Origin of the sequence: Paenibacillus sp. FSL R5-192 (assembly GCF_000517845.1) — a bacterium.
In the GTDB taxonomy this organism is placed as follows: Bacteria; Bacillota; Bacilli; order Paenibacillales; family Paenibacillaceae; genus Paenibacillus; species Paenibacillus amylolyticus.
Genome location: NZ_ASPR01000005.1, coordinates 1 through 57,671, shown reverse-complemented (window position 1 = coordinate 57,671; position 57,671 = coordinate 1). Strand labels below are relative to the sequence as shown.

Sequence of the window (57,671 nt, the reverse complement as noted above, 5' to 3'; positions counted from 1 at the left end):
GCAAGCAATGCCAGAGGGCTATGGATTGGAATACCGCGATCTATTGTAACCTGTGCAGCAGCGGGAGCCATAGACAGTTGGGCCGCCACTACCGCTTTACCCGGGTACTGCTCAGCAATCTGCTGTAAGCCTTCTCGTACCGCTTCGAGATACCCTTGCTGATCTCCACGCATAATCAACTCAAATGTCCCAGGGATGCACACCGCTTCCGTCTGAGAGGTCTTGGCAACGTGTAGTTGCCCGTTCTCATCCTCTTGCTGTAATGCCTGATTCAACCGTGCCATCGTTCCTTCAATAGTTGCCGGGTTGGTGAATGATATTATGTAATCTCCTGGTACTCGCCGCATCTCCTGCAATAACGGATCATCTATGCCGATCACAGGCACAGGGACCTGTATGGCTTCCTGCTCCAATACTGTCGCAAACAGGGTACACGTGACCAGAATGGCATCGGCATGACACTCAGCGATCCATTGGAGCGTCTGGGCTACCTTCTCGTGAATGACAACCTCGGAAAAGTCAGCGTCATGTTTAAGACGGTCCAGACCTGGATCGACGTAATGGACCAATTCAACTTCATAAGGAGCAAGCGTCTCCTCAATTAAGGCGATGTTGGAATAATGAGCGTGAAAACAACCAATGGTGATCATGTGCTAAGTCCCCTTTTATAGTTCGTATATGTCATGGATCTTTTAGATATTTAAACCATTATAGAAACATGCCTGAGAACTGTACAGTCGTTTATGGCTCAACGCCAATAACCGCCCTTCCGCCAAGCTGCGGAAAGACGGTTGATAACCTGACTCAACTAGGGTCGGTCCGGTGTCCATTTTTATCTAAGGGAAGGAGAAGCATTTTTCTTCGCCATTTTTTGTTGCAGAATTTCATGAAAGGATAGACCTTGAGTGTTCTCATTCTCCTTTTTAGGAGCAGTGGTCGCCGTGTTGCGCGGATATTGGTGATGGTACGGGATCATTTGCTGAATAGGCATGCGGATCATCTTGGTTCCTCCTTTGATGCGTTTTTTTGGATTATGTATTTCGACTGGTTACCATGCCAGGTGCGCATATAGGTACATGTGACTTGTTAGACGAAATAAAAGAGTTTAAAGCGTAATTCCAATTGGATTGTAGTGATTTTACCCGGTTTTAAGGAGATGTAAACGTTTTTAGGGAAATTCAGGAGTAAAGGACCTAATATGAAAGGTTTGATATGGGAGGATCGAATCGGTTGTTATGTGAATAGTCCCAATTTTAAGGAAGTCAATGGTACCCGCATATGAGGCATATTATCTGGTTAAATGATGCAAAGCATGCTAACTAACTTGGTACCATGGTCGGGTTGTTTAGGGGATAATGTAGTTCCGGATATAACAAAAAAACTGCCGAGCGAACCCGGCAGCTTGCTTGATATGAAGAAGGATGCGATGAAACTTTGATTCTGTCTGAGGTGGTATCGTGTTGGTTTTATCTACTTTGGCGAACAGCGATGTATATATCCACTTGTACACTTTCGGGATTCAGGCTGCGTTCATCATATAATTCAAAATCCCCGGTGAACGTACGATCGCTTTGTTTATCCCATGCCCACACGGCTCCCCAAGCTTCGCCAACAACCTCTGCCATCGGTCCTTTTCTGGAAGTGAATATGGCGTAAGTTGCAGGAGGGAGTAAAATGTCGTCCAATCCCTCAGGCAACGATTCGTTCGGACTGACCTCATGCCCTACCAGTATGGTGTATTCTCCGGTTATCCCATCGGTGTAATCCGTGTAACAACCATAGCGAACAACTTCAGGTGCAGGGAGGTGCTCTGAGGCAAAATAATTGTTCCAGAGTCCCTGAATACAACCTTTGCCACTGATCTCAATGGCGTTGGTTGTGCGGGCGGATACGCCGGCAAGACGTTTGCCAGGGAGCGTGACATAACGAACGGGCTGGGCAGAGAACGAATGCTCTGTTGTTACCTGACCAGGATTAGCGGAAGCAGTAGAGTTTTCAGCCAGAGATTCTGTGTGTTGATCCGTTGTATTCGTGCGCCAACGCTTCAAAAAAGGAAGCTGGTTACGCAGCATCGAACGAGCGGATTCCTCATCCATGCCTTCGTCCTTCAGAATGGCAGTGCACATCTCCGTCATGCCTTCTAGTGACATACCGGGCTGCTCAAACTTGCCCTCTTTGTAACAATAAATACAGTACTCACGGGTTGTGCTTCCATCTGCTTCCGTTCCGAATTGGGCAGGGGTTGTGAGCGGCATTCCGCAGCTTTGACATACAGTAACGTTCATGATTAGTTCCTCCTCATATATGTACAGATTGAATATATCTGAAGTATACGGGTAGGAACTGGACAGCTGTCTGTCAGGTTTGAGTCGGAGGTATATAATTTTGTACAATTTGCTCCGCGATACGGCAGATTTCATCCCGAATATGCTGAGGTTCCAATACTTCAACGTCCGCGCCGAAGCCCAGAATGAACCCATATAACCAGCCATCCTCGGGAAAAGCAACCTCGCTGATATAATACCCAGTCCCATCAGGCATGACGTTCTCGATCCCAAACCATTCTTCCGCAATATGACGGACGCGAGCATGGAATTTCAAGGTTAACCTAGCTTGATTGTCCGGACGGCTCCATTCCTGTTGCCAGGGTCTGTCCTGTGGGTTAATGACTTTACGCTCGAAGTGCTCATTAGCAAGTGTAACATCTTGCATGCGCACAAGCTTGAACATGCGAAATTGATTCCGCTCGTGACAAAAAGCATACAGATACCAGGAATGCTTCTTGAGTACGATGGTATGAGGGTCGGCAGTTCGGTGAGTATGGATACCTTCCGCACTGCAGTAGGTAAAGGTTACGGGGCGTAATTGATCCATACCCTGTTCGATAAGTTCAAGCTTTATTTTCAGCGCTTCGGGATGCGTCCAAGTTGAGTAATCCACGATGAATCGATTGGTATTGGCCTGAAAATCGTCATTTTTGGATTCAGGTACGATACTGCTGAGTTTTTCGACCAGAAGCTCTCGCGCCGCATTAGCATGGGAAGTGGATACACTGCGCAGTGCAGTGACGATGGAGGCGAGGTCCTTGTCTGTTAATACGTTTCGATCCAGACGGTAACCCTCTGCCAGACCAATCCCACCGCTTGCCCCCTGATATGTCACCACGGGGATGCCTGCTTGACCCAATGTATCGATGTCCCGATAGATGGTCCGGATTGATACTTCGAACATATCTGCCAAGTCTTTGGCTTGTACCCGTCCACGATTGATTAGCAACACCACGATGGCTAATAAACGCTCCAGTTTCATATGTATGGATTCCTTTCATTGGTTTATCTGTTGGATTCAAATATGTTATATTGTTGAGCATCACACATAGGAGTGGAATAAGCAATGAAGCGAATTACGATTCTGATCGCAGACGATGAAGTTGAGATCGCTGATCTGGTTGCTTTACATCTACAAAAAGAAGGATATCACACGATCAAGGCCTTTGATGGGAAGGCGGCGGTTCAAGCTGTTCAGACTCAAGCGATAGATTTGGCGATTCTGGACATTATGATGCCTGGTATGGACGGGTATGAGGTGACACGTAAAATTCGGGAACAGCATCATTTACCGATCATTTTCCTAAGTGCCAAAACGTCAGATATGGACAAAATTACGGGACTTGTGATGGGTGCGGACGATTATATGACCAAACCGTTTAATCCGATGGAGCTTGTTGCCCGGGTTAACTCCCAGTTACGTCGTTCGCTGCAATTCAGCCAGTCTGCGCCTGTGCAGAGGTCCATTCTGGAGAAAGGTGGGCTCATCATCACGCCAGATCAACATCGCGTTACACTCTACGGCAAACCAGTGGAACTAACACCGAAGGAGTTTGACATTTTGTATCTGCTCGCGAGCCACCCCAAGCAGGTGTTCAGTGCAGAAAGCATTTTTGAACAGGTATGGGGAGAAGCCTATTACGAGAGTGGGAATACCGTGATGGTCCACATTCGGACCCTGCGCAAAAAGCTGGGGGAAGATGTGAACAAGAACAAGTTTATCAAAACCATCTGGGGTGTGGGGTACACGTTTAATGACTAAACGAAGAAGTTTTCGTACAACCATGATTATGTTGCTAGGGTTAAGCATGCTTGCCTCTGGTGCAATTACCTATGGGATTTACAAGCTTATGCAAGCCTATTATTCGGGTGTCCGTGCAGAAGATCAGCTCGCTGAATATCGTCATTTTATGAGAAGTATCGGGGATATCTATTTCTTCCTGATCTTATTTATCCCACTGGCCATTCTATTTTTCTTCTGGTTTACCAAGCCCTACGCGACGTATTTCAAGGATATTTCTACAGGGATCAGGCATTTGGCCAACGGTGACTTTCAGCATCGTGTGCAGATCTCCTCGAAGGACGAGTTAGGTACGATTGCGGAGGATGTGAATTTGGCAAGTGAGAAGCTAAGGGAAGCGGTAGAACGAGGGGATTTTGCTGAAAATAGTAAGGACCAGCTTGTTGTCAATCTGGCGCATGACCTGCGAACACCGCTGACGTCTGTGCTTGGATATTTAGATCTGCTCATGAAGGATGATCAGTTAACGGAGGAGCAGGTACGGCACTTTACGTCGATTGCATTCACCAAATCACAGCGCCTGGAGAAGCTGATTGATGATTTGTTCGAAATTACCCGTATGAATTATGGCATGCTGCCTATAAACAAGACACAGCTGGATCTTAGCGAACTGCTGAAGCAGATGAACGAAGAGCTCTATCCTGTATTTGAAAAGAACCAACTAGTCGCCCGACTAAAAATAGACACTGACCTTACGGTCTCCGGTGATGGCGAGCTACTGGCTCGTGTGTTCGAGAATCTGCTAATTAACGCTGCACGGCATGGCAAGGATGGCATGTACGTAGATATTAATGGATATCGGGATGCAGAACAGGTCATCATTCAGGTAATTAACTATGGTGGACATATTCGTCCAGAGGAATTGCCACATATCTTCGATATGTATTACACCGGAGATCGTGCCAGGACCCCTCAGGAGGGTGGGACAGGCCTTGGACTGTTTATCGCTCGTAATATTGTGGAGCAGCATGACGGTACGATCTCGGCTCAGAGCGACGTGGTACGGACGTTATTCGAGGTTCGTTTGCCCGTCTTCCAATAAGGTTGACGTCAAAATTTAAGAAAAACTTTAAAATTGCCCTGCTTTTTCTTTAACTTGTGTTGTCTATCCTTGATGTATGAGGTAAAAGGAGGAACAAGCATGAAGAAGTGGGGCTTTTTGATATGTATTATTTTGATCGGATATATCGTTACGCAATCACCGGGATGGATTCAGCAGAAGGATGAGTTGCCCATCGAGATTCAGAATACGCGTGAAAATCCCGCAGGTTATACCGTATCCGTCACCGGAAACATTCAGGATCAGGTACATAAGGGCAACTTGTTACTAGTTGATAAGCAATACCCCGTTCACCCGGAAGGAGTCAAATCCGATATTGTATATGTGGCACATGAGGATGATCTGCTTCGTGGATATGGGATACTGGATCAGAAAATCATGTTATCACGACAGGTGGCGCAGGAGTTTCAGAGGATGGTTGAAGCAGCAGGCGAAGAGGGAGTCAGATATTTTCTCGTCAGCAGTGGATACAGGGACTTTGAAAAGCAGGACGAGTTATATCGGGAAAAGGGTTCAGATTATGCACTTCCTGCGGGACACAGTGAGCATAATCTTGGGTTATCCCTGGATATCGGCTCGAGCTTGGCTGCGATGAATGAAGCACCAGAGGGTGCATGGCTGGAGAAGAATGCATGGAAATACGGATTTATTTTACGTTACCCAAAGGATAAAGTGCGCATTACCGGTATTCAATATGAACCATGGCACTTTCGATATGTAGGGCTGCCGCACAGTGCTGTCATGTATAAGAATAATCTGGTACTGGAAGAGTATCTCGATATGCTTAAAGAGAAAGAGAACATTACTGTGGAAGTAGAGGAAGAGGAGTATCATATCCGCTATTATCGGGCCACCCGAGACACAACCGTTTACATACCTGAGCAAGGACAAACTGAAATATCGGGTGATAACATGGATGGTGTCATTGTCACCGTAAAGAAATAACAGGGCAACACAAAGGAGGAGGAGCAGCATGAAGCACAACAACCAGAAGAAAAGCAAACATTACATCCTTTGGATTGCCGTTTTCATTATCTATGTATATCTACTTACGAAGCTGATCCTGTTTAAAGGAAGCCCGGTCGATTTTGGCATCGTGAAGGATCGACTGATGGCGTTCTTGCAACAACCGGATCTGGTCCATAACCGAACCGTCAACCTGACACCATTTCAGGAAATCTCACGAGACTGGAACAGTCTGTCGTTACATCGTCCTGGAACCGCAATCCATCTGGTAGGCAATATACTGGCCTTTATCCCTCTGGGCATCTTCATCCCTGTGTTGACGGGCAACAAGTTATTCTCTGGAGTAAAGGTAATCTTGCTGTCTCTGCTGCTCAGTCTGGGCTATGAAGTGACACAGTTAGTGACTGGTATGGGCATATTTGATGTGGATGATTTGATGCTTAATACACTCGGCGGCTTCATTGGATATATTGTTTTCACTATGGCTATGGGTCTGAAAAAGGTGTTGGTGGGAGGAGAATCCCGCGTGACGACGAAAAAGTTAAATTCTAAGGAAAGTCACGTGTAAGGAGGGGAAGAACTTGATTATAATGGCTGTACTATTCATTAGCGCAGGGCTAATATTTCTCGTGTATCCACACAAGGTAACGGATGCTTCGGAAAAACAGATTACGGAGCGAGTAATCATGTCTAGATGGGTTGGAGGCTCGTTAATTGCTCTGGCATGTCTGTTTCTGATCATGGGCACGATTCAACTGTTAGATCAAGCCTCACATCACATTGGGCATTAAAAGGCAGTTGGCTTTGAAGATTGATTTTTAAACATATCCCGAGTATAAAAAACAAAGCCAAAAAAGCTCCTCGCCACGTGCTGATTGCACGTGGCAGGGAGCTTTTCTGTATAACTTCATTACATTAATGATTTATATCATTAAGCTTTTTTCATCATTTGACGCAATACAGTTTGCAGGATACCGCCGTTATGGTAGTAATCCACGTCAACCATGCTATCCAGACGAGCGATGACAGGGAATTCGAACTGTGTACCGTCTTCACGAGTTACGGTAACTTTCAACTCTTGTCCTGGCTTCACATCATTGCTGAGGCCAGTAATGTCATACGTTTCGCGTCCGTTCAGACCAAGGCTGGACCAGCCGTGACCTTCCTGGAATTGCAATGGCATTACGCCCATGCCCACCAGGTTACTGCGGTGAATCCGCTCGAAGCTTTCTGCGATAACGGCTTTGACGCCGAGAAGGAATGTTCCTTTTGCCGCCCAGTCACGGGAGCTTCCTGTACCATACTCTTTACCAGCAATAACGATCAGGTTCTGTCCTTCATCCTGATACTTCATGGAAGCATCGTAGATGGACATTTCTTCGTCCGTTGGCAGGTACTTCGTGATACCGCCCTCGGTACCCGGAGCCACCTGGTTACGAATACGAATGTTGGCAAACGTACCACGCATCATGACTTCATGGTTACCACGGCGTGAACCGTAGGAGTTGAAGTCCTTGCGCTCTACGCCATGCTCTTTCAGGTACAGTCCAGCCGGGCTGGATGGTGCAATATTACCTGCTGGCGAGATGTGATCCGTTGTTACGGAATCCGCAAGCAATGCCATAACACGTGCAGAACGGATATCTGCGATATCGTTCAACTTGTCGCCAAGCTCTTGGAAGAACGGAGGGTTCTGAATGTACGTGGAGTTCGGATCCCACTCGTACAATTCACCTTCCGGTACAGAAATTGAATTCCAACGCTCATTGGCTGTAAATACATTCTCGTACTTGTTGCGGAACATCTGAGCGTTCAGGGAACTAGCGATAGTATCCTTGATTTCCTCGGAGGTAGGCCAGAGGTCTTTCAGGAATACAGGCTCATTGTTCGTATCATAACCGATTGGATCGGTTTCAAAGTCAATATTCACTGTACCCGCAAGTGCATATGCCACAACGAGTGGTGGGGATGCCAGGTAGTTGGCTTTAACCTGTGCATGCACACGGCCTTCGAAGTTACGGTTACCGGACAATACAGCCGCTACGGTCATATCGTTCTCAGCAATAGCTTCGCTCACTTCGTCCGGCAGTGGGCCGGAGTTACCGATACATGTTGCACAACCGTAGCCGGCAACGTTGAATCCGAGTTTGTCGAGATACGTGATCAGGCCTGCTTTTTCCAGGTACTCGGTAACAACCAGGGAACCTGGTGTCAGACTGCTTTTCACATATCCTGGTTTGGTCAGGCCGCGTTCAACTGCTTTTTTCGCCAGTAGTCCCGCTCCAACCATAACACTTGGATTCGAAGTGTTCGTACAACTTGTGATCGCCGCGATCACAACAGCGCCTGCCTTCAGTTCACTGTTGGAACCGTCCGGATGCTTCACAGGTACGGATTGTTCGATTTTCTCATCGCTCAGACCGTAGCCGCCTTTATCTACAGGTGTGCGAATGATGCTGTTGAAGCTTTCTTTCATTTGTGTCAGCTCGATGCGATCCTGTGGACGTTTTGGTCCTGCAAGACTTGGTACAACAGAGCCGAGATCCAGTTCAATCACATCTGTGAATTCAGGATCAACGGTGCTTGAAGTACGGAACATGCCTTGAGCTTTGTAATAAGCTTCAACCAATTCTACCTGCTCGTCAGGACGGCCAGTGTTACGCAAATAGTTCAACGTTTCACTATCAACAGGGAAGAAACCGATCGTTGCGCCATATTCTGGTGCCATGTTGGCTACTGTTGCACGGTCAGCCAGACCGATGTTGGCAAGACCTGGTCCGTAGAACTCAACGAATTTACCAACAACGCCTTTTTTACGAAGCAATTGGGTAACGGTCAGTGCCAGATCCGTTGCTGTTGCGCCTTCGCTCAGGCTGCCTGTCAGTTTGAAACCGATAACGTCTGGTGTTACAAAATAAAGCGGTTGGCCCAGCATACCTGCTTCAGCCTCAATACCACCAACACCCCAACCAACAACGCCAAGTCCGTTGATCATGGTGGTGTGGGAGTCTGTACCTACGAGGGAATCCGGGAATACAACGGTTTCGCCGTCCACGGTTTTTGTTGCTGCCACGGAAGCCAGATACTCCAGGTTAACCTGGTGAACGATCCCTGTGGATGGTGGAACTGCACGGAAGTTGTTGAATGCCGTTTGCGCCCAACGCAAGAAGCGGTAACGCTCTTCATTACGCTCAAACTCAACTTTGATATTGTAATCAAGTGCATCGTTGGTACCAAAAGCATCAACCATAACGGAGTGGTCGATAACGAGATCGACCGGTACGAGCGGGTTGATCTGTTTTGGATCGCCACCTGCTTTTTTCACAGTATCACGCATTGCAGCGAGGTCAACGACAACCGGTACACCGGTGAAATCCTGCAGAACGATACGTGCAGGGATGAATGGGATTTCCTTGTTATTGTCACGGCCATCTGCCCAGCCGGTCAGTTGTTTTACGTGTTCTTCGGTGATAGCACGTCCGTCGAATTGACGAATTGCTGCTTCAAGCAACACTTTAATGGAGAAAGGAAGCCTGGAAAGATCGCCGTGGCCGTTTTCCTGAAGAGCATCGAGACTGTAGTAGCGGTAAGACTTGCCTCCAACCTCAAGACTGCGAGCGGCGGAGAAATGATTCTTTGCTGACATACATGTACCTCCTTGGGATGTGTCGGTGAGATGAAGAAAACGTTCATTTAGGTGAAGAACAGGCCTTCATCGTTCCGTGTTCTTGTTCGTTAGTTTCATCAGATGAAACGTAATTTCATAATCATAACTTTAGTTTTAAGTATACCGTTTTCACCTCCGTACGTAAAGGTCTTTTTGCCTGATCAAGCAAGCTTTTGGACCGATGAAGGCGTTTTCGTGAAGCGAGCAGGAATAAGATATCTTGTGTACCTGTATTTGCCGAATTTCGGATCTCCCTCCTGAGCCGTGTACATACAACCGAAGACCCTTTCATATGAATAGTAGGAGTTTATATACGCAATGAAATATTCCAGACAGAACTCATGCCAAAGGGGGACATAGGCTTGGAACGGGAATGGAAGAGTGCCTTATATACTTACGTGAACCAGTACAATCGCTGTGAGATCGACTACCGTCCACAGACCAGCGAACGGATCGTTACCGATCCTGACTTCGTGGTGGAACGGGGAGAGCGTATGGCAAGGCTGGACGAATGGTATCGTAAGCGGCGCGCCGTGCCTCTTCGCAGCGAGACCAGCGCCAAGCTTGTACGCACGCTTATGGATGGCCAGGAAGAAGCAGTGGTGGATGTACAATTGTACAGCAGACTGTTCTACGAGAAGAGCGGGATCACCCACCGGGAGGACCGGATTGAGCGGGAGCGGTTAACCTTTCTGCGGCAGAGTGGTGGATGGATCATTGGACGGGTCGAGCGAGAAGTGCCAGAGCGTCGTCCTGCTGGGGAAGGACGTCCGTTTCAACAAGCTGATTTTGTACAGGCGATGAATCGGCCGCTGCTGAATCGGGAAGTGTTGGGTCAAGGAAGAAGCTCACGGCAACAGTCATATCGCAGAGATCTGGCGGTTGCCTATGCAGATCGGTGGTGGAATGCGGGAAATCCGGCATTTGAGGAATTTGATGTGGATTGTACCAATTACGTGTCCCAATGTCTCTTTGCAGGGGGCGCACCCATCCACTATACTGGTAGAAGAGAAGCCGGCTGGTGGTATAAAGGGTATGTGAACGGCTCCGAAATGTGGAGTTACAGTTGGGCAGTCTCCAACAGTCTGGAGCGTTATTTGTCAGGCAGCAGCTGGGGTCTGACCGCGACAGAAGTGGAGCGTCCTGAGCAGCTGATGCTCGGCGATGTTATTCTCTACGATTGGGATGGAGATGGACGATTTCAGCACAGCACCGTTGTGACCGCGTTTGATGCGGGCGGTATGCCGCTTGTTAACGCACATACGGTTAGCAGCCGTCACCGATTTTGGGATTACCGGGATTCTTACGCTTGGACGGAGCGGACGGTATACCGGCTTTTTCATATTGCAGATGAGTTTTGATGACGAAAGATTTTCGGGATGCGGTGACGCAGACATCCAGTTCCGTGTAAAATAAGACCAGATAATGCAAGCAGAATAACAAGGGTGCTGAGCATGCAAACATGACAGCATCAGGCACAGATAATCGGAGGGTACACATGAGTATGGATAAATTAAAAGTAGGCGTCGTGTACGGCGGAAAATCGGGCGAGCATGAGGTGTCGCTGCAAACGGCGTTTGCTGTAACAAACGCATTTGATTATGAAAAGTATGAACTGGTTCCTTTTTATATCTCCAAGCAGGGGACGTGGAAAAAAGGACCTGTCATGCATGCGCCGTTCGCGCAGATTGAAGACTTGAAGCTGGAGCAATCGGCAGGCGGAACGCAGGATGCGCTGAACGCACTGTTTGGCCGTTTGTATGGCGGAGCAGAAGCGCTGGACGTGATGTTCCCTCTGCTGCATGGTACGTTTGGAGAGGATGGCACCATTCAGGGCATGTTTGAGATGGCGGATATGCCATATGTAGGTGCAGGTGTACTGGCTTCGGCTGGCGGCATGGACAAAGTGGTCATGAAAAAGCTGTTTGCACAGGCTGGCATTGACCAATGTGCCTTTACGTATTTTAACGCGACACAATGGAAGCAGACAGAGCACGAAATGATCGTACAGGTCGAAGATCAGCTCGGGTATCCTTGTTTTATCAAACCGGCGAATCTGGGCTCCAGTGTAGGTATCTCCAAAGCACGTAACCGCGATGAGTTGAAGACAGCTGTCGAGTTTGCACTTCGGTATGACACGAAGGTTGTCATTGAGGAGTTCGTTGAAGCACGCGAGGTTGAAGTCAGCGTCCTCGGCAATGACGAGCCCATGGCTTCCGTTCCAGGTGAGATCGTATCCTCCGGTGAGTATTATGACTATGCAGCCAAGTATATTGATGGTCAATCACAGATGCTGATTCCAGCTCCACTGGACCCAGAGGCCGCAGATCGCATTCGCGAGGCAGCTTTGCAGGCGTTCCGTGCGATTGAAGGTAACGGTATTTCACGTGCGGACTTCTTCATTCGGAAAAATGACGGCGCCTTGCTTATTAATGAAGTCAACACCATGCCTGGTTTCACACCATACAGCATGTATCCACTTCTTTGGCGTGAGACAGGTGTATCGTATGCCGAACTGCTGGATCGCATGATTGAGCTGGCACTGGAGCGTTACAACCGCAAGCAGGCACTGAATTACGAGAACGGCGTACAGGCGTAGCCTGCGACCACAAGATCAGGAGGGATATGCATGGGATTTCAGACTGAATTCAATTCCGTATGCAAGTTCAAGAATGAGCAGGAGCTGTTCGAACTGCTTGAATACGGACGCGGCAAAATGGTCAAACAGGGCTTCCGGGTATTTCCTACCGGCCAGAAAGTGATTGCATACACACCGGATAACGTGGCTGTAGCCATCGTCAAGATCGTGGTTTCCATTGCGGAGATCAACTTCCAGGGGCAAGAGGTAACCGAGGTGGAGATGCAACTCATCCGCAAATTGACTGAGGAAGAATCACGCATTCAGACTGCCCTTGCGGATGAGATGTTCTTTGGAGAGCAAGCACAGGAATAGTTGTTGACTGTAAGTGCGGGTCGGAAGGACGGATTTGCCAGAATACGATTATGGTCACTCTTTTAGGGTAAAACTTGGTTATATACAGTGACGGTACATCCTGACGGTTAAATATGCCGTGCGGGTTCTCCGCCCTAATAGAGAGGAAGAGATTCATGCTCGTACGCTTTGGTTACGTGGCAATGTCCGTGCTTATAGAGAACGCCTCGCCTTCCCGGACCATGACCATGTCGAGTTTTAACAAAATCGATGACAGGGAAGCGGCGATCCGCAAGCTCGAACGGATTGCAGCCGAGAACCTGCACAATACATTACGTTTGCTCAGGCACAACAAGGGTAGCCATATTCATGTATATCGCTTCTCTTCCAAATTGATTCCACTGGCAACACACGAGGACCTGAATGACTGGGACCCGTTCCCGGCGCTGAAGCAGGACTTTGCGGCCATTGGTGATTTTGTGAAGGAAAATCATATGCGTGTGTCCTTTCATCCGGATCATTTTACCGTACTTAGTACCCCCCGCGAGCAAGTTCTGCGCAACTCGATTCGCGACCTTCGTCATCATGTTCGGATGCTGGATGCCATGGGGCTGAATGCCACTGCCAAGAACAATATACATATTGGTGGTGCATACGGGGACAAGCCTTCGGCGGCGCTTCGTTTTGAAGAAAACTTTTTGAAGCTGGATCGGGACATTCAGGAGCGGCTCACACTCGAAAATGATGACAAAACGTTCAATGCGCCTGAGACACTTGCCGTGTGCCAGCGCTTGGGATTGCCCATGGTACTTGATATCCATCACCATTGGGTGAACAACGAAGGAGAACAGGCATGGGATCTGTGGCCTGATATTCTAAAGACCTGGCAGTCACCGCTTGCCCAGGCAGATTCACCGGCTGATCAGCCATTGCCACCCAAAATCCATGTCTCCAGTCCAAAGAGTGAGAAGGATCTGCGAGGTCATGCCGATGGTGTGGAGGTAGAGCCTGTGCTCGATTTCTTGCGTCATATCGCAGCAGACACCCCAAGACTTGACGTGATGATTGAGGCCAAACGCAAGGATGAGGCTCTTGTGCAACTGATGCAGAAGCTGGCATTCTATCACGAAGAGGGTGTGGAGTGGGTGGACGAGTCTACCGTCATCATTCATCCGTAGTGCCAAAAGGGGCCTGGGCAACGAGAAACTTTACGACCTGTGGGGCGTATACTTTTAACAAGTATTTCAACTTTTCGTAGATTGATATAGAAAGTAGAGTGAACGCTTTGAATGAGAAGGAAAAGACACCTTATGTCGTGACAAGCAAAAGCTATACTGCCGTTGCCATTAATGCAGCTTCCAAAGCTGGCGAATGGATCAAAAGCCGTCTTGGGACGGTAGCTGAACTTGGCACCAAATATTCACCCCAAGATCTGGTGACCGAAGTGGATAAAGGAGCGGAGCAGATGATCCGCCGCCTGATTCTTACGCATTTTCCCCACCATGCCATTCTGGGTGAAGAGGGCGTCGAACCGGGACCGGAAGCTTCGGCAAAAGCACTGAAAGAGGCCGAGGAAGAAGAGTTCTTGTGGATTGTTGATCCTGTGGACGGAACGACGAATTTTGTACACGGATTCCCGTTTTATTCGGTGTCCATTGCATTGGCTCACAATGGTGAAGTCATTGTCGGCGTGATCTACGACCCTTCCCGTGATGAAATGTTTGTTGCTGAAAAAGGGAAAGGAGCATATGTTCACGGAAACCGGATGCTTGTATCTGGTGAACAAGAACTGGCTCAGAGCCTGATTGCGGTTGGATTCCCGGCAGACACAACCTTTGCGTTGCCACTGAATATGGCCGCTGTACAGGCGCTTGCTCCGCAAGTTCGTAACTTGCGTGCAGGTGGATCTGCCGCCCTCCATCTGGCATATGTTGCCGCAGGACGTCTCAGCGCCTACACCGAAGTTGGATTGAAACCGTGGGATATTGCCGCAGGTGCGCTGCTGGTTGAAGAATCTGGTGGCAAGGTGACCGATACCATCGGAACGCCTTACCAACTGTCTGTGAATCATGTCGTTGCCAGCAATGGCAAAATCCATGATGCACTGACGGATGTGCTGAAGGAAGCGAAAGCAACCGGTCTGGAGTGAGTTTATTCAACTCATCTACTCGCCTTTATCACCGGATTTCTACCTTGGAAAAGGGAATCAAAGAAATCTGGGGATAACAGCGATCGGAAGATGGTTCTGTACACGAAGTGAAAGTACAATAGTAATAATTAACGCATGTATGACTTTAATTAAAGGAGCGAAAACAATGGATGAATCCAAAGAACTGGAACAACGGCTCAGTGATATGCTGACGGAAGGGGACATGGAAGAGTCCGGCGACACCAATCAGCGTGAACGCCAGCTGATTCCTCCAAAATATGAAGTGCGAATCCAGACAGAACGTGATCCAATTGTTGAGGAAACGTTAAAGTACCGGAAGATGGCACGTGAAGTGGATGATCGTTATGATCGATATCTGGAGCGAGCTACCGGGAACAAACCGGAGAGCGACAAGGGTCATTTGATTGCTGAAGACTCAAATAAGCCGCAATCTTAACTAATCACTGAACGTCATAGCTGAGCTTAACCAGTAACAGACTCCCCTTCAGGGAGTCTGTTATTTCATGTGTGCTCTCAGTGGAGAGGACAACGCCTACTTTAAAATGATAGAATAGAGTAACACGAACCGATGTCATTGGAATGACCAATGTACTATATATTAGTGAGGTTGTTCAAAAAGTCCGCTTTTGATTACGAAGGATGCCTAGCTTCATCCCATCTTCTCGGTACTGAAAACCGACCTTTTTGAACACGTACATTTAGTGTAATTATAGATTTGCGAGAAGGAGTGTTACCTGAATGAAGCGTAAACGTATATGGGAAAATACAGCTGCCGGTTTAACGGTAAGCATGTTGGCAGGAATGCTGCTCTTTACATCATCTGCATTGCCTGCACACGCGGCTGACACCAAAACCGGTGTATTGCCAGCGGGTACAAACGAGACTTCGCTGACAGCGAAGAAAGATGCAGTAGCCGTAACTAAGGAGTTCCGCATCGTCACATTGGGAGATTCCATAACGGTAGGTTATGAGCCCAACACAAAAGAATTGCCTTATGGTTATGTAGAACGTTTGCATGAGCAAGGTTTGCTGCATGGACGTACACAGGTGGACAACTACGGGATTGCCGGATTGAAAACCACTGGCCTGAAAAACTTTACTACTGCAATTAAGGATGGCAAAACGCTGACTTCTGAAGCCATTCAACCAAGTCTTCCTGATCCAAGAGCGGGACAGATCGGAGCCAATACTGCTGCAATCCGTGAGAGTGTAGCACAGGCCAATCTGGTTGCAATTACCATTGGGGGAAATGATGTATCTGAGCTTCTCGGTACAGCAGACAAACTGAGTGATCAGGAACTGCAAGCCAAGGTAAAAGAATTACTCGCAACATATACAGCCAATGTAAGTGCAACGATTAATGATATCCATGAAATTAATCCGACAGCTACAATTGTCATCGCTGATCAGTATCAACCGATGCCAGAAGTAGCAGGCAAGGCACTCTATGCCAAACTTATGGAGGCGTCCCAAGGCTTCACACAGACCATTGATGGCATTGCAGCACAATTCACTGCTCAGGGTACCGATGTCAAAGTCGCACACGTGGCCAAGGAGTTTGTTGGTGGTGAAGGCACGATGACACATATGATCAAAGATCGTGATTTCCACCCGAACCAATTTGGATATGCGGCCATTGCCGAAGTATTTGCCAAAACGATCTGGGGCGACTACACGAAGCTGACTACACCCGCGACAGGTGAGCCGATGAACATTATTGTGAGTGGCAAAACATTAAATACTCCGTACAAACCGATTATCCGTAACGGCAAAAACTTTGTGGCGATTCAAGACATCGTGAATGCGGTCGGTGCTACTACGGTGTGGGATAACAAAACTTCAACCGCAACCATTACATATGGAGACCGGAAAGTTGCGGTGAAGATTGGTGCCAATGCTGTGAAGGTAAATGGAGCATCGGTTACTGTGGATACACCTGCATTCCTGAATAAGGTAGGCAAAGAGTCCAAAACATATGTACCACTTGCCATGGTGGCTGAAGGTCTTGGCTTTGATGTGCAGTATGTAGCGAAGCTGAAAACTGTTTTTGTTAATCCGTAAATTGTATTTCATACTTTAACATGATGTTATTCAACAGCCAGAATACCTTGATCTGTTCAAGGTATTCTGGCTGTTTTGTGTTCTTTTTGAGTTGCTGACACAGATGTATACCTTCTCTAATGACCTAAAATGTTGCATAAATATATCTTGTCAGATGACCAATGGATGTGTAAATATGAAAATAACTTACAATAAAACCACTAATGCATAGTATGACAGGCACCCCTCGCAAGCCAAAGGAGCGCTTAGGATGAACAAAATTAAGAACGCTTTCACAACACTACCGATTCATCACAAAACGATTCTTCTCATCGGACTTTTGATGTTGATCAGCTTTACGTTTTATGCGTCCGTACTCCGATATGTGTTCAGCATCTATGACCGCCAGATCTATGAGAAATCCTCGCAGGTCCTCAATATGTCTTCGGTAGGTATTGAGAATCAACTTCGTGAAATTTCCAATCTCTCCTTCAAGGTGATGTCGGACGAGCCGCTTCAGCAATATCTGCTCCAACTGAAAAAGGCCGAAACGGGTTACGAGAAAAATGGATTGCGTAAAAAAATTACCAACAGGTTAGTCGCATATGCCGGTTCTGAAAAATACGTCTATTCCATGCTATTTATCGATAATGATAATAACGTTATGGCCGCAGGCAATCGGGAGGGAATTTCGGAGTCGAAGCAAAAGGAACTGGTTGCACTGGGACAGCAATACTCGGGCTCCAATGCATGGCATACCAGTGGGGATAAACAGTCCCGACTCTTGTCGGTTCGACAGGTGAAATCCTTTATTGGCGGAGCATTTACATTGGAGGACCTCGGCACACTGATCATCCGCGTCCGGCTGGACCGAATTGTACAGGACCAGATGCAAGAACCGGCTGAGGACTCCCAATTACTGATTACGGATGGAAAAGAAGTGATCTATCCAACAGAATCGTCGGTCAGTGAAGCCGAGATTGAGTCTGAACTGAAGCGTACCCAGCCCTATGGAATTACCATGTTGGAGCAGGGGAGACACTTTGTAGCTCGTGCTCATTCTTCCTATACGGATTGGACCTATCTGTACACAACCCCGTTTGACCAGATGTTTAAAAAGATCCAGTTTGTCAAACAGTTGGTTACGGTGATCTTCATCATGATCTTTCTGGCGGCGCTTATCATTGGAGCGAGATTCTCTCGCAGTATTACCCATCCGATTGCGCAGTTGATCAAAAAGATGCGTAATATCGAAAAAGGTGATCTGGATAAGCTGGAGGAGGCAGCCCTTGGCAATGTTCCGATATCTCCACAGAATGAGGTTGGGCTGCTGCATCGCACATTCAAGATGATGCTTCAACGAATACGTGAATTGATTGATGAGAATTATGCCAAGCAACTGGTGATTCGTGAGACCGAGTTGAAAGCGCTTCAGGCGCAGATTAATCCACATTTTCTATACAACACGCTGGAATCCATTAACTGGCTGGCTAAAGTACAGAAGCAACGACAGATCTCGGAAATGGTTGAGGCTCTCGGATTTCTGTTGCGTAGCTCTGTGAACATGTCCGAGAAGTGGATTACGCTGGAAAGGGAGCTGGACATTGTCCGCAGTTACGTGACAATTCAGCGCACACGTTTTGAGGAAAGACTGGATTTCGACATGGAAATTGCCCCAGAGGTAGGAACGGCGCGGATACCGAAGTTAACATTACAGCCGTTGGTGGAGAACGCGATACATTATGCACTCGAACCAAGCATTGACCCCTGCCGGATTCGAATCCGGGCGAGAGCAGAGGGAGATAAGGTGATTATTGAAGTTGAGGACGACGGTCCGGGGATGACACCGGAATTCCTGAAACAACTACACGAAGGACGTATTCAGACAAGAGGACAGGGCATTGGGTTATCTAACATCCAGGAACGAATCAGACTGACCTTCGGTGATGAAGGTGGAATGGTGATGAGCAGCAAGCCCGGATCAGGAACTGTAGTATCGATCAGCATACCTTGGATCAGAGAGGACGATGACGATGTACAAAGTGATGCTCGTAGATGATGAACGTGTCATTCTGGAGGGGATTTCCCAAGTGGTCGATTGGGCCGCGGCAGGAACGGAATTGGTGGATACGGCGAGGAACGGGATTGAAGCATTGGACAAAATTGGGCAGTCGCGACCCGATATTATTATTACGGATATTTCCATGCCAGGTCTGGATGGTCTCGGACTCATAGAGAAGGCATCTGAAGCATACCCGGGAGTACGTTTTATTATGTTATCCGGCTACAAGGAGTTCGAATATGCTCGCAGAGCGATGCAATATGGTGTGAAGCATTATTTGCTCAAACCCTGCAACGAGAATCAGATCCATGATGCATTAACTGAACTGTTGCAGGAACATCAGGATGCCCAGGTGAAGGAGCATGTTGCAGGTGAGATGAAACAGCGATTGCAGCGTGTCCTTCCACATGTGAAGGAGCAATTTCTGCTGGAGTTCATGACCAACCGCACCTATGGGCCGGTTGATCTGGAGTATTATCAGGAGCTGTTTGATCTGGAGCTTGAAGAGAACGCAGTTCGGTTACTGCTGTTCCGAATTGTAGATGAACATGATTACAGCCACTTATTTGCGATCAAAAACATTGCCAGTGACCTGCTCCCACATGTCCTGTTAAGCACAACCATTGAAGGCAAACTCCTCATTCTGCTCGCGGATTCAGCTGATCCGGCCGGACTGAAAGAAAGTATTGAAGAGGTTAGGGCTGCATTCACCAGACTATATAAATTGGAAGTGACCGCTGCGCTGAGTGAAGCAGATCGAATGATTCAGTCGCGGCGGTTGTTTCGTGAGGCGTTGCAGTATCTGAACCATCGCTTCTTTATCGGTGAAGGCAAGCTGATTACGAAGAATGATCTGGTACTGGCCGGAGAATGCGACGGATTGCATGTAGAACAGGATGCCGAGCAACTGTGTCAGTTGATCAAATCGGGCAATACCGAGGAAACAGCGGTAGAGGTGGAGCGTCTGTTTGATCTATTATCACGTCAGCAGCTGGAAATCGAGGTGACTCGCTCTTATGTAGTGCAGCTCTACTCGGCGATGGTGCATGTCTGTCCACCTGAGGAGGCAACGGAATTCACCCAGCGTATGGCAGAACTGCCGCATATCGATACGTTATCTGGTTTGAAGTCTTTTGTTGCAAGCAGTACAGCCCGATTAACTTCAGGGTATTACAAAAACCATATCAGTCGCCAGTCTTCTGCCGTGGAGAAGATGATGGATATCGTGGATCGTCATTTTGGAGAGGCGGATCTTTCTCTCAACGGAGTCGCCCATCAGATGCTCTATATGAATCCCGATTATTTGGGCAAGATTTTCAAAAAAGTCACAGGAGAGAATTTCTCCAATTACGTGAATCGCCTGCGAATTGAACGCGCATGTGACCATATTCGCAGAGGCGGGGATGTGAAAGTATTTGAGCTTGCTGAATTGTTCGGATTCGGCGGGAATTCACAATATTTCAGTCAGGTGTTCAAAAAGTGGACCGGGATGACACCTACGGAATTCCGCAGGATCGGCATATAACAATGGGCTACCAATCATGTGATTCATGTCTGGGGAGGACGAACAGTGCCGAGAGGGGACTGTTGTCCTCCTCTGTTTTTTGAACCAACAAGACGGTTTTGTGTATTCAACTATGGTCGTACATTTGCGAAAATGACATTAACAAGTTTGTGAAAGCGTTATCAGAAATAAAAAAGGATAACTCTTTCATACAACCATATCAACATAAAAGGGGAGATTGGCATGGTGAAAAAGGCAATATTCCTGATGATGGCTGCTTTGCTCGTGTTTACAGCGGCATGTAGCTCAGGTGGAGGAACTGAAGGAGCATCTGGAGATGACTCAGTTACCCTGCGGATCGCTTGGTGGGGCTCGGATGCAAGGCATGAATATACACAGAAGGTCATCGACCTGTACAAATCGAAAAACCCGAATGTCAAAATCGACGTGGAATATGCTTCATTTGATGACTACTGGAAAAAGCTCGCACCACAAGCAGCGGCAAATCAGTTGCCTGACATCGTTCAGATGGATATTTCCTACATCAGCCAATATGCACAGAATGGTCAGCTTGAGGATCTAGCGCCTTATCTTGGAAACCAGATCAAAGTGGACGATGTGTCCGAGAATGTTATCAGCACAGGTGTAATTAACGGTAAACAATACGGTGTACCTGCCGGTGTTAACGTTCTGGGCTTCCAATATGATCCGGCATTGCTTAAAAAAGCAGGCGTGGATGCAATCCCTGACAACATGACTTGGGAATCGTATGAAGCACTGGGTAAACAAACCGCAGATAAAGGTCTGTATTTGGATGGAGGGATAGCTCCGGATATTTTCTTCCACTACTTCCTGCGTACCAAAGGATTGTCACTTTACAATGCGGAAGGAACAGGTCTTGGCTATGATGATGATCAATTGTTTGTGGAGTTCTTCGGACTCATGCGCCGCATGATCGAGCAAGGTGCAGCACCTACGCCGGATGTAGCCAACCAAACCAAAGGCATTATTGAGGAATCAGATCTCGTGAAGGAAAAAGGAATTGGCGTATGGCAATGGTCCAACCAGTTCGTAGCCTTGCAACAGGTAGCGAACCGTCCACTCGAAATCGCTCCAATGCCAGGACCAGATATGGAAAAAGGACTATATATGCAGCCAAGTATGTATTGGGGTGTGACGTCCAACTCCAAAGTGAAGGAAGAAGCAGCTAAATTCATTGATTTCTGGGTGAATGACGTGGAAGCCAACAAACTGATCAAAGGTGAGCGCGGTGTGCCAATCTCAGGAGCAATCAAAGAAGCTATCGCACCTGAGCTGAGTGACGCAACAAAACAAGTCTTTGAATTCGTAGCAGCCATGGAGCCTAAGGCTTCACCAATGAGTTCTCCGCCACCAGTTGGTTCACCTGAAGTAATCTCTTCCCTAGCAGATGTGGTTGAAGAGTTGAACTTTGGCAAAATTACACCTGAACAAGCAGCAGAGACATTCCGCAAGAACGCCGAATCTGTACTTGCGAACAATAAATAACAGTTGAATGATGGCTTGCTCGTCCCACTTCAGGGATGGTCGGGAATGGGGCTACTCGTAAATGCGAGGGCCTTTCCCCGTCCAGATGACCGAAGCCAGGATGAGGGAGCAAGCTGATCCATGAAGGAGGTTCGTTCCATTGAGGCAGTATTCGTCGTTACGTAGAAACTTAACTGGATATGCGTTCATAAGCCCGTTTATTATTGGTTTCCTGGGCTTCACACTCATCCCCATGTTTGTGTCCTTATATATGTCGTTCACGAGTTATAACTTATTCACTTCTCCGCGGTGGATTGGGCTTGATAACTACACCAAAATGTTTTTTGATGACCCGAAATATTGGAACTCGGTCAAAGTGACGTTTCTGTATGTATTCATTGGGGTACCGTTAAGGTTGATCTTTGCCCTCTTCGTAGCGATGGTCCTAAACACTGGCTCTCGTATGATTGGAACGTACCGGACGCTGTATTACCTGCCATCCATAATCGGTGGTAGTGTGGCCGTATCCATTATGTGGCGTAACCTCTTCAGTAATGAGGGTGTTATCAACAGTGCTCTAACGGCAATCGGGATCGGGCCTATAAGCTGGTTTGGTGACCCGAATGCGTCCCTGGTTATGCTCATCTCACTGTCTGTGTGGCAGTTTGGTTCGTCCATGCTGATCTTCCTGGCTGGTCTCAAAAATATCCCTACTGAGATGTACGAGGCAGCAGGTGTGGATGGCGCGAACCCTATACGGAAATTTTTCAGCATCACCTTGCCACTGCTTAGCCCGATCGTCCTGTTCAATATGATTATGCAGACGATTGGAGCATTCATGACGTTTGTACCTGCCTATATTATCTCCAAAGGCGAAGGTGGTCCAATGGACGGTACGATGCTGTACTCCCTGTATCTGTTCCGTCAGGCGTTTATGTTTAACAACATGGGTTATGCTTCGGCCATGGCCTGGATCATGCTTCTTATGATTGGTGGACTTACAGTAGCAGTATTCTTAACATCCAAGTACTGGGTGTTCTACGAATCTGAAGGAGGGAAGTAACGATGGTTTGGAGAAATGTGAAATGGCCCATTTATCACCTGTTCGTTGCAGCTCTTGCCCTCCTAATGTTGTATCCCGTACTTTGGATGCTCTTCAGTTCATTCAAGGAAAGCCGTACGATATTCGTCACAGCGGATACCCTGTTTCCTGCGGAGTGGATCTGGAGCAACTATGTAGATGGCTGGAAAGGCACAGCGGGAAGACCGTTCATGGATTACATCACGAACTCACTTGTAATCGTAGTGATATCTACCATCGGTGCTGTGATATCGTCATCGCTGATCGCTTTTGGTTTTGCCAGACTGAATTTCAAGGGACGCACGTTCTGGTTTTCCTTGATGATGTTAACACTGATGTTGCCACATGACGTGGTATTGGTTCCTCAGTACATCATTTTCACGAAGCTCGGCTGGCTGAATACTATCTTGCCAATCGTTGTACCTACATTCTTCGGAATGCCGTTTTTCATCTTCCTGATGGTACAGTTCATTCGAACGATTCCGAAGGAGCTGGATGAGGCTGCAACCATCGATGGATGTAACAAATTCAGACTGTATATCCAGATTATTATGCCGCTGATCAAGTCTTCTCTGGCGACTGCAGCCATTTTCTCCTTCTACTGGAGATGGGAGGATCTGCTCGGTCCGGTATTGTACCTGAACTCGCCTGATAAATACACCGTGTCGATGGCGCTGAAAATGTTCCTCGATAGCGAATCTGCTTCCAACTGGGGTGCAATGTTCGCCATGTCCATCGTCAGTCTGGTTCCGGTTGTAGCTGTGTTCTTCATCTTCCAGAAACAAATTGTTCAAGGGATGAGCACCAGCGGATTGAAAGGATAAGCCAGATTACTGTATCTTCGTATCTTCGCCCGAATGAACGTTTACGAAAGTTAACCAAGGAGGTTATCGCTTTTGAATAAAGCTCAGGGTAGTCAGGCCGTTGCCATGGAGGCAGCGGCAGAGGGCCAGGCAGTGTCCGTGACCAGCTGGAAGTTTAACTTTGGACCGGACTCGGGAAGAGCAGATGAGACAGGGGATTATCTGAAAGTAACTGCAACAACCGCATATGAGGAACGCGGAGGATACGGATTCGAGGCAGGATCTCTGGTGTATGAGAAACAACGCATTAGTGATGACGATGTGTCGGATCCCACGAAACAACATCATAACAATCCGGGGCAGACAACCATGTCTGCCCGATTGCGTTCAGGCTTCTGTATTCCGCTCAAAGCCTCGTTTATCGTGGATGTTCCCGACGGAACCTACCAAGTATTACTTGTTGCAGGGGATGAATTGGCTGAGACAGTGACCCGCGTGAAAGCTGGTGAAGGCAGACTTGTACTGCCAACCATTCGCACACTTCCCGGACAATACGCAGAGGTTAGATTCTCGGTTGTTGTTCGCGGCGGCAGACTTCGTCTGTCATTCTCCGGTCCTGCACCGAGAATCAATGCATTGGAGATTACTCTTGCGAATCAGACCATGACCGTATTTCTTGCCGGGGATTCAACCGTAACAGATCAGCCGGAAAGTGGATATCCGTATTGCGGTTGGGGCCAGTTATTGCCGGCACAGTTCAAACATGATGTGGCAGTGGATAATCATGCCCAGTCAGGCCGCAGTTCCCGCAGCTTTATTAATGAAGGCAGATTAAGCGCCATTCTGGAGCGAATCAAGCCCGAAGATTTTCTGTTTATTCAATTTGGACATAACGATGAGAAGCCTGACCCTGAACGTGGGACGGACCCATTCACAACATATAAGGAATATTTGAAAAAGTATATCGATGCTGCACGCGAAGTCAAGGCTCGTCCAGTGCTCATAACCCCGGTGCATCGTCGCTATTTTGCGGATGATGACACATTGACCGATACGCACGGCGATTATATCATCGCCGTGCGTGAGCTGGCGGAAGAGGAAGATGTTCCGCTGATCGATCTGGCTGAGCGCAGCCGTCTTCTGTTCGAGCAAGCGGGTGTTGAAGGCACTAAGGAAGACTTTATGTGGGTACTGCCAGGCGAGTATGTGAACTTCCCATCAGGCGTGGAGGATAACACGCATTTTCAGGAACGAGGCGCCCGTCGCCTTGCCCAGCAGGTAGCAGAAGCCATCCGCGAGTTGCAATTGCAACCGTTGCAGATGTATCTGCGGTAGGTTCATGCCCTTAATAATTAAGCGAGTTAATTAAATAGCGAGCCAGCAAAGTTGCCCAGCGAATAGCGAAGGCAATAACCTTTTAAAAACAGGCGAGCGTAGCAGCGAAGAAGGGCGGAATCGGGTAGAGGGAGCGAAGCGTCCGCCTTTGGAGCGGGATTTCCCCTGCTGAGGGGGAATTGAATAGAAATCCCGAGCCAACAGCGGCCTGTAGCCCGATCCGCCCGCCGAAGCGACTGCCCCGCGAGCTATTCAGGGTTTAAAAGCTGTAGCGAGTTAAACGAAGTAACGAGCCAGCAAAAGTTGCCCAGCGAATAGCGAAGGCAATAACCTTTTAAAAATAGGCGAGCGTAGCAGCGGAGGAGGGCGGAATCGGGTAGAGGGAGCGAAGCGTCCGCCTTTGGAGCGGGATTTCCCCTGCTGAGGGGGAGTGAATAGAAATCCCGAGCCAACAGCGGTCCACAGCCCGATCCGCCCGCCAAAGCGGCTGGCCCGCGAGCCCGCAGATTTTTAACTTAATATTGCACTCGCAAAAAAAGGAGGAGGTATATCAATGACACCTGACCAGACAGAATCAGGCACATCTGCAAGTAAGAATGTTTCAGCAGCTACAGGTCACACCTACTGGGTCATTCCGGATGGTTACATTCCCCCGGAGAGCCGGGGCACATTGGAGAGTCATGAGAGCATCTGTGTACTGAACACCAGTGCCACGGATGCGGAGCTGCATATCACGATTTACTTTGAAGACAGAGAACCACTCGAAGGTATGGTCGCTGAAGTGCCAGCGAGAAGGACGAAGCATATTCGCACTGCATCGCTACGATCCGGGGAGCAGTCTATTCCACCGGGCGTGCCTTATGCGATTACGGTTTCGAGCAATATCCCTGTTATCGTCCAGTACAGTCGTTTGGACACGACCCAGCCTGAATTGGCTTTGATGAGTGTCATGGCGTATCCATTAGGATAACTTCCCCAATCGACAGCATAGTTGGAGATGGTAAGAAGCCCCGTAACCTTGCATTCAATGCAGGTACGGGGCTTCTATTTCTTCATTTATTCACTGTATTTATACGTGCTCGCATTCAGGATATCCACGTGAACCTCCACTTTTCCAAGCTTAAAACGTTGGAGTGGGTCCGCCCGGTTGTAGACTTCCTGTTTCCATAAGGGAAGGTTGTGGCGATATAAGTGTTCCACAAGACCATAGGAATCAATCATGCGTGACTTGGTTTTTTCGAACGTATCTCGGATTTGGGATTCGATCTGTTTCTCGGCTTCTTGTTCCATGGCATCTGGAGACCGAGGAGCCCCATGATCTTCGGTGATGGCGCTTTTGACCGTGGTAACCAGATCAAATGTGATGCCATCACCTTGCTTCTTCGCCTTGATTTTTGTCTTGGGATGATGAAGCAACAAGGTTAAATCAGGAGTTTTTCCACCATTCCCATATACATATAGTGGGTACTGATGTACCCGCTCATAATTTACGTATCGTGTACCATCTGCGTCTGCTCCTGCAACTCTACCCTGACTTGTGCCTTTGGATATCACATAAAATCCATCCATTCTAACAAGGGGAGGCGTTTTATCGCCGTTGAACCAGGTCTCGTTCCTCGTTGACACCGAGGGTAAAAGAACGACAGAAGCGGGTTCCCGTAATCCATCGAGAAGCTGGTGGAGCCGGATAGGTTCGTAACCAGAATGCTGTTTGTATAGTCTCATGGGCTCAAATAATTCAATGGTCTGGGCGGATTGGTTCAACAATGCAGAGGGAGAGAGTACATCCGGAATGTTATGCTCTGTAGCGTAGATCCAGGGTGTATATCTCAATTGGCCTGAATGAAGAAGTGTATTAAAGATATCCTCCAGTCGACCATCCAAGACTCTTTTGGATAAAACAATAGCTTTAACATGAGTCCAGAGCGTTAGCTGCTGTGACGTTTCATACAAGTCGTTAATAGCCATGTTCAGTGTTGTACCCTCGCCCCGTCCAGTCCAGATATCCCTTGTCTCCCGGGAAGTTGGTGTTTCCTGTTTTGCAATACTGGAGAAGTCAATCAGTTGGGCATACGCAATATACTGGTTGTCTACATAGTCAATTCCTATCGCCGTAATGAAGTTTATACTTTGCACCTCTTTGGAATCCCAGCACCCCGTTAGCAGGATCAAGCAGCTTATAAGAAGGCCACTTATGGATACCCATCGTTTCACGGACGTTTCCTCCGGCGGGTAGAATCCTGTGTATGAAGTGCTTCTGGGCGCTTGGTTCTTTTCATGGAAGGTGGCATGGATACGGCCTGAGTGAAGTCTCCGGGAATGTAGGGAGATACAGGTGACAGATAGGATACGCCATAACACTCCAACGATACGAGGTGCACCAACAAGGCTAATAGTCCGATCATAAAACCGAATAATCCAAGAATGGAAGAGATGAGTAACATCCCGATCCGAACATGGGCAGTAGCCCCGCTTAACACAGTATTCACGAGAATATAGCTAGAGATGACCGAGATCGCTACCGTGACAATAATCGTAGGGGACGTAATCCCGGCGCGAATGGCAGCATCTCCAATAATAAGCCCGCCGACAACGCTGACCGTCTGCCCCAATGCACGTGGCAACCTACGCCCAGCTTCGTTAAATAGCTCAAACATAAAGATCATCAGGAACGCTTCCAGCGTCACGGGCATGGGCAGGCCCATTCGAGTCCCAGCAATCGTTGCCAGAAGAGGCAGGGGAATCTGTTCCACATTGAAGCTGGTCAGGCCAATATAAAATCCTGGGAAGAAACAGGCGATCAGCAGTCCTGAAATACGTAATATCCGTTCAAAAGTAACGATGAAAAAGGGTGTACTTTCGTCCTCCGGAGACTTCAATTGATTGAAAAGTGTAGTTGGTGCGATGACCGCTACAGGAGAACCTTCAATGAGAACGGCAAAACGTCCATTTAACAGGGAATCAACGACAAAATCAGGACGTTCGGTATTATCTGTGAGTGGAAAGATACTCCGAATCCCTCCCATGACAGCTCGCTCCATGATTGAGGTACCCAGGATGCCGTCAATCTCAATCTGATCCAGATTGTGCCGAGCTTCTTTCAGAATGTCTGGGTTGATAATATCTTTTACATATAGAAGTCCAATGGCTGTCTGGGTACGACCGCCTTTGACATATTTCTCATAACACATCGAAGATGTTTTCATTCGTTTGCGTATAAGGGCCACGTTGGTAGTGAGTTCTTCGGTGAATCCATCGCGCGGGCCTTTAACTGATGTTTCAATGGCTGATTCATCTGGACTGCGCCCCGGTATGTCAGCGATATCCAGACTGCAGGACTGAATACCGTTGCCGAAAATGATCAGCAGTTGTCCGCTAAAAATCAACATATTAAGCTTATTCGTATCTGTGAGGTCATCCAACGGATTTAATGTTAATCCCAGTTCTTTAGGATGTGATTCCTCAATAATGAGAGAATGTTGCTCAAGACGCGGGATAATAAACTGGTTGAGCTGTTTGCCATCAACCAGGCCGTCACAATAGAGCAGAATAACAGGTTGATCCGTTTCATTTTTGACAGGAAAGGTCTGAATAACGACATCTGCACATGGATTGAACTGCTCTTTCAAAGAGGCAAGCAGTGTCTCATGGGACGTGGTGTCAATCGCTTGATGCTCCATGATGTTTCCTCCTCTGATGGCGTGAATGGATAAAGGCAACCGTCGTTGCTATAATCGCAAGTCCGCTCAGATACACGAGATTGAACGGGAATATGTATTCGACCAGAAGTTTTTCGAAGGTCATATCATCCAGAGGGTACAACATGACAAGAATAAAGAAAACGCCTAAAGAGATACAACTGATGAGCCTTCTGGTGGCGTTCTTAATATTCCATATTTCTACTACAATATACATGGCGAGACTAATTCGGGTAAACGATCCGGCGAGCCATTGATAGATGGAGAAAAAGTCGGTTTGGGCGATATATTTGCCCAAGGAGGCAATTCGCCATTCTTCAAAGGCGGGATATCGCATTTTGGCAGCCTCAAAAGGATCGAATTCCACAATCGCCCCGATGAGTGGGCCGACAGTCAGTCCCACAAGAATGAGTGCAAGCATCAGATACTGCCATACACGTATACGTTTGGAGAGATGAGGCTGGATATACCAGATGAACAGCAGTTCAAACATGCCTGCAAGACTGTAAATCATGCCATTCAGCACCGGATGCCAGCCATGTTCTAACGCAGGCAGGAGACGGCTGTAATCCTTGTATTGAGTGTTCACAATTGCAACATAGAAGCCCAGGAGTACCACCAGTGGAAGGATCAATCCTGCCGTAAATGCCAGTGAGCGGATGCCTTTATATGCCCCATAGGCACAGAGAGTCATCAAAGCAATACTAGTTACCAATATTGGCGTTTCTGTCAGGTAATTTGTTTTGGCCCAAGTCGTGGTTTCGTGCAGGGTGAAATAGATTGCGCTCAGAAAAAAGAGACTGTTCCCAACTCGAAATAACATGCCAATGGGCTTGCCGAGACGGGATGTTAACCATTCATGCAGAGTTTGATGCTGGAGGAAACGAGAGACATAAGCGAGCATTAGCGCAAATATCAAAAATGGCCCGGCTGATAGCAGGACGGAAATCCAAGAATCCCTTTTGGCCGCAGCCAAAAGGGCAGGAATAATCAGAACATGGCTGATCAAGCCAACGGACAACATGATCAACATCATAGCTTGTAAAAAAGAAGGCTGTGTTCGTTTCATGCTGAGGGGTCTCCTTTTCCCAATAGACTGTCCTCAGCAGTGTTAACGTGATTGGAGCGCTTCATACCGTCAGTCGAAATAACGAATACCCATGGCTTCTCTTACCTCTAACATCGTTTCCCGGGCCGCTTTCCTGGCCTCACGGGTACCCTCGATAAGAATCTCTTTCACCTGATCATCACGTTGTTCATAATAACTCCGTCGTTCGCGAAAAGGAGCAAGCAGATCATTGATGGCTTCACCTGCGATCTGTTTACAATCTTTACATCCAATCCGGCCCTGACTGCAACTGGCATGTATTTCGTCTGCGTTCTCCTTGCGGAAAAGCTGATGATAGGCAAAAACAGGGCAGATATCCGGGTGTCCTGGATCAGAACGATGGATGCGGGCAGGATCAGTCTTGGCCTTGGTCAACTTGGCTTTTACATCTTCAGGACTTGCATTTAATGAGATGGCATTCCCCATGCTTTTGCTCATCTTACCAACGCCATCCAGTCCTCCAAGCCGCTCTCCGGTCAAAATGCGGGGTTCGGGGAGAATGCGAGCGTATAACTCGTTGAACCGGCGAACCAATTTTCGTGCTGTCTCAATGTGAGGAATCTGATCTTCTCCTGCCGGAACAAGGGTGGCTTTACAGAATGCAATATCAGCAGCCTGACTGACCGGATATCCTAGAAATCCGTAGTACAGGTCGGTATATCCACGATCACGTGCTTCGCTCTTGATGGTCGGATTATGCCGGAGTGTATTGACGGTAACAAACATGGAGAAGATCACAGTCAATTCCGCAATTTCCGGAATCATGGATTGAATGAACAGGGTAGCTTTGTTCGGATCAATGCCTACGGCGAGGTAATCAAGCGTAACTTGATGAACACTATCTGCAATCAGACCAGGTTGATCATAGTGGGTGGTGAGTGCCTGAACATCTGCCAGTAAAATATAGGTTTTGTACTCTTCCTGCAATTGCACCCGACTGCGCAGGCTGCCTACGTAATGGCCGAGATGAAGTTGTCCGGTAGTCCGATCTCCTGTCAAAATAATATCCTTGTTTTTGTTCATGGTTTATTCTCCTTTGGTTTTGTAATTTTTCAACGTTGAGCTGTCGCCACCAGCCGTCTTCCACGACCATCACCTCCTTTCAGCCTGCAAAAAAATCAAAAAAGCTTCGTCTTTTATCCCATTCCCCGGTTGGGAACAGAATAAAGGACGAAGCTTGTGCCTCGCGGTGCCACCTTCATTGGCCGCTCTGTTGCGGCCCACTTGAGGGATACGGATGAGGCATCTACCAGGAGCCCGTTTATGAGCTTCCATGCCTATCGATATCCTGTCCATGGATAACGGCTGGACATGCCGCCTCGCCTACTGAAAGTTGTATTCCTAGGAAGGGATACAGACTTTGTTCAACTCGGAACTCAGAAGCCCATTTCCACATATCCGATGCACCGACTCCCACCAGCCGCCGGCTCTCTGTAGCATCCTGACATACGTACTTCTCTTCATCATCGTGGATAACAAATGTTTACAATTTCCAGAATTATATCATGCTTTGATTCCACTGACCAGCTTATGTTTTCGACCGCTCATATTGGTGCCAAGCACACCGGCGATAATTAACAATGCACCAATATAGTGATGGCTACCCACTGGTTCATGCAATATCCATGCACCTCCTACGATGGAGATGAGCGTGGACAGATTGCTGAATACACTCATTTGTGAAGCCTCCAGATGAGTAAGGGCATAGCTCGCAAGCAGGGTAGAGATCATGGTGGAGAGGATTGCCAGATAAGCGAGGGCACCCAGATAGGATGTATCTCCAAGTGGTTTGATGTAGTCCATCATGGAGCCGTTGGACGCATGTCGGATCAGAGAAGCGGCGTTAAATACAATACAGCCAACCATCAGTGTGACCCAGGTTAATTCCATTGGTTTATACTTCTGGGTTAATGGTCTTGCAAGCACACCATACCCTGCAAAACAGACTGTGGATAGTAGCAATAATGCAATACCCTTCAGGTTACCTATAGACATCCCACTTCCTTGCATTATGAAAATAAAGACTACTCCAGCAACAGATAGAAGCAGGAATAACTTCTGCATCGTGGATGTGCGTTCCTTCAGGAAAACTGAAGCGAGAACGAGTGTGAATACAGGGGCCATAGCCTGAATAATTCCGGCTTCCGATGAGTTGGAAGAGACAAGTCCAAAGGCTTGAAAGGCAAAAAATAAGACTGGAGATAACAGCCCAAGTGGAATGATTCGCCACAGGTCACGAAGGCTAAGTCGTATTTTAATCCAGCCAAAAATGACAGGAATGCTGACAACGATCAGCGAAAGGGCAAATCGGTGGGCAAGCACATCAATGGGATGTGCAACAGTGACAGTCATTTTAACAAATAAAAAAGATAGACCGATAATAGCTGCGTACAATACAGCTGCGATATAAGCGTATCCCCGAGTGTGTGTTGTGTTCATGAATGCTCCTCCAATACAGTAGTCATAGCGCTTTATCTTTCATTATCCTGAATTATGTCAGGTTCGAGGCATGTGCTGGCCTTATTCAATATACTGCCAGGTGCATCGTGCTACAATAGATAAAAGGTTAAACTGTATCGGTACAGTTGTTGGAGAGGGATGGGTGCATTGAGAAAATACGAAGTGATTGCCGAAGCGTTAAAGCAATGGATTCAGGAACAGATGCAGCAGCAGGATCGTCGCCAGTGGGCAGATAAGGGCATTCGACTGCCAGCAGTTCGAGTTGTAGCAGAACAATATCAATGCAGTGTAAGCACAGCTATTCGTGCATATGAGTGGCTGGAGCAGCGGCATTTGGTGTATGCCATACCTCAATCCGGTTATTATGCCGTACAGAACGGGACAGGTGCTCAGGACATGGACTGGCAGGGAGCGTTGGACTTTGCTTCAGCTGCACCCGATCCAAGGGTGTTCCCTTATGCAGACTTTCGTCATTGTGTGGATCAGGCGATGGAGAAGAAGCAGGCAGAGTTATTCATGTATGGCACGGATCAGGGATTACCTTCGCTTATTCTGCTGTTGCAGAAGCAGTTTGCGGATTATCAGGTGTTTGCGAGAACAGAGCAGTTCTTTATCACGTCAGGTGTGCAACAGGCACTGGCTGTACTTGCATTGATGCCTTTCCCCAATGGAAAGAGAAAAGTACTGCTTGAACTACCGACCTATCATAATATGCCCTCGCTACTGAGTGGATTAAATGTGCCGATTGCCGGTGTGAGACGTGCCCTGGACGGGCTGGATTGGGCATCACTTGAACGTCAGTTCGCTGAGGAAGATATCAAGTTTTTCTATGTCATGCCGCGCTTTCACAATCCGATTGGCACATCTTTGACTGTTGCTGAGAAAAAGAAACTAATCCGGCTTGCACAGCGGTACGATGTCTATCTGGTGGAGGACGATTATCTGGCTGACCTGGAGGACAATACGAAACAGGACCCCCTATGGTCCTATGATACCGAAGGCCGGGTCATCTATCTGAAAAGTTACTCCAAAATTTTGTTTCCAGGTCTGCGCATTGGTGTAGCTGTTCTGCCCTCACCACTAATTCAATCTTTTGGGGCTTACAAAAAAATGCTCGATATCGACACTGCTGTTCTGTCTCAAGCTGCTCTGGAGATCTATGTCCACAGCGGAATGTTTGCTCATCACAGGAAAGTGATTCGTAACCGCTATGCTGCCCGGATGAATACGGTGCATGAGCAACTGGACACATATCCAGACTTTGCTCCATTTATGGAGGCTCCTCGAACAGGAGGGGAGCATACCGTATTACCTTTGGCGGGTGATATGCCGCTTCGTGTTCTGCTGTCCCGGCTTCAAAAGCGCGGAGTCATCGTTGATACGACAGAACGGTATTATCCGGAGGGAACATATCAGGTGCATCAGGATCAGATGCTGCGCTTGAACATCTCCAATGTGCCGAAGCAGCGAATTGAGGAAGGGATGCAGAAGATCCGTGAGGAAATTTTGAAACTTCAGATCAGGCAGAAATAACGTGAAGAATCGGAGTGTTGTCCGTAAATAACAAAAGGCGTCCACACAAGTTGATCACTTGTTGGACGCCTTTTCCTTGAGTTGCTATCTATCAACGATGCATCTTGTACGCTACATTGTGAATGGAAATATCTAATTTATTCCTGAGCCATCGCCTTGAAGGAAGCTTCTGCGGCTTCCAATGTAGCCTGAACATCCTCGTCTGTATGAGCCGTGGTCAGGAACCACGCCTCATATTTGGATGGAGCCAGATTAATGCCACGGTCCAACATGTGACGGAAGAAGGAAGCAAACAGCTCTCCATCCGTGTCTTGGGCATGATCATAATTCGTAACCGGATGGTCACAGAAATGGGTGGAGAATGCACCGCGAATCCTGTTGATCGTCAGAGCAATCCCATGACGGTCAGCAGAAGCTTGCAGACCTGCCGTCAGGTCGATAGCAAGGCGTTCCATCTCTTCGTATACACCCGCGCCTTGCAGGACCTCCAGACATGCGATACCAGCCGAGATGGATGCAGGGTTACCAGCCATCGTTCCCGCCTGATAAGCCGGCCCAAGCGGAGCAACCTGCTCCATAACGTGTTTGCGTCCGCCGTAAGCACCGATTGGCAGGCCGCCACCAATAATTTTACCAAGAGCCGTCAGATCCGGTTCAATCTCCGCATGATTATCGAGTCCGGCATACGTCTGAGTAGAACCGTAATGGAAACGGAAAGCCGTAATGACTTCGTCATAGATAACCAGGGAGCCGTTGGCCCGTGTCATGGCACAGAGACCTTCCAGGAAGCCAGGTTCCGGCATAACCATACCGAAGTTACCAACGATCGGTTCAACCATGACTGCGGCGACATCATCACCCCAGCGTTCCAAAGCATCCTTCAGGGCTTCCAGATCATTGTAGGGCACAGTAATGACTTCTTGTGCAATACTGGCCGGAACTCCCGCACTGTCAGGAATTCCGAGCGTGGACGGGCCTGAACCGGCAGCTACAAGCACCAGATCGGAGTGACCATGGTAACATCCGGCGAATTTTACGATCTTATTGCGTTTGGTGTAGGCACGAGCGACCCGAATCGTAGTCATGACCGCCTCCGTACCGGAGTTTACAAAACGAACTTTATCCATGGAAGGGATAGCTTCCTTCAACATTTTGGCGAGCTTGATCTCAAGCTCAGTCGGGGTACCGTATAGCACTCCATTTGCCGCTGCTTCCGTAATGGCCTGTGTAATATGCGGATGAGCATGTCCTGTAACAATCGGACCGTAAGCGGCCAGATAGTCAATATAACGGTTGTCATCAACATCCCAGAAGTGGGCGCCTTGGGCTTTTTTCATAAATACAGGTGCACCACCACCAACGGCTTTAAACGAGCGTGAAGGGCTGTTAACACCTCCTACAATATGTTCGAGTGCTTCTGCATATAAAAGTTCGGAACGGGAACGTGATGTATTCATAAGATAACTTCCTTTCGTAATTCAAAATATGATAAAGAAACAAGCCACAGAAAGATATGATGATTTTCTCATAAAGATATAGCCGGGCACAACGAGAGGGCAGCGTAATGGCTGCCCTCTGCATGTTTAGATTACTGAGCCGGTTGCTCTGACTTCTGATCGTCACCACTGGCTGTTTTATCTTCGGTGCTGGTTGTACTATCATCCGTTGTAGCAGGCGGGTGAATAATATCCTGAATATGCTGCTTCAATTTCTCTTCATTGGTAACCGTCAATACTTGCGCACCGCCTGCTGTACGTTCTTCTTTCAGCAGGTTCATTGGCGGAATCTGCTCACTGCCGTTCATGCTGCTCTGGTATCCAAGTCCACCCAGCTTCCACATGTCGGAGAGTGTCAGATTTGTATCTACGTAAGGATTAACCTGTTCCAGAATGGCAGGCAGTTTGGCAATGGTAGTTGTTGACTGCATTTTCGCTGTTACAGCTTTCAGCAACTCACGCTGACGTTCGGACCGAGCGAAATCCGACATGGCATCATGACGGAAACGAACGTACATGAGCGCTGTCTCGCCATCTAGGTGCTGATATCCTTTTTTGAGATCAATATCGTATTCGTTATTGTCTGCTTTACTTGTATAGTGCATGTCTTTCTCCACATCAAAATCAACACCGCCAACGGCATCCACCAATTTGATGAATCCCTGGAAATCCGTATACACATAATACTGTACAGGAATGCCGAGCAGGTCGCCGGCAGCTTGCATCGCTGCATTAGGACCATGGGTGATAGCGGTGTTGATCCGCTCCTTGCCATATCCGTCAATATTGACGTAAGTGTCGCGCAGAATGGAGAACAGATTGATTTTTTTGGTCAGTGGGTCGAGCGATACAACCATCATGCTGTCGGAGCGAGGAACTTCACCTTTTTTCAATCCACGTGCATCGACACCCATAACGAGAATATTTACCGTTACTGTGCCTTCCCATTTGGGTGGATCAGGAGTATTTACTTTCTCCACATTTTCGATGCCTGCAAATGGTGAATCGTCGCCGTCCTTTGCCAAACCGTCCAACTGATTGAGAATAGAACCGAAATAATATGCCGCTGCTCCTCCAATAATTAACACGAAGGCGGCAAGAGAAATCCATATGGTTCTCTTCGTCTTTCTGGTCATGCTAGCTCTCCTTTGTATTTGAGATGAAATAAAAAAACGAGTTCGAGTATTCAAGTAAGATGTAGTCGGAGCTTTCCGTACACATCTTTTCCCAACATAAGGGCAGGACGCGGCTCCAGACTATTTTAAAGCTTGCTGAATTTTGACTGATACCATTATAATTTCTTTTTGGGCTACAAGCAATTTCAACAAAATCCAAGTGAGGTATAATCATGCTGGCGATTGATGTCAAAGATTTGCGCAAGTCGTTTAGCGTCCAGAAAAGCCGAGGTGGGCTGAAGGGCGCGTTTCAGGACCTGTTTGCACGTCAATACCAAGAGGTATTGGCTGTAAATGATATTTCGTTTCAGATTCCGCAGGGTGAAATATGCGGATATATTGGGGAGAACGGTGCCGGTAAATCAACAACGATCAAGATGTTGACCGGCATTTTGGTGCCTACTTCAGGGCAAATATCGGTTGGTGGATATGTTCCGTATCAGGAACGGGAGAAGTTTGTACAGAATATCGGTGTTGTTTTTGGTCAGCGCAGTCAATTGTGGTGGGATATTGGCGTTATCGAATCCTTCCATTTATTGCGCAAAGTATATCGTGTCGGAGAGGTCGATTTCCGCAAACGGCTGGATGAACTGGTTGAGCGGTTGCAGCTTCAGGACCTGCTAAGCCGTCCGGTACGGAAGCTCAGTCTCGGTCAGCGCATGCGCTGCGAGTTAGTGGCAGCCTTGTTGCATAATCCAAGTATTGTTTTCCTGGACGAACCAACTATTGGTTTGGATATTGTGGTGAAGTCGGAAATTCGGGATTTCTTGAAAGACATGAACAAGGAGCATGGAACGACCATACTGCTCACAACCCACGATTTGCAGGACATTGAGGCACTGTGTTCCCGGGTCATCATGCTTGATGCAGGCAACATCATTTATGATGGAGGTCTGGATCATCTCAAGTCCCAGTGGGGTAAGGAGCGGGAGATCCGCTTCAAGTTTGGTTCAGCTCACAACATCAGTCAGATGGAGGAATGGACTGCTGCGTTGCCTGTACGTTGGACGGTTGAGAATGAATTGTCCGCATCCGTATGGATTCCGCTGGAACTGAACGTTTCGGATGTACTCGGACGTGTCGTTGGACAAGCCGATATTACCGATATTCAGATTATCGAGATTAACACGGATGAGATTGTGCGCAGTATTTACCAATCCGGTTCCGCCGAGCGTCCCGAGATTGTGGGAGCAGGGAAAGAAGCGGTGGGTGTATCCTGAGATGAATAGTGCATTTATTGATTTTATGCGCATCCGTTTTCTAACGATGCTGGCATACCGGGTGAATTATTACTCCGGCATTTTGATATATACGCTGAATATCGGCGTGTATTACTTTACCTGGCAAGCCATTTACGGTAGCAGTGGTGAACTCGGCGGCTTCACGGCAGCACAGATGACCACTTACATCGCTGTATCCTGGATGGCACGTGCCTTTTACTTTAACAACCTGGACCGGGAGATTGCCGCAGATATACGGGATGGCTCCATTGCGATTCAATTCATCAGGCCGATCAATTACGTTATGGTCAAAATGATGCAGGGTCTTGGCGAAGGTATTTTCCGCTTCCTGCTGCTCATGATTCCGGGGATGCTCATTGCCATTCTGCTGTTCCCGGTTGAATTGCCTACGGCGCCATCGGCGTGGATTGGCTTTCTCGTCATGCTGTTCTTCAGTTTCCTCATTAATTCCCAGATTAATGTGATAACGGGACTGGCGGCATTCTTTGTGGAAAACAATGAAGGCATGATGCGTATGAAACGCGTCGTGGTTGATTTGTTCTCCGGTCTAATCATCCCGATCAGCCTGTATCCAGGCTGGATGTCTGCGGTGATGAAAGTATTGCCTTTTCAGGCCATTACGTATCTGCCCGGTTCCGTCTTCACTGGAAGAGTGGAAGGTACCGCCATCTGGAGTGTACTCGGTATTCAGGTGTTCTGGTTTGCCGTACTGCTGCTTCCGATGGTATTGATCTGGCGTAAGGCGCGCAAGCGTCTGTTCGTGCAAGGGGGATAACAGATATGTACTATATGGGTCTGATCTGGGAATATTTGAAGAATTACATGAAAACACGACTCACGTACCGTGCTGATTTCTGGGTGGAGATCCTATCGGATCTGCTGTTCCAGGCAACTAACCTGATCTTTATCTTTGTGGTCTTTCGCCATACGGATAACCTGGGCGGCTGGAGTGAGAGTGAAGTGCTCTTTGTTTATGGATATTTTATGGTGCCCTATGGCATCTTCAGTTGTTTTATCAATCTGTGGGGATTCAGTGAGCGGTACATCGTCAAAGGTGAGATGGATCGGATCCTGACACGTCCTGCACATAACCTGTTCCAGATATTGCTTGAAAATGTAGATCCGCCTGCACTCATGGGTTCGTTTATCGGCCTGATCATCATGATCTTCAGTGGCGCAGAGATGGGTCTGATGCTGGAGTGGTGGCATATCCCTGCCTTAATTATTTTGGCACTCAGCTCAGTCATGATCTATGCCGGCATCTATACCACCCTGACTTCGTTGTCCTTTTATTCGGACGCGCCAACAGGTATCCTGCCGTTGATGTATAACATTCAAGGATATGGACGCTACCCGGTAACGATCTATAACCGTGCTATTCAGGTGCTGTTAACCTGGATCATTCCGTTTGCCTTTGTGGGGATCTATCCCGCAGCGTTGTTCCTGGAGAGGTCCGAGATGCATCGCATGGCGCTGCTTACACCTGTGATGGGATTGGTGTTTGGCTCGATGGGCTTGCTGTTGTGGAATTTTGGCGTGAAGCGGTATCGCGGAGCAGGTTCATAATAACGCCCTATAGCATTTCATGGGGGAGATTAGGGAGGAACTGACATGACGTTAAATGTAGGCGAATTGGCACCGGATTTTGAGCTTCCGTCCAGTACGGGAGAATCAGTAAAGCTTTCGGATTACCGCGGACAGCGGGTACTGCTTTATTTTTACCCCAAGGATATGACCTCGTCCTGTACGCAACAAGCTTGTGATTTCCGGGATCGACATGCTGAATTTGAAGGGCTGAACACGGTCATTCTCGGAATCAGCACCGATCCGATGAAACAACATGACAAGTTTATCGCCAAATATGGACTGCCTTTCACCTTGTTGTCGGATGAAGAGCACGTTGTAGCCGAGCAATACGGTGTATGGCAGCTGAAGAAAATGTATGGCAAGGAGTACATGGGTATGGTTCGCTCCACTTTTCTGATTGATGAAGAGGGGAAATTGATCAAGGACTGGTCCAAAGTTCGGGTCAAAGGACATATCGAGGCTGCGCTTGAGGCTTTGAAGACATTGTAATTAATGATTTAGACATGTGTGAATAAATACATCTTAACCGTTTTATCATTAAAGGCTGTGCTTCGCGGAATTTACCGTGAACACAGCCTTTTTAGGTGGGCAATCGTTTATGATTGGTTGAATTGTTCTTGCTCTTGCCCGAACGAAGCCGATGCACAAGCAGTAGGAATAGCGGAATAATAAAGCTTACCGTGATATCCCAATCCACCCAAGCGGGCATGATCGTATTGGTGTAGAAAATGACATTGGGAGAAATCAGTACAGCTAACGCGAATAATAACATCGCTGATGGCAGGATGAGAGGTTTATATGTCTTTAACCGAAATAGCTGAGCTGTTCCAACGACAAAGGAGAACATATACAGCAGGCTTTTGAAATAGGTAGCAATTAACCAAGCAGTCGCCATGAACGCCTCAATTCGCTCGAAAAAGTTGCCGATATTAATTTTCTGGGACAGGGTGTAGGAGATGTAGATGTCGTGTTGGGTCAGAAAGGGGCCAAATATCATCAGTGAAATGACCAACAATGTGGTTAGTAACAGCCCTCCACATAAAGTAGCGAGTAACATGTCACGTTTGATGTGAGGCCCGGCCATCACATAAGGAAGAACCATGGTGATCACGATTAGTTCACCAAAGGAAGTGAATGCCCCTCTAATGACAGACTGCATCAGATGAAGCCAAGGGGTGTCCAAGTAAGGCTGTAGATTTGAACTGTTTACTTTGGGCATCAGCCCCAGAAATAATAGAATCATAAATGCAACAACGATTGGAGTCAGCATTTCACTGCTTCCTCCTATTGTATGCAAACCATGCATAAGCCCCCAGACCAGAGCACACATAAGGATAATTAGAATGACCCGGATGGGGGTCTGGAGGTAGATCTGTGTGGTCATAAAGTCACCTACTTCACGGATACATATGACAGCGCCTATGGCGAAATAAAATAGATATGCAGCTGCCAAAACAGACCCTGCCCACCGGCCAAGTATTTTTTGGCAGATTTCAATAAGAGAAAGATCAGGGTGTGTCTGATGAAGTTTGTATAGCACCCACATGATAAGTATGCCGATCGGTTGACCGATAAGAGAACAGATCCATGCATCCTGTTTACCGGAAGCAGTAACCACGGAGGGGTAGAGTAGAATCATGTCCCCAATCATGACGAGAAAGGTAAGGACTGCAAATTGCCTAATGGTGATTTTCTCCTTAATTAACATAGACACCGTTCTCCTTCTCTATATTCAGCATGGATGACTTTCATGGATGGACTCCATTTTTCCATATACCAGGCTCCTTCCCCGAAAAAATTTGTACTCATTTTTGTGAGGAATTGTTTGGAGTAACCGATGATGTTCTGTAAGACTTAAGCAATTGTATCAGCAGGAGACAACCCGGCAGAATGATCCCCAGTGTAGTATCCCAATCTACCCAATATGGAACAATGGTGATCACGATAAAAGTAATGCTTGGTGAGATCAGATTGGCTAATCCGAACACAAGTATGGACGCAGGGAGTACCAGTATCTGATACTGCTTAAGCTTGAACAGTTCCGCACAACCAACAATAAAGGCGTATAAGTATATCATCGCTTTGAAGTACGTAGAGATCAGCCAGGAAGAAGCCATAATCGCTTCAATACGTTCAAAAAAGTTCCCAATACTGATTTTCTGGGACAAAATAAACGAAGCATATATGTTATGTTGCGTAAGAAAGGCACCCAAGACCAGCAACGATATGGTAACGAGTGTTGCCAATACCAAACTACCTAGGCCAGCTGCAATAATTACGTCCCGTGTTCGATGAGCCTGCTTGGCAACATAGGGCAGTATCATCATGATGGGAAAGACTTCACCGATTGGATATATAATGCTTACCAGAATGCCTTGCGAGATAGAGACAACACCCGTATCACTTACTGGCTTCAAATTTCTGATATCAATCTGAGGAAGCAGGCAGACTGCAAGAACGACAATAAACACAATAACGACGGGCATCAGTAGTTCACTACTTCGCCCCATCGCCTCTAATCCATGAGACACTCCCCAGGCAATCACGATGACGAACATCAGAATGATGATGCGAAGGGGAGTGTACGGGAAGATTTGAGTGGTCATGAAATCGCCGACTTCTCTCGTATGTGTGGAAGCGCCAATAATGAAAAAGAACAGGTAGAGGCAGGAAAAGAAAGTACCTGGCCAGAACCCTAGAATGCTTCGTGCCATTTGCACCAGATTTTTTTCTGGGTGCATGCTACATAGCTTCAGGAACATGGCCATCAGTGCCATCCCCAGAGGAACGCCTATAAAAGCGCAAATCCAGGAGTCTTGTTTGGCATAGGACGTGATGACCGAGGGGTAGATCAGCATCATATCCCCGACCACCATCATAAAGATGAGCGTGGTCAATTGTCTTGTTCCAAGGCGCCCCTGTTCCAGCATAATGGTCCTCTCCTTTTTCTAGGTTCCCGTCAGATGTGCCAGGAATTGATTAACAGGTTCATAGATCCACATGATGATATAGAGTGGACTGGGGAAATCCCACAGGTTGGCTGCAATCACACTGAACCCTGTGGCTATGACGAGCATTCCGCTGTACACTGCTGTTTCCCTCCATTCCTTGCGACGGATGAGACCTGGAAGATCAACCAAGCCTACAAGGCCTCCTATGACAATGACAGTAATTGTAATTAACATCCGGTCTCACTCCTTCAAATCCTCCTTGAATGAATCATCCAGTGTACCTACACGTTTGATCTGTGCATTGGCTTCATATTTAACATCCAGATTCTCAAAATATTGATCCCAATCCTTTTCAATTTTCTTGAAAAATTTAGGATCGGCATGATAAACTTCCTGACCGAATCCAAAAATGTCAATATGGAACTTTCGCCGCACTGAATTCACGGATTTTTCCATCAGTTCTATCAATCGCTCCTCACTGTCCTTTTCCAACTCTTTGAGTGTTTTCATCGAACCAATTTTGATTCCACACTCTACTGCACCAATGGAAGATACATTTTTAATTTTGATGTGGATCACAGGTTGGTCATCAATGACCTTTGCTTTTCGTTGAGTCTTGGTGCGAAGGGTTTTAAAAGTCACATTTCCTCCTTTTCGGCAAGGCAGGTGACCTATGGTAGATACGACATTGTCGCGGATATAGTTGTACCCTTTGGATTCATCTTCCGTTAACCAGCCAATCAGTTTGTCTTTTTTGAATACACTCAATCCTGTTGAAACTAGACGAGCTTTGGACTTAATCGTCGCAATATTGTCTTTGCTTCCGCTTCTCTCTGAATTGCCAAAAATCTCTACACCAGTGATTACGGGTTGTATTCCGGAAGTAAGCATATATTCCATCAACTGATCACCGGTTACAGTCGTTGTAGGAGACCAGGTCTTGGCAGACACGTCCAGAGAATTAAATAACTTCTCTGCAGGTAAATTCTCTAATGGAGTAAGTGTGTCCAATACCTTGGAAGCTGTAGTATTTCGAGCAACCATGACGTAATAATCGGGCCGGACAGTAGGTTCTCGCATTAATGCTTCCATAACATCGTAGATGCCCTCTTTACGGGCATATTCTTCACTGAACACCAGTACACGGATATGTGCCATGAATATACGGCGTGGGCTTGTCTCGGTCAGCTTTTGAATTGCTTCAAACAGCGTGGGCGCCGACGCTTCGTACAGCGTGACAGGAGTGCCATTGCCTCCCCCTGACTTGGAGGAAACTTCATTTGGCACAACGACCTGAGCGCTCACTTTAATCAAATCGCCATCCTTGTCTACACCAAGACCCAGCATAATGCCAAGTTCATTCAGCTCCTGGCGATCCCAGCATCCGGTAAGGAGAGGGAGTAGGAATGCAATGCATACAATTAATCGGAAGCACTTGTTCATACGTTGTTCTCCTTACCGAATTAACGCTTCGTTTTTTTTGTGGTTTGTCTGGTTTTGTTCGGTGTACCCGTAGAGAGTGGCCGTGTTTTCATACGGGACCAGGGCACACGAAACAGCGTATCCTTCAGATCTTTCTGAATTAGAGGTGCAAAGGGGGACATATATGGTACGCCAAAAGAACGCAAGCTGCACAGGTGTGTAACCGTAATGAGCAGAACAATTAGAATACCGTAGAATCCAAAAGCTGCCGCGAGTATCATCAATACAAATCGCAAAATTCGGACAGAGATAGACAGTCCATTCTCTGGAATGACATAACTGGATATGGCCGTTATGGAAACGATAATAACCATTGCTGCGGAGACAACTCCTGCATCTACGGCGGCTTGGCCAATGACCAGTGTTCCGACAATGGAAACGGCCTGACCGACCGTTTTCGGAATACGTATACCTGCTTCTCGCAAAATTTCATAGGTCAGTTCCATCAGTATGGCTTCAATGAAGGCGGGGAAAGGAACGCCTTCACGCTGGGCTGCCAGACTGATGAGCAGGTTGGTCGGCAGCATTTCCTGGTGAAAGGTGGAAATGGCAATATAGAAGGATGGAGCTAGTAAAGCGATAAAAAAGGACAGATAACGAATCAAGCGAATCAATGTGCTGATATCGGCCCGTTGATAGTAATCCTCCGGCGATTGGAAGAAATGCACGAACAAGGCGGGAACCAGCAGCACAAAAGGCGTACCGTCCACGATGATGGCTACTCTACCCTCAAGCAAAGCAGCACAAACCGTATCTGGACGTTCACTATTGTAAACCGTGGGGAATAAAGTTCTGGTTTCGTCTTGTACAAGTTCCTCGATATATCCACTCTCAAGGATACTGTCGATATCGATCTCATCGAGTCTTCGACGCAGTTCTTTTACAATCTCCTGATCCACGATATGTTCCAGATAGAGCACAGCCACTCGGGTTTTGGTAACCTGACCTATTTCTCTTTCTTCGATCCAAAGATGAGGATTACGGATTCGTTTGCGGATCAATGATGTGTTGGTACGCAGGTTTTCGTTGAAGCCTTCCATAGGCCCCCTAACGACGGTTTGGGAGACAGGTTCTCCAACGGATCGATCTTCCCAGCCTGCTGCACCAATCTTCAATCCTCGTACAGATCCTTCAAGCAGTAAGATAGCTGATCCCGAAAGAAGTGCATTCATTACTTCATCCATATCATCGACCAGCAATACATCACTGGCGATCAAGATATCATTCTGGAGGTAGCTGAGATGTTCATCGTCTGCAGAGAATTCAGGGAGATCACGCTTTTGCAATAATGATTCCATAATGGAGTGATTCAGGATCTGCACATCCACTAATCCATCAATGTACAACATGACTGCTGGCCATTTATGTAAACACTGGAGAGGGCGCATCATCAAGTCGTTGCTGTTCCCCATCACTTCCTTGCAGTATTCCATATTTTCGCTTAGATCCGGAGAGATTTGCCTCTGATCTTGGCGTTCCAGCGACGATTCACTCATGTCTTCACCTCCCTATACACCCTATATTTTCAAGTTAGTATGACCTGGATGAATTCGGATTATCACAAAAAAAAGGAGCTGCGATTATTCGCAACTCCTTGCCTGCTTATTATAGATGGACTTTTGTCCGAATTTACTTTTGTCTTTGTCGAACAGGGGCTGGCTTGGATACGGTGGATCTTGCTGCCCATGCTTTGCGGTAACGATAGAACACGGCTACGATAAGCAATAGGCCGATTCCTCCCACGATATATGCTGCATATTGATGAGCCAGATGGAATACGGCGTTCCACTGAGGGCCAAATATTTTGCCAATGCCCAGAAACAATACAACCCAGAACAGTGCGCCTGAATAGGCGTAGAGAGCGAATTTGCGAAAGGGAACAGCGGCTATGCCCGCGAAATACCCGGTGAAATGCCTTACACCCGGAATGAAATAACCGATGAAGATTAAGGCATTACCATACTTGGCGAACCACTTTTGCGTTTTATCGAGCTTGTCCTGCTTCATCAGAAACCATTTTCCGTATCGTGTTATAAAGGGCAGTCCTGCTTTGGCTCCAATAAAATAAGTGATGGTCATGCCAATCGTTGTTCCCAGAAAAGCCAGTATGGTGAGGATTCCGAAGTCCAGATGCCCCTTGTAGGAGAGAAACCCTGCGTAAGCCATCGTTGTTTCACCAGGAAAGGGAAGTGCGATGAATTCAAGCAACAAGCCAAAAAACAATACGCTGTATCCGTAGGACCCAAACAGATGTTGGATCTTCTCAAGCAATTCCAATAGATTTCACTCTCCTGAATACGGGGTGGGAGCATGAATACTCTCCAAGGTGTTTTAATGTGTTCTGCCTGTTCATTATGCTACCTAATCTGAAGCGAAGAATCAATCAGGCTACATAGCAAATTGTGAAAAAATATTAAACAAAATCACGTCTTTTTTCAATGTAGCCTCCATATAATTCTAACAAATCTGCTGAAGTCTATCAGCAAATTACTAGAGACGGTGGAGGTCGATTCGTAAATGGTACAGAGACCGGAATTGAGAATCAAGGAAAATGGGGGAAACTCTGCAACAACCATACATATGTTTTTATCTGGACAATGGCATGTCATTCTCATGCGGATTGCGATATTGTTATGTGCATTTGCTGTATATGCAGGCACGGCTTATGCATCTGCTGCTTCCGGCTCAGGTGATCCAATCCCGGAAGATAAGAATACTCAAGACAAGGTAGTTTATCTGAGTTTTGACGATGGACCGGGGAACCATACCCGTGAAGTATTGGATATTTTGCGTAAGGAGAAGGTTTTGGCTACATTTTTTGTACTGGGTGAGCAGGCAGAACGTTATCCCGAGTTAATCCGGGGGCTTGTGGAGGATGGACATGCTTTGGGCAATCATACGTTTAATCATCAATACGAACAGCTGTACAGTGATTTTAAAGTGTTCTGGAAACAGATCAAGCAGACAGAGGAAGTGCTGGAGCGTATTACCGGGTTCCGTCCGAATCTGGTGCGAGCACCAGGCGGTACTTACGGGCATTTTGACCAGAGTTATTTTGATTTGCTCCAACTGGGTGGATACACCGTCATGGACTGGAACGTCGACAGTGGGGATTCCAAGCGTAGAGGTGTTCCGGCCAAAGAGATCCTCAGCAATTCGACCAAAGTACCTGCGGGAGCACGTTCGGTCATTGTCCTGATGCATGACGGTGGTGCACATGCTGAAACGGTAAAAGCACTTCCGGGTATTATCAAATATTATCGTGATCATGGATATCGTTTTGACACCATAAAGAGTACGGATCAACCAGTTCAATTCCGTGTACATCCAGATGGTAAGTATAAGGCCCGCAAGGCGCCAGGAAAGGCCTGGATCGCAGAGCATGTAGAAGCGAACGCGACGTTATGGCTTCCAAGCAAGAAGCTGAAGGTAGAGGTGGGCTTGGCTGCAGCTACCTTGCAACCGGGCGAGTTCCGCATGGAGGGGCAGCGAATCATGGTGCCATTGCGTACTTTCATGAAAAAATTCGGGGGCAGCACTCGCTGGGACTCTGAAACAAGGACGGCCATAGCAGTATGGAAGGAAAGAACGATTCATGCAGACAGTGTGAGTGGAACACTGACTACAACCGGGGCAATTGAAACGGGAGCAGTACAGAGTCAAGGTGGAACCATCTGGGTTCCGTTACGTGAGCTACTGGAGCAGATGGGGTTGAGGGTGAATTCCTTAACCAGTAATGAAGCAGAGTGGACGGTAAAGGCGGGCACTTCCAGATCTATTTCGGCAATGAACAACATATTTAAGTATAAAATGATCTGAAGAAAGTCATTCTTGCAGGACTATTCTCTCTACTTCCGGGCAACACTGAATCATAGATTACTATGGTTCAGGAATGCTGATGAACGGAAGGAGATCAGAGAAATGTCTTATATCCGAATGGAACATGAACATGCTGTTGAATTGTTAAACAGGGTCATGAAGCGTGTTGAGAGTGTGATTATTGGCAAAAAAACAGAGATTCGTTATGTCCTTACCGCAATGCTCAGTGGAGGTCATGTACTTCTGGAAGATGTGCCGGGTACCGGGAAAACGATGCTGGTTCGTGCCGTTGCTTCTGCACTGGACTGCTCCATGGGCCGGATTCAATTCACGTCCGATGTCATGCCGGCAGATGTTACGGGCACTTCAATCTATCATCCACATACAGCTGAATTCAAGTTTCGGCCCGGACCCGTCATGTCCAACGTTGTCCTGGCTGATGAAATAAATCGCGCTTCACCACGCACTCAGTCTGCCCTGCTGGAGGCAATGGAGGAACGACGTATTACGGTTGATGGCACAACCTATGCCTTGCCACGCCCGTTCTTTCTGCTGGCGACACAGAACCCGTTACAGTTCGAAGGTACGTACCGTCTGCCTGAAGCGCAGCTGGATCGATTTATCATGAGAATTGGACTGGGGTATCCCGATCCGGAACAGGAATTGGAATTGTTAACCCGCATGCAAGGTAGAGAAGCGATTGATGAACTTCGCCCTGTCCTGCTTGCTGAAGAGGTCGTAGCCATGCAGCGTGAAGTCAAACAGGTACATGTTGATCCGGTCGTCAAACAGTATCTGGTGGCCGTTGCTGTAGCCTCTCGCAGCCTTCCGGCGGTCAGATTGGGCATCAGTCCGCGTGGAACACTGGCCTGGATGGCTGCGGCGCAGTCATTTGCCTATCTTCAAGGGCGCAGTTATGTCATTCCGGATGATGTGAAAGAGGTAGCTGTGCCTGTCCTTTCCCACCGTATTCAATTGAAGGCCCAGAACAGAGCGGAGGTTTGGGGGCAAGTGCATGTCATTGAAGAAGCATTGTCATCGGTCCCGGTACCTGTACAGATGGCATCACAGGGAAGGGGACGGAGGCAATGACTGCGCTGGGACAACGGATTGTGAGTGCTGTCTTGGTGGTGGCTTTTGCTTCCTTGTATCAGTGGCATGGGGGCAAAGCGGCGTTGTTTCTATCCGTTATAGCTTTCTTGATGTTCACAGGAGGTCTGCTTCTCCATTGGTTCGGACCACGGCGTATTCACATCCGTCGGAAAATACACACGAACCGGATTGAGGCAGGCGAGCAGGTACGGGTTCTAGTCGAACTGGAATTCAATTGCCGTATTCCATTGTTATGGATCGTTCTGTGTGAGAACACACCTGCAGGTGTTCATCGCAAATTGATTTTCCCGGGAACACGGCGACAATTTTCCTATCAATATGAATGTTCCGGGTTACGCAGAGGAGTCTACAGATGGGATACGGGCAGATTGTACTGGGGTGATATGTTTGGCTGGAATACCCTCTCCGCAGAGACTGCGGGAGGTACCCCCTTGATTGTTGTTCCTCAAGCAACAGCTTGGGGGAAGGGTGATTCGGTAGAATTCGCAGCGATGATCGAAGGGACTCTGTCAGAGCGAAGAAATAGCCAGGGTAACCGTAGCCCTGAGTTCCGTGAATATCAGCAGGGTGACCCACTGGGACGAGTTCATTGGAAAAGTACAGCCAAAACGGGAAAACTTCAGACCTTTCTGCCTGATACCACGGATCTGGCTTCGCTCGGCATCCTTGTGTATGAAGGCGCGTCGGGTTATGACGTAAAACAACGGGAGAACATGGATGCACCTGCTTTTGAACGAGTGGTTCGTGCAGCTGCCCGCTGGATTCATACCGCTGAACGGGATGACATTCCTTATCATCTGTGGATGGAAGGCGGCGATAAGAACTATGATGCACAAGATCAATGGAAACATGGGCCGTTCCATGCAGATGATGAGAATCATGGACTGGACAAGTTAGCGGGGGCACGAATATCCAAAGCACAATCAGGCTCTGTTTCGCTTCGAACGGAGATGCTGGATGGACTAACGAGCGGGTCGCGAATTGTGGTTCTCACAGGTAAGTTGGATCAGGTTCTGGCCGAATGGATCATAACTGCAATCGGGTCGGGTTATCGTGTAGAGGTGCAATTGACTGAAGCAAACCAGGACCAATTAGGATCAACGGATAGATTGATGAATGGATTGGGATATGACAGCTTAAGTTTGGAGCGGCTTCGTCACAGCGGGGTGCCGATCCACGCGGTTACAGACGTTGCGTTATCTTCATTGGGAAAGGTGGAGGTAACGGATGTGGGAGCGTAATGGTAACCAGCAACCCAATTCCACTGTGGCCGACTTAGAGTCAACGGACCGTACGAGAATAGAATCGGCCTATTCCGTCTATAAAGCTGTGAACCAGAATTCTGTGACGGACATAAAGGATGAGGGATATGTTAGCGTACCTGTCCTGTACAAAATTTTTATTTCGGCCATTTTACTTATACTGTCTCTGGAGTGGATATATCCGGTTACATCATCAGATCAGCAGGGCAGTGAACGGTTCTTGTCCGTAATGGCGGGATTAACGGGAGCATTGTTGCTTGCGGGGTTGATTCGTACAGGATGGATCACCGGAGTACTGATCCGATTATTCATTGCAGTCGCTGCTTTATGTCTGATGTACGGAGGAAGTGATCCTGTCCGTTGGGCCGTCGCGTATCCGGGAATATTTTCAGCGGATATGGACACGTTTATAAATAACTGGCGATTCCACTCGATTAGTACAGAAACGAGAGGTTTGTTCATGATGTGCGGCTGGAGCATGCTCATGGCTTCTGTGCAATCCCTTGTATTGTTACGTCGAAGCGTTATGCTGTTTGGCAGTGCAACACTGCTCTATTTGCTTTTGCTTGAATCCTTTGCGGGGCTGGATGTGTATGCTTCTGTAATAAGGTCTGTCCTATGGACTTTTCTTATTCAGGCTCTGCTCCAGCTACTACGTCTCAATGGAGGAGTCACGACTCCGAGTTATCGCGGCAGCCCCTATGGCCGTTGGAGTGCAGTAACTATCGTTGCTTCCGCAGGTATGGTGTTTCTCTCAGCGTTACCTGGCCAGTTTGCTTCCATTCCTCAACCGGAACGCATATCTTTGGAGCAGATGGGTGAACGCCTAGCTCGCTGGGCAGGTTATACACAGCACAGTAGTATCCCTGCTGCAACGGCAGTCACGGGATATAGCACAGCGGACGCGCCTATGGGAGCACCGTTGGTGCAGGGCAACTCCATCTTTTTTATAGCAAAGAGTCCAAAAGTGACGTATTGGCGAGGGGAGACCCGTTCATATTATAACGGTAGTACTTGGAGTGACCCGGGTCAAAGCTTCGAAACGGCAAGTCCATCCGGAATGCTGCGTGCTGATGGTTGGGAGAATCCAACCTATTGGAGTCGCATTCGCCAAACTGTCATGATGCAGCGAGAGTGGAAAGGACCAAATCCTCTCTTTACCGGGGGCATACCGGTTAACGTATCGTTCCAGGATAAGAACAAGGATAATCAGGAAAACATGTTTTCTTTGCTGTCTAATCGCGATTCGGCAACATTGTGGCTCGCGAGCTCCGGAAACGATAAGATAGTTAAACATTATTCGGCAGACGTCATGGTTCCTGTCGCAACACCTGAACAGTTACGTCTTCTTGAGGAAACGAATAAAGGGAAAGATCCGGCAGCCATTCGGAGGGATTATCTGCAATTGCCTGCATCACTCCCTGGTCGAGTGAAGACGCTTGCCAAGGAAATCATTCAAGGCATTGAGACCCGGTATGACGCTGTGCAGGCCGTCAAGACTTATCTGGCTGCTCATGCCGAGTATACATTGGATACCCGTATGCCACCGCGTGGAACAGATTTTGTGGATGATTTTCTATTCGTCACCCGGCAGGGGTATTGCAATCATTTCTCCACAGCCATGATTGTGTTGCTGCGTGCAGAGGGCATCCCCGCACGCTGGGTTAAAGGTTTTGGCCCCGGAGTTGCTGACCCGGATGTGCCCAGTCAGTATGTGATTTCACAGGGAGATGCACATTCCTGGGTAGAGGTATATTTTCTGGGTGCAGGCTGGATGCCGTTTGAGGCCACGCCAGGCTTCACCATGGCGCAAGGCGCGGGCGAAGGTGTCGCAGCACTCGCCGGGCCGCAGCCTGTTGCGGAGAATCCGCCGTATATGAGCGGCGGATTGGGTTACGCGGGCGCATGGTTGCTCGCCCGCGCACGGGCCATTGCCGCGGAGCCATGGCTCGCGGCAGCCCTTGTGGCAGCGGCCCTGCTGGGCCCTGCTGCTCTGGTCCGCATGCGGCGGCTACGCCCCGCGCTGCGGATAGGGCTGCTGCTGGCGTGGCCACGCAGCAGCTTTCCAGACCGCGAGCGGCTGCTGCGCGCCGCCGCTCCGGTCTGGGCCGCGCTCGCGCGCCGGTACGGCCCGCGGCCGCCGGGTATGACGCTGCGTGAATATGCAGCGTCACCGGCTTTGGCCACAGGCGCGGACGGCGCGGACATCGCGCGGTTTGCAGCCGACTGGGAACGGCTGCTGTACGGTCCAGACCGTCCGCTGCGCGCGGACAGTCTGAACTTCCTGCGCCGGGCACTTCGTTTGGCCCGGCGGTTGCAGGCGTTGTAACACAAGGATGTCACAACGTTACACCAAAGATGCGAAGCAGCTGCCATACAGTCGCTATCGCTTTCCAATAGAGCTTGGCCACTTGTGGGTAGCTTGCGGGCAGATGAAGATCGCCATTGCTGGCGCACTGTTTTTAAACGCAACGTTTGGTTCATCGCTGCATGCCATACATAAGACGCCTTTCGCGCTGCGCTGCGAACGAGGCGTCTTTCCACGATCATACACTTGAACCAGCATCTTGCTGCCAAGCTTTTCTGTTCGAAATTTCATATTTAGAGGCATTTGGTAATCCTGTTTTGAGATGTCGAAAAAAGGAGTTTCGCCTTTCCTTGACGGTATGTTTTGTCGTTGCGTATAATTAGTTTCATTGAATTGAGGGAGGCACGGTTATGAATAAACAGAATGAAATTGTAGTTGTCCTTGACTTCGGGGGTCAATACAATCAGTTAATCGCCAGAAGAATCCGGGATCTTGGCGTATACAGCGAGCTTTTGCCGTATAATACACCGGCGGAAAAGATCGCAGAAATAGCACCAAAAGGGATCGTATTTTCGGGTGGTCCGTCCAGCGTATACGCTGAGAATGCTCCACACGTGGACCCAGGTGTCTATGACCTGGGCTTGCCAATCTTCGGTATCTGCTACGGAATGCAGCTTATGGCCCAGCAGCTCGAAGGTAAAGTAGAACGTTCCGAGAAGCGAGAGTACGGTAAAGCAGATCTTGAGTTTGCCGCTGGATCTACATTGGCAAAAGGCATTGAAGGCGAACATACGGTATGGATGAGTCACGGTGACCACGTGGTTACACTTCCTCCAGGTTTCAAACTGGATGCAGGTACGGAAAGTGCGCCAATCGCTGCCATGAGCGATGATGAGCGTAAATTGTATGCTGTTCAGTTCCATCCGGAAGTACGTCACTCTGTTCGCGGTAACGACATGATTCGTAACTTCCTGTTCGAAGTTTGTGGTTGCGAAGGCAACTGGACGATGGAGACATTCATCGATGACACGATCAAAGACATTCGTGAAAAAGTTGGCGACAGTAAAGTACTGTGTGCGCTTAGCGGCGGTGTAGATTCTTCCGTTGTAGCTGCATTGCTTCACAAAGCCATTGGTGATCAACTGACATGTATGTTTATCGACCACGGTCTGCTGCGCAAAGGCGAAGCAGAAAGTGTAATGGAGACGTTTGTCGGCAAATTCGACATGAAAGTTGTTAAAATTGATGCTCAGGAGCGCTTTATGTCCAAACTGGCTGGCGTGGATGATCCAGAACAAAAACGTAAAATCATCGGTAACGAGTTTATTTACGTATTTGACGAAGAGTCCAAGCAGTTCGATGACTTTGCATTCCTGGCACAAGGTACACTGTACACGGACATCGTAGAAAGTGGTACAGCGACTGCACAGACCATCAAATCCCACCACAACGTGGGCGGTCTGCCTGAGGACATGAACTTCAAACTGATCGAGCCACTGAGCACGTTGTTCAAGGATGAAGTACGTAAAGTCGGTACCGAGTGTGGCTTGCCGGACGAAATTGTACACCGTCAGCCGTTCCCTGGTCCGGGTCTTGCGATCCGTGTTCTTGGTGAGGTTACCGAAGAGAAACTTACCATCGTTCGTGATTCCGACTACATCCTGCGTGAAGAGATTGCCAAAGCCGGTCTCGACCGCGAAATCTGGCAGTACTTCACAGCCCTACCTAACATGAAGAGTGTTGGCGTTATGGGTGATGCGCGTACGTATTCCTACACTGTAGGTATCCGTGCTGTAACATCCATCGACGGTATGACTGCGGACTGGGCACGTATCCCTTGGGATGTGCTGGAGAAAATCTCCGTACGGATCGTTAACGAAGTTGATAACGTAAACCGTATCGTCTATGACGTAACTTCCAAACCACCTGCAACAATCGAGTGGGAATAGGGTATAGACTCTTAACGATAGATTATAAAAAATGCTCTTTTATCTGCGGTATTTCGCAAATAAAAGGGCGTTTTTTTATTAAGAAGAATATTGTGATCAAATTTTTGTAGGGCTACTTTTTTTACAAGTAATAAACTTTCAAAATTAATCCCATTTTAAAGTTGACTTCATGATCCTTTCAGGTCGGGCCTGTACAATAAGTACATACTAAGAGCTATATGGCTACTGAAAGGAGAATTGAATGTATGCGTAAAACCGACTATATGAGCAAATGGAAGATGGGCATTGGAAGTGCGTTTCTGATGGTGATGCTTGCAGGATGCGGTTCAGGAATGCAAGATCTGGCTTCCGGTTCGGGGGAGTTTCCATTTGTGAACTTAGAGGCAGCGGATGCTTCTTCCGATCAGTCCAGTAACCAGGAGTTATCCTCTGACTCAACAACAAACACAAATCAGGAACAACAAGATATACAGGATACTCCGCAGACAGAGATTTAATTAACATAGGACTGATCCGGTAAAAAGTAGTTCCGGCGTATGTCGCAAGTTGCTCCATATACCTAATGAGTTTAAGTCTTCGGAATACGAGATATCGTTATTCCTTGATCATCATTCACCTGATTGCTAAAACGCATCAGAAATATAAGCTAACCTGATTAGAGCGCTTCTCGCCTTTGGATCAGGTTAGCTTTTTTATGTTATCCTGCGGAACTTTCGCCATGAAAGAATGGACATATTCCATTGAGATCTCATCGAAAAAAGCGTATTCATTTGGGTTGTAAACCGCTGAACTGGTTCAATTTGTTAAATAATACGAACGATATTATAAAAGGGTGATATTAATATTCGTTTTTCTCATTGACAAAAACATACTGCCCTCCTAAAATAGTGATGGGAAACAAACAAATAGCGCATACTTATTCGTATAATCCTGGGGATTGGCCCGGGAGTCTCTACGAGATCACCCTAATGATCTGGCTACGAAGAGGAGAAGGCTAAGCACATGAATTCTACATGATTGCGGGGACATCACGCACATTAGAATTTTTTTTGTTCTTAGTAAAGGCATCATGCCACTCCTTGTCAGCTGAACCCTGGGTGAAGAATCTTCATCAGGGTCATTTGTCGTTTTTCAATATGGCTTCAACATCTCTAAGGGGGAGTTAGTAATTATGGATCGTTTCTTTAAATTAAAAGAAAACGGAACAAACGTTAGAACGGAGATTGTTGCGGGTCTCACTACGTTTATGACAATGGCTTACATTCTTTTTGTAAATACGTTGTTCTTGGGACAAGCCGGTGCGGGGATGTCGGATAATGCAGTATTCTTTGCAACAGCCGTCGGCGCCGGATTAATGACTATTATTATGGGATTGTTCGTGAATATTCCGATCGCACTTGCACCAGGTATGGGGCTGAATGCGTACTTCATGACTGTCGTTCTAAGTTCGAATGGAGCGATTACTTGGCAAGCAGCTCTCGGAGCGGTATTCCTTTCCGGTATTGTGTTCATTATTTTGACCGTGACGAAGATTCGTCAAATGCTGCTTGTTGCAGTTCCGCAGTCAATCAAAATGGCCATTACGGTGGGTATCGGTCTCTTTATTACCATTATTGGTTTCAAACTTGCTAATCTCGTGGCTGTAACAGTTAATGTTGCACCAGACGCAGATCTGAGTCAGCCGATTCCGGGTAGCAGTTTTAACTTGTCATTGGGCAACTTTGTAACACATCACGATGCGTTGCTGGCCCTGATTGGTTTGCTCCTTATTGCTATTCTGATGGTTATGCGCGTCAAAGGCGCTCTGCTGATCGGGATCGTAGCAACAACGCTGATTGGTATTCCGATGGAAGTTACGAATCTGAGTGGTCTTTCAGGCGCAAGCTGGTTGCCTAACTTCAGTGATCTGGCGGTTGGACAGCTGGATTTGAAAGGTGCCATCAGTCTCGGATTGTTCGAGATCATCTTCATCTTTACCTTCGTTGAATTGTTCGACACGTTTGGTACGATGGTAGGTACTGCAACGCGTATGGGGATTATGAAGGATAAGAAAAAAGGCGAGAAAACGATCGGTAAAGCGATGCTCGTCGATGCAGTTGGTGTCAGCGCAGGTGCTGCACTGGGTACAAGTACCATTACGGCATACGTTGAAAGTGCTTCAGGTGTTGAGGCAGGTGGACGTACAGGACTGACTTCGGTAACGACAGGTTTGTTGTTCATTTTGGCCCTGTTTATCGCACCGCTTGCGCTGGTTGTTCCATCCGCTGCGACGGCTCCGGCATTGATCATCGTGGGTGTGCTTATGATGAGTCAAGTGCGCAGCATTGAGTGGGATGATTTCCTGCAAGCTTTCCCTGCATTCCTTACCATTGTATTGATGCCTTTCACAGGTGGAATCGCAAACGGGATCTCCGCAGGTATCGTATCTTATGTGATTCTGGCGGTGTTCAGTAACTTGGTTACAGAGCGTAAAGTGAAAATCCACTGGCTTATGTGGATCTTGGCGCTCATTGTAGTTTGCAGATACGTATTTATTGGCGGGGAGTAAGCGTACATTAGTTTTAATGAAGGTACGGAGATAAGTTTGTTACCTTATATATGAGAAAGAAGCGGAAGCCACGGGATTAGACCCGGAGCTTTCGCTTTTTTTTTGTATTCTTTTCTTGAGCAAAATGAATTTCAAAAATGTTTTCCTTCTATATAGAAGGAATGAGTATAATGTTCTATGATCTGTTGGTTGTTTATCCAATGAAATCATCGGTTAATAAGTTCTATAACGCGATGAGTCTATACTGTATACAACTTGATTTCTCTATAATTGGATTAGGAATCATATGAAAAACCTTTTTGCGTATGTGAGTTAATTACTCCGATCATTAAAGTTAGTGCGCAGATGTATCATTTAGCTGGTTATAAGGAGATACTTGTTAAAAGGTCTACAGGGTACTCATTGTATAAGAATTTAATGTTTATCTAAAAAAGACTTGCGTTCCATAACTGTACATGGTATATTCTATTTCCGGCCAAAAAAACACGAGATAACGGTGCGGCAAGCGATTGAAATAAGCTTCGAAAGAAACTTAAAAAAAGAGCTTGCAAAGTTGGTTCGGACATGATATTATATAAGAGTTGCTGAAGAGAACGACATTCGGTAATGAAATAAGTTTGATCTTTGAAAACTGAACAACGAGTGAGTAAACATTCTGCTTGCAGAATGAACGCGAAAGTTTGAGAC

Annotated in this window: 49 protein-coding genes, 1 riboswitch and 1 other annotated feature (1 of these 51 running past the window's edge); of the genes, 31 read left to right on the top strand and 18 right to left on the bottom strand. The window is 47.5% G+C overall.

Features of this window, described 5'->3' with window-relative positions; genetic code table 11:
• The 4 genes from C161_RS03275 to C161_RS03265 all read right to left on the bottom strand — a co-directional run.
• Positions 1–650, bottom strand: the 5' portion of a protein-coding gene (locus C161_RS03275; RefSeq protein WP_036668225.1) for a hypothetical protein. The gene continues 40 nt to the left of window position 1, outside the view; the window shows 650 of its 690 coding nt (coding positions 1–650); its start codon is at positions 648–650; its stop codon lies off the left edge, out of view.
• A 182-nt stretch (positions 651–832) separates the two neighbouring features.
• Entirely contained in the window at positions 833–1,000 is a 168-nt protein-coding gene (locus C161_RS32260) for a hypothetical protein (RefSeq protein WP_017690769.1), read from the bottom strand.
• Between the two features lie 466 nt (positions 1,001–1,466).
• Positions 1,467–2,285 (bottom strand): zinc ribbon domain-containing protein, encoded by an 819-nt coding sequence (locus C161_RS03270; RefSeq protein ID WP_036668224.1) that lies wholly within the window; start codon positions 2,283–2,285, stop codon positions 1,467–1,469.
• Between the two features lie 73 nt (positions 2,286–2,358).
• A complete protein-coding gene (locus C161_RS03265) occupies positions 2,359–3,309 on the bottom strand; it encodes a helix-turn-helix transcriptional regulator (RefSeq protein ID WP_036668223.1) in 951 nt (316 codons plus the stop codon).
• Between the two features lie 84 nt (positions 3,310–3,393).
• Between C161_RS03265 and C161_RS03260 the strand changes: the two genes are divergently transcribed.
• From C161_RS03260 to C161_RS03240, 5 genes are all read left to right on the top strand, one after another.
• On the top strand, positions 3,394–4,089 hold the full coding sequence (locus C161_RS03260) for a response regulator transcription factor (protein ID WP_036668222.1): 696 nt from the start codon (positions 3,394–3,396) through the stop codon (positions 4,087–4,089).
• The gene (locus tag C161_RS03255) at positions 4,082–5,170 is read left to right on the top strand and encodes a HAMP domain-containing sensor histidine kinase (protein WP_036614119.1); all 1,089 of its coding nucleotides are present in this window, start codon (positions 4,082–4,084) and stop codon (positions 5,168–5,170) included. Before C161_RS03260 ends, C161_RS03255 begins: the two co-directional genes overlap by 8 nt.
• Before the next feature lie 99 nt (positions 5,171–5,269).
• The gene (locus C161_RS03250; protein WP_036668221.1) at positions 5,270–6,133 is read left to right on the top strand and encodes a D-Ala-D-Ala carboxypeptidase VanY; all 864 of its coding nucleotides are present in this window, start codon (positions 5,270–5,272) and stop codon (positions 6,131–6,133) included.
• A 28-nt stretch (positions 6,134–6,161) separates the two neighbouring features.
• Positions 6,162–6,722, top strand: coding sequence for a VanZ family protein (locus C161_RS03245; RefSeq protein WP_036668217.1), 561 nt, complete (start codon positions 6,162–6,164; stop codon positions 6,720–6,722).
• 13 nt (positions 6,723–6,735) lie between these two features.
• Complete coding sequence (locus tag C161_RS03240) at positions 6,736–6,945, top strand: hypothetical protein (RefSeq protein WP_036668216.1); 210 nt, start codon at positions 6,736–6,738, stop codon at positions 6,943–6,945.
• A gap of 140 nt (positions 6,946–7,085) precedes the next feature.
• Here the strand turns inward: C161_RS03240 and acnA are convergent, their stop codons facing one another.
• Positions 7,086–9,800, bottom strand: coding sequence for an aconitate hydratase AcnA (gene acnA, locus C161_RS03235; RefSeq protein WP_036614112.1), 2,715 nt, complete (start codon positions 9,798–9,800; stop codon positions 7,086–7,088).
• A gap of 383 nt (positions 9,801–10,183) precedes the next feature.
• Between acnA and C161_RS03230 the strand changes: the two genes are divergently transcribed.
• The 14 genes from C161_RS03230 (at position 10,184) to C161_RS03165 (ending at position 26,224) form a co-directional block, all read left to right on the top strand.
• Positions 10,184–11,182: an amidase domain-containing protein gene (locus tag C161_RS03230; protein ID WP_370511462.1), complete on the top strand. Its 999-nt coding sequence runs from the start codon at positions 10,184–10,186 to the stop codon at positions 11,180–11,182.
• Positions 11,183–11,319: 137 nt separating this feature from the next.
• Complete coding sequence (locus C161_RS03225; protein WP_036614110.1) at positions 11,320–12,420, top strand: D-alanine--D-alanine ligase; 1,101 nt, start codon at positions 11,320–11,322, stop codon at positions 12,418–12,420.
• Between the two features lie 30 nt (positions 12,421–12,450).
• Positions 12,451–12,774, top strand: a complete 324-nt coding sequence (locus C161_RS03220) for a hypothetical protein (protein WP_036614107.1) — start codon at positions 12,451–12,453, stop codon at positions 12,772–12,774.
• Between the two features lie 155 nt (positions 12,775–12,929).
• Positions 12,930–13,931, top strand: coding sequence for a UV DNA damage repair endonuclease UvsE (uvsE, locus tag C161_RS03215; protein WP_036614105.1), 1,002 nt, complete (start codon positions 12,930–12,932; stop codon positions 13,929–13,931).
• A gap of 107 nt (positions 13,932–14,038) precedes the next feature.
• Complete coding sequence (locus C161_RS03210) at positions 14,039–14,902, top strand: inositol monophosphatase family protein (RefSeq protein WP_197997992.1); 864 nt, start codon at positions 14,039–14,041, stop codon at positions 14,900–14,902.
• Positions 14,903–15,068: 166 nt separating this feature from the next.
• A complete protein-coding gene (locus tag C161_RS03205) occupies positions 15,069–15,359 on the top strand; it encodes a hypothetical protein (protein WP_036614100.1) in 291 nt (96 codons plus the stop codon).
• Between the two features lie 302 nt (positions 15,360–15,661).
• Positions 15,662–16,984: a stalk domain-containing protein gene (locus C161_RS03200; protein WP_036614098.1), complete on the top strand. Its 1,323-nt coding sequence runs from the start codon at positions 15,662–15,664 to the stop codon at positions 16,982–16,984.
• Positions 16,985–17,234: 250 nt separating this feature from the next.
• A complete protein-coding gene (locus C161_RS03195) occupies positions 17,235–19,022 on the top strand; it encodes a cache domain-containing sensor histidine kinase (protein ID WP_036614097.1) in 1,788 nt (595 codons plus the stop codon).
• On the top strand, positions 18,997–20,550 hold the full coding sequence (locus tag C161_RS03190; RefSeq protein ID WP_036614096.1) for a response regulator transcription factor: 1,554 nt from the start codon (positions 18,997–18,999) through the stop codon (positions 20,548–20,550). The genes C161_RS03195 and C161_RS03190 overlap by 26 nt, the downstream gene beginning before the upstream one ends.
• Positions 20,551–20,772: 222 nt before the next feature.
• Positions 20,773–22,056: an ABC transporter substrate-binding protein gene (locus tag C161_RS03185; protein ID WP_036614095.1), complete on the top strand. Its 1,284-nt coding sequence runs from the start codon at positions 20,773–20,775 to the stop codon at positions 22,054–22,056.
• A gap of 139 nt (positions 22,057–22,195) precedes the next feature.
• Positions 22,196–23,098, top strand: a complete 903-nt coding sequence (locus C161_RS03180; RefSeq protein WP_036614094.1) for a carbohydrate ABC transporter permease — start codon at positions 22,196–22,198, stop codon at positions 23,096–23,098.
• Between the two features lie 2 nt (positions 23,099–23,100).
• Positions 23,101–23,940, top strand: a complete 840-nt coding sequence (locus C161_RS03175) for a carbohydrate ABC transporter permease (RefSeq protein ID WP_017690747.1) — start codon at positions 23,101–23,103, stop codon at positions 23,938–23,940.
• A gap of 105 nt (positions 23,941–24,045) precedes the next feature.
• On the top strand, positions 24,046–25,254 hold the full coding sequence (locus tag C161_RS03170; RefSeq protein WP_051447353.1) for a rhamnogalacturonan acetylesterase: 1,209 nt from the start codon (positions 24,046–24,048) through the stop codon (positions 25,252–25,254).
• 553 nt (positions 25,255–25,807) lie between these two features.
• Positions 25,808–26,224, top strand: coding sequence for a sensory rhodopsin transducer (locus tag C161_RS03165; protein WP_036614092.1), 417 nt, complete (start codon positions 25,808–25,810; stop codon positions 26,222–26,224).
• 86 nt (positions 26,225–26,310) lie between these two features.
• Here C161_RS03165 and C161_RS03160 read toward each other — a convergent pair whose 3' ends face one another.
• The 5 genes from C161_RS03160 to C161_RS03135 all read right to left on the bottom strand — a co-directional run bounded on the left by C161_RS03160 (position 26,311) and on the right by C161_RS03135 (position 32,499).
• On the bottom strand, positions 26,311–27,468 hold the full coding sequence (locus tag C161_RS03160; RefSeq protein ID WP_036614090.1) for a Ger(x)C family spore germination protein: 1,158 nt from the start codon (positions 27,466–27,468) through the stop codon (positions 26,311–26,313).
• Positions 27,465–28,934 (bottom strand): spore germination protein, encoded by a 1,470-nt coding sequence (locus C161_RS03155; protein ID WP_036614089.1) that lies wholly within the window; start codon positions 28,932–28,934, stop codon positions 27,465–27,467. The genes C161_RS03160 and C161_RS03155 overlap by 4 nt, the downstream gene beginning before the upstream one ends.
• Positions 28,915–30,021, bottom strand: a complete 1,107-nt coding sequence (locus tag C161_RS03150; protein ID WP_036614088.1) for a GerAB/ArcD/ProY family transporter — start codon at positions 30,019–30,021, stop codon at positions 28,915–28,917. Before C161_RS03150 ends, C161_RS03155 begins: the two co-directional genes overlap by 20 nt.
• A 69-nt stretch (positions 30,022–30,090) precedes the next feature.
• Complete coding sequence (trpS, locus tag C161_RS03145; RefSeq protein WP_036614087.1) at positions 30,091–31,083, bottom strand: tryptophan--tRNA ligase; 993 nt, start codon at positions 31,081–31,083, stop codon at positions 30,091–30,093.
• A gap of 140 nt (positions 31,084–31,223) precedes the next feature.
• Positions 31,224–31,536, bottom strand: a binding site (T-box leader).
• A 27-nt stretch (positions 31,537–31,563) separates the two neighbouring features.
• Positions 31,564–32,499, bottom strand: coding sequence for a DMT family transporter (locus tag C161_RS03135; protein WP_036668215.1), 936 nt, complete (start codon positions 32,497–32,499; stop codon positions 31,564–31,566).
• 159 nt (positions 32,500–32,658) lie between these two features.
• Here C161_RS03135 and C161_RS03130 point away from each other — a divergent pair, with 159 nt between their 5' ends.
• Entirely contained in the window at positions 32,659–34,053 is a 1,395-nt protein-coding gene (locus tag C161_RS03130) for an aminotransferase-like domain-containing protein (RefSeq protein WP_036668213.1), read from the top strand.
• 137 nt (positions 34,054–34,190) lie between these two features.
• Here the strand turns inward: C161_RS03130 and C161_RS03125 are convergent, their stop codons facing one another.
• Both C161_RS03125 and C161_RS03120 read right to left on the bottom strand, forming a co-directional pair.
• Entirely contained in the window at positions 34,191–35,510 is a 1,320-nt protein-coding gene (locus C161_RS03125) for a glutamate-1-semialdehyde 2,1-aminomutase (protein WP_036668212.1), read from the bottom strand.
• 131 nt (positions 35,511–35,641) lie between these two features.
• Entirely contained in the window at positions 35,642–36,685 is a 1,044-nt protein-coding gene (locus C161_RS03120) for an LCP family protein (protein WP_036668211.1), read from the bottom strand.
• Between the two features lie 212 nt (positions 36,686–36,897).
• Between C161_RS03120 and C161_RS03115 the strand changes: the two genes are divergently transcribed.
• From C161_RS03115 to bcp, 4 genes are read left to right on the top strand one after another with little or no spacing between them, the layout of a single operon-like run.
• On the top strand, positions 36,898–37,944 hold the full coding sequence (locus C161_RS03115) for an ABC transporter ATP-binding protein (protein WP_036668210.1): 1,047 nt from the start codon (positions 36,898–36,900) through the stop codon (positions 37,942–37,944).
• A 1-nt stretch (position 37,945) separates the two neighbouring features.
• The gene (locus C161_RS03110) at positions 37,946–38,740 is read left to right on the top strand and encodes an ABC transporter permease (RefSeq protein WP_036614077.1); all 795 of its coding nucleotides are present in this window, start codon (positions 37,946–37,948) and stop codon (positions 38,738–38,740) included.
• 5 nt (positions 38,741–38,745) lie between these two features.
• Positions 38,746–39,531, top strand: coding sequence for an ABC transporter permease (locus tag C161_RS03105; RefSeq protein ID WP_036668209.1), 786 nt, complete (start codon positions 38,746–38,748; stop codon positions 39,529–39,531).
• 45 nt (positions 39,532–39,576) lie between these two features.
• On the top strand, positions 39,577–40,041 hold the full coding sequence (gene bcp / locus C161_RS03100) for a thioredoxin-dependent thiol peroxidase (protein WP_036668208.1): 465 nt from the start codon (positions 39,577–39,579) through the stop codon (positions 40,039–40,041).
• Positions 40,042–40,132: 91 nt separating this feature from the next.
• Here bcp and C161_RS03095 read toward each other — a convergent pair whose 3' ends face one another.
• From C161_RS03095 to C161_RS03070, 6 genes are all read right to left on the bottom strand, one after another.
• Positions 40,133–41,260, bottom strand: coding sequence for a GerAB/ArcD/ProY family transporter (locus tag C161_RS03095; RefSeq protein ID WP_036668207.1), 1,128 nt, complete (start codon positions 41,258–41,260; stop codon positions 40,133–40,135).
• 97 nt (positions 41,261–41,357) lie between these two features.
• Positions 41,358–42,482 (bottom strand): GerAB/ArcD/ProY family transporter, encoded by a 1,125-nt coding sequence (locus C161_RS03090; protein WP_036668205.1) that lies wholly within the window; start codon positions 42,480–42,482, stop codon positions 41,358–41,360.
• Between the two features lie 18 nt (positions 42,483–42,500).
• Positions 42,501–42,737 carry a hypothetical protein gene (locus tag C161_RS03085; RefSeq protein WP_017690729.1) on the bottom strand — a complete coding sequence of 79 codons (237 nt, stop codon included), beginning with the start codon at positions 42,735–42,737 and terminating at the stop codon, positions 42,501–42,503.
• Positions 42,738–42,743: 6 nt separating this feature from the next.
• Positions 42,744–43,946 (bottom strand): Ger(x)C family spore germination protein, encoded by a 1,203-nt coding sequence (locus C161_RS03080; protein WP_051447347.1) that lies wholly within the window; start codon positions 43,944–43,946, stop codon positions 42,744–42,746.
• Between the two features lie 20 nt (positions 43,947–43,966).
• Positions 43,967–45,481 carry a spore germination protein gene (locus C161_RS03075; RefSeq protein ID WP_051449560.1) on the bottom strand — a complete coding sequence of 505 codons (1,515 nt, stop codon included), beginning with the start codon at positions 45,479–45,481 and terminating at the stop codon, positions 43,967–43,969.
• A gap of 133 nt (positions 45,482–45,614) precedes the next feature.
• Positions 45,615–46,262: a DedA family protein gene (locus C161_RS03070; RefSeq protein WP_036614070.1), complete on the bottom strand. Its 648-nt coding sequence runs from the start codon at positions 46,260–46,262 to the stop codon at positions 45,615–45,617.
• Between the two features lie 240 nt (positions 46,263–46,502).
• Between C161_RS03070 and C161_RS03065 the strand changes: the two genes are divergently transcribed.
• From C161_RS03065 to C161_RS03035, 7 genes are all read left to right on the top strand, one after another.
• Complete coding sequence (locus C161_RS03065) at positions 46,503–47,804, top strand: polysaccharide deacetylase (protein WP_036668204.1); 1,302 nt, start codon at positions 46,503–46,505, stop codon at positions 47,802–47,804.
• Positions 47,805–47,906: 102 nt separating this feature from the next.
• The gene (locus C161_RS03060) at positions 47,907–48,896 is read left to right on the top strand and encodes an AAA family ATPase (RefSeq protein WP_036668202.1); all 990 of its coding nucleotides are present in this window, start codon (positions 47,907–47,909) and stop codon (positions 48,894–48,896) included.
• On the top strand, positions 48,893–50,158 hold the full coding sequence (locus C161_RS03055) for a DUF58 domain-containing protein (RefSeq protein WP_036668201.1): 1,266 nt from the start codon (positions 48,893–48,895) through the stop codon (positions 50,156–50,158). The genes C161_RS03060 and C161_RS03055 overlap by 4 nt, the downstream gene beginning before the upstream one ends.
• Entirely contained in the window at positions 50,145–52,508 is a 2,364-nt protein-coding gene (locus C161_RS03050; RefSeq protein ID WP_036668200.1) for a DUF4129 domain-containing transglutaminase family protein, read from the top strand. The genes C161_RS03055 and C161_RS03050 overlap by 14 nt, the downstream gene beginning before the upstream one ends.
• A 389-nt stretch (positions 52,509–52,897) precedes the next feature.
• Positions 52,898–54,436 carry a glutamine-hydrolyzing GMP synthase gene (gene guaA / locus C161_RS03045; protein WP_036668199.1) on the top strand — a complete coding sequence of 513 codons (1,539 nt, stop codon included), beginning with the start codon at positions 52,898–52,900 and terminating at the stop codon, positions 54,434–54,436.
• 245 nt (positions 54,437–54,681) lie between these two features.
• Complete coding sequence (locus C161_RS03040; protein WP_036668198.1) at positions 54,682–54,933, top strand: hypothetical protein; 252 nt, start codon at positions 54,682–54,684, stop codon at positions 54,931–54,933.
• 403 nt (positions 54,934–55,336) lie between these two features.
• Positions 55,337–55,436, top strand: a riboswitch (purine riboswitch).
• Between the two features lie 171 nt (positions 55,437–55,607).
• On the top strand, positions 55,608–56,984 hold the full coding sequence (locus tag C161_RS03035; RefSeq protein ID WP_036668197.1) for an NCS2 family permease: 1,377 nt from the start codon (positions 55,608–55,610) through the stop codon (positions 56,982–56,984).
• The last annotated feature ends 687 nt before the right edge of the window (positions 56,985–57,671 follow it).

Excerpts from the sequence above, each read along its gene's own strand:
- C161_RS03080 (WP_051447347.1), bottom strand. The coding sequence starts at position 43,946 with ATGAACAAGTGCTTCCGATTAATTGTATGCATTGCATTCCTACTCCCT.
- C161_RS03060 (WP_036668202.1), top strand. The coding sequence starts at position 47,907 with ATGTCTTATATCCGAATGGAACATGAACATGCTGTTGAATTGTTAAAC.
- C161_RS03135 (WP_036668215.1), bottom strand. The coding sequence starts at position 32,499 with ATGAACACAACACACACTCGGGGATACGCTTATATCGCAGCTGTATTG.
- C161_RS03110 (WP_036614077.1), top strand. The coding sequence starts at position 37,946 with ATGAATAGTGCATTTATTGATTTTATGCGCATCCGTTTTCTAACGATG.
- uvsE (WP_036614105.1), top strand. The coding sequence starts at position 12,930 with ATGCTCGTACGCTTTGGTTACGTGGCAATGTCCGTGCTTATAGAGAAC.
- C161_RS03040 (WP_036668198.1), top strand. The coding sequence starts at position 54,682 with ATGCGTAAAACCGACTATATGAGCAAATGGAAGATGGGCATTGGAAGT.
- C161_RS03165 (WP_036614092.1), top strand. The coding sequence starts at position 25,808 with ATGACACCTGACCAGACAGAATCAGGCACATCTGCAAGTAAGAATGTT.
- C161_RS03055 (WP_036668201.1), top strand. The coding sequence starts at position 48,893 with ATGACTGCGCTGGGACAACGGATTGTGAGTGCTGTCTTGGTGGTGGCT.
- C161_RS03155 (WP_036614089.1), bottom strand. The coding sequence starts at position 28,934 with ATGGAGCATCAAGCGATTGACACCACGTCCCATGAGACACTGCTTGCC.
- C161_RS03220 (WP_036614107.1), top strand. The coding sequence starts at position 12,451 with ATGGGATTTCAGACTGAATTCAATTCCGTATGCAAGTTCAAGAATGAG.
- C161_RS03090 (WP_036668205.1), bottom strand. The coding sequence starts at position 42,482 with ATGCTGGAACAGGGGCGCCTTGGAACAAGACAATTGACCACGCTCATC.
- C161_RS03175 (WP_017690747.1), top strand. The coding sequence starts at position 23,101 with ATGGTTTGGAGAAATGTGAAATGGCCCATTTATCACCTGTTCGTTGCA.
- guaA (WP_036668199.1), top strand. The coding sequence starts at position 52,898 with ATGAATAAACAGAATGAAATTGTAGTTGTCCTTGACTTCGGGGGTCAA.
- C161_RS03035 (WP_036668197.1), top strand. The coding sequence starts at position 55,608 with ATGGATCGTTTCTTTAAATTAAAAGAAAACGGAACAAACGTTAGAACG.
- C161_RS32260 (WP_017690769.1), bottom strand. The coding sequence starts at position 1,000 with ATGATCCGCATGCCTATTCAGCAAATGATCCCGTACCATCACCAATAT.
- C161_RS03105 (WP_036668209.1), top strand. The coding sequence starts at position 38,746 with ATGTACTATATGGGTCTGATCTGGGAATATTTGAAGAATTACATGAAA.
- C161_RS03200 (WP_036614098.1), top strand. The coding sequence starts at position 15,662 with ATGAAGCGTAAACGTATATGGGAAAATACAGCTGCCGGTTTAACGGTA.
- C161_RS03260 (WP_036668222.1), top strand. The coding sequence starts at position 3,394 with ATGAAGCGAATTACGATTCTGATCGCAGACGATGAAGTTGAGATCGCT.
- C161_RS03255 (WP_036614119.1), top strand. The coding sequence starts at position 4,082 with ATGACTAAACGAAGAAGTTTTCGTACAACCATGATTATGTTGCTAGGG.
- C161_RS03075 (WP_051449560.1), bottom strand. The coding sequence starts at position 45,481 with ATGAGTGAATCGTCGCTGGAACGCCAAGATCAGAGGCAAATCTCTCCG.
- C161_RS03130 (WP_036668213.1), top strand. The coding sequence starts at position 32,659 with ATGGGTGCATTGAGAAAATACGAAGTGATTGCCGAAGCGTTAAAGCAA.
- C161_RS03270 (WP_036668224.1), bottom strand. The coding sequence starts at position 2,285 with ATGAACGTTACTGTATGTCAAAGCTGCGGAATGCCGCTCACAACCCCT.
- C161_RS03095 (WP_036668207.1), bottom strand. The coding sequence starts at position 41,260 with ATGTTAATTAAGGAGAAAATCACCATTAGGCAATTTGCAGTCCTTACC.
- C161_RS03190 (WP_036614096.1), top strand. The coding sequence starts at position 18,997 with ATGTACAAAGTGATGCTCGTAGATGATGAACGTGTCATTCTGGAGGGG.
- C161_RS03250 (WP_036668221.1), top strand. The coding sequence starts at position 5,270 with ATGAAGAAGTGGGGCTTTTTGATATGTATTATTTTGATCGGATATATC.
- C161_RS03065 (WP_036668204.1), top strand. The coding sequence starts at position 46,503 with ATGGTACAGAGACCGGAATTGAGAATCAAGGAAAATGGGGGAAACTCT.
- C161_RS03050 (WP_036668200.1), top strand. The coding sequence starts at position 50,145 with ATGTGGGAGCGTAATGGTAACCAGCAACCCAATTCCACTGTGGCCGAC.
- C161_RS03225 (WP_036614110.1), top strand. The coding sequence starts at position 11,320 with ATGAGTATGGATAAATTAAAAGTAGGCGTCGTGTACGGCGGAAAATCG.
- C161_RS03265 (WP_036668223.1), bottom strand. The coding sequence starts at position 3,309 with ATGAAACTGGAGCGTTTATTAGCCATCGTGGTGTTGCTAATCAATCGT.
- C161_RS03170 (WP_051447353.1), top strand. The coding sequence starts at position 24,046 with ATGGAGGCAGCGGCAGAGGGCCAGGCAGTGTCCGTGACCAGCTGGAAG.
- C161_RS03245 (WP_036668217.1), top strand. The coding sequence starts at position 6,162 with ATGAAGCACAACAACCAGAAGAAAAGCAAACATTACATCCTTTGGATT.
- bcp (WP_036668208.1), top strand. The coding sequence starts at position 39,577 with ATGACGTTAAATGTAGGCGAATTGGCACCGGATTTTGAGCTTCCGTCC.
- C161_RS03120 (WP_036668211.1), bottom strand. The coding sequence starts at position 36,685 with ATGACCAGAAAGACGAAGAGAACCATATGGATTTCTCTTGCCGCCTTC.
- C161_RS03150 (WP_036614088.1), bottom strand. The coding sequence starts at position 30,021 with ATGAAACGAACACAGCCTTCTTTTTTACAAGCTATGATGTTGATCATG.
- C161_RS03115 (WP_036668210.1), top strand. The coding sequence starts at position 36,898 with ATGCTGGCGATTGATGTCAAAGATTTGCGCAAGTCGTTTAGCGTCCAG.
- acnA (WP_036614112.1), bottom strand. The coding sequence starts at position 9,800 with ATGTCAGCAAAGAATCATTTCTCCGCCGCTCGCAGTCTTGAGGTTGGA.
- C161_RS03125 (WP_036668212.1), bottom strand. The coding sequence starts at position 35,510 with ATGAATACATCACGTTCCCGTTCCGAACTTTTATATGCAGAAGCACTC.
- trpS (WP_036614087.1), bottom strand. The coding sequence starts at position 31,083 with ATGAACAAAAACAAGGATATTATTTTGACAGGAGATCGGACTACCGGA.
- C161_RS03085 (WP_017690729.1), bottom strand. The coding sequence starts at position 42,737 with ATGTTAATTACAATTACTGTCATTGTCATAGGAGGCCTTGTAGGCTTG.
- C161_RS03185 (WP_036614095.1), top strand. The coding sequence starts at position 20,773 with ATGGTGAAAAAGGCAATATTCCTGATGATGGCTGCTTTGCTCGTGTTT.
- C161_RS03195 (WP_036614097.1), top strand. The coding sequence starts at position 17,235 with ATGAACAAAATTAAGAACGCTTTCACAACACTACCGATTCATCACAAA.
- C161_RS03205 (WP_036614100.1), top strand. The coding sequence starts at position 15,069 with ATGGATGAATCCAAAGAACTGGAACAACGGCTCAGTGATATGCTGACG.